At 73.3% G+C, this 44,752-nt stretch carries 51 protein-coding genes; 24 read left to right on the top strand and 27 right to left on the bottom strand.

Translation table 11 applies throughout. The features are described 5' to 3' along the window. The 3 genes from UW392_RS47640 to UW392_RS47650 all read right to left on the bottom strand — a co-directional run. The coding region (locus UW392_RS47640; RefSeq protein WP_320781608.1) for an ATP-binding protein at positions 1-894 on the bottom strand (894 nt) is incomplete at its 3' end. A gap of 111 nt (positions 895-1,005) precedes the next feature. Then, a complete protein-coding gene (locus UW392_RS47645; protein ID WP_414497505.1) occupies positions 1,006-1,950 on the bottom strand; it encodes an alpha/beta hydrolase in 945 nt (314 codons plus the stop codon). 204 nt (positions 1,951-2,154) lie between these two features. Continuing rightward, on the bottom strand, positions 2,155-2,922 hold the full coding sequence (locus UW392_RS47650) for an anti-sigma factor antagonist (RefSeq protein ID WP_320781609.1): 768 nt from the start codon (positions 2,920-2,922) through the stop codon (positions 2,155-2,157). A 126-nt stretch (positions 2,923-3,048) separates the two neighbouring features. Here UW392_RS47650 and UW392_RS47655 point away from each other — a divergent pair, with 126 nt between their 5' ends. From UW392_RS47655 to UW392_RS47670, 4 genes are all read left to right on the top strand, one after another. Continuing rightward, a complete protein-coding gene (locus UW392_RS47655; protein WP_320781610.1) occupies positions 3,049-3,384 on the top strand; it encodes a helix-turn-helix domain-containing protein in 336 nt (111 codons plus the stop codon). Positions 3,385-3,444: 60 nt separating this feature from the next. Further along, positions 3,445-3,750, top strand: coding sequence for a hypothetical protein (locus UW392_RS47660; RefSeq protein WP_320781611.1), 306 nt, complete (start codon positions 3,445-3,447; stop codon positions 3,748-3,750). Positions 3,751-3,970: 220 nt separating this feature from the next. Further along, positions 3,971-5,260 (top strand): PP2C family protein-serine/threonine phosphatase, encoded by a 1,290-nt coding sequence (locus UW392_RS47665; RefSeq protein ID WP_320781612.1) that lies wholly within the window; start codon positions 3,971-3,973, stop codon positions 5,258-5,260. Positions 5,261-5,444: 184 nt separating this feature from the next. Beyond that, complete coding sequence (locus UW392_RS47670; protein ID WP_320781613.1) at positions 5,445-5,879, top strand: ATP-binding protein; 435 nt, start codon at positions 5,445-5,447, stop codon at positions 5,877-5,879. Between the two features lie 109 nt (positions 5,880-5,988). Here the strand turns inward: UW392_RS47670 and UW392_RS47675 are convergent, their stop codons facing one another. Beyond that, positions 5,989-6,711 (bottom strand): ATP-binding protein, encoded by a 723-nt coding sequence (locus UW392_RS47675; protein ID WP_320781614.1) that lies wholly within the window; start codon positions 6,709-6,711, stop codon positions 5,989-5,991. Positions 6,712-7,077: 366 nt separating this feature from the next. Further along, entirely contained in the window at positions 7,078-7,443 is a 366-nt protein-coding gene (locus UW392_RS47680; RefSeq protein ID WP_320781615.1) for a PRC-barrel domain containing protein, read from the bottom strand. 298 nt (positions 7,444-7,741) lie between these two features. Between UW392_RS47680 and UW392_RS47685 the strand changes: the two genes are divergently transcribed. Next, positions 7,742-8,137, top strand: coding sequence for an SsgA family sporulation/cell division regulator (locus UW392_RS47685; RefSeq protein WP_414497514.1), 396 nt, complete (start codon positions 7,742-7,744; stop codon positions 8,135-8,137). Between the two features lie 119 nt (positions 8,138-8,256). Here the strand turns inward: UW392_RS47685 and UW392_RS47690 are convergent, their stop codons facing one another. Both UW392_RS47690 and UW392_RS47695 read right to left on the bottom strand, forming a co-directional pair. Next, positions 8,257-8,532: a DUF5133 domain-containing protein gene (locus UW392_RS47690; protein ID WP_320781617.1), complete on the bottom strand. Its 276-nt coding sequence runs from the start codon at positions 8,530-8,532 to the stop codon at positions 8,257-8,259. 91 nt (positions 8,533-8,623) lie between these two features. Then, the gene (locus UW392_RS47695; protein ID WP_320781618.1) at positions 8,624-9,487 is read right to left on the bottom strand and encodes an RNA polymerase sigma factor SigF; all 864 of its coding nucleotides are present in this window, start codon (positions 9,485-9,487) and stop codon (positions 8,624-8,626) included. Positions 9,488-9,856: 369 nt separating this feature from the next. Between UW392_RS47695 and UW392_RS47700 the strand changes: the two genes are divergently transcribed. After that, positions 9,857-10,735, top strand: a complete 879-nt coding sequence (locus tag UW392_RS47700) for an RNA polymerase sigma factor SigF (RefSeq protein ID WP_320781619.1) — start codon at positions 9,857-9,859, stop codon at positions 10,733-10,735. A gap of 352 nt (positions 10,736-11,087) precedes the next feature. On the opposite strand, the gene UW392_RS47705 is transcribed toward UW392_RS47700, so the two are convergent. Next, a complete protein-coding gene (locus UW392_RS47705) occupies positions 11,088-11,528 on the bottom strand; it encodes an ATP-binding protein (protein ID WP_320781657.1) in 441 nt (146 codons plus the stop codon). 110 nt (positions 11,529-11,638) lie between these two features. Continuing rightward, positions 11,639-12,133, bottom strand: coding sequence for an ATP-binding protein (locus UW392_RS47710; protein ID WP_320781620.1), 495 nt, complete (start codon positions 12,131-12,133; stop codon positions 11,639-11,641). A 473-nt stretch (positions 12,134-12,606) separates the two neighbouring features. Between UW392_RS47710 and UW392_RS47715 the strand changes: the two genes are divergently transcribed. Continuing rightward, complete coding sequence (locus tag UW392_RS47715; protein WP_320781621.1) at positions 12,607-13,023, top strand: STAS domain-containing protein; 417 nt, start codon at positions 12,607-12,609, stop codon at positions 13,021-13,023. A 283-nt stretch (positions 13,024-13,306) separates the two neighbouring features. On the opposite strand, the gene UW392_RS47720 is transcribed toward UW392_RS47715, so the two are convergent. Next, complete coding sequence (locus UW392_RS47720) at positions 13,307-13,738, bottom strand: MarR family transcriptional regulator (RefSeq protein ID WP_320781622.1); 432 nt, start codon at positions 13,736-13,738, stop codon at positions 13,307-13,309. 207 nt (positions 13,739-13,945) lie between these two features. Here UW392_RS47720 and UW392_RS47725 point away from each other — a divergent pair, with 207 nt between their 5' ends. The 4 genes from UW392_RS47725 (at position 13,946) to UW392_RS47740 (ending at position 18,425) form a co-directional block, all read left to right on the top strand. After that, a complete protein-coding gene (locus tag UW392_RS47725; RefSeq protein ID WP_320781623.1) occupies positions 13,946-15,121 on the top strand; it encodes a PP2C family protein-serine/threonine phosphatase in 1,176 nt (391 codons plus the stop codon). A 291-nt stretch (positions 15,122-15,412) separates the two neighbouring features. Then, positions 15,413-15,577, top strand: a complete 165-nt coding sequence (locus tag UW392_RS47730; protein WP_320781624.1) for a hypothetical protein — start codon at positions 15,413-15,415, stop codon at positions 15,575-15,577. Next, the gene (locus UW392_RS47735) at positions 15,577-16,641 is read left to right on the top strand and encodes an ATP-binding SpoIIE family protein phosphatase (protein ID WP_320781625.1); all 1,065 of its coding nucleotides are present in this window, start codon (positions 15,577-15,579) and stop codon (positions 16,639-16,641) included. Before UW392_RS47730 ends, UW392_RS47735 begins: the two co-directional genes overlap by 1 nt. Then, positions 16,638-18,425 carry a SpoIIE family protein phosphatase gene (locus UW392_RS47740; protein ID WP_320781626.1) on the top strand — a complete coding sequence of 596 codons (1,788 nt, stop codon included), beginning with the start codon at positions 16,638-16,640 and terminating at the stop codon, positions 18,423-18,425. Before UW392_RS47735 ends, UW392_RS47740 begins: the two co-directional genes overlap by 4 nt. Positions 18,426-18,447: 22 nt before the next feature. Here UW392_RS47740 and UW392_RS47745 read toward each other — a convergent pair whose 3' ends face one another. Further along, complete coding sequence (locus UW392_RS47745; RefSeq protein WP_320781627.1) at positions 18,448-18,939, bottom strand: MarR family winged helix-turn-helix transcriptional regulator; 492 nt, start codon at positions 18,937-18,939, stop codon at positions 18,448-18,450. Between the two features lie 296 nt (positions 18,940-19,235). Next, positions 19,236-19,667 carry a hypothetical protein gene (locus tag UW392_RS47750; protein ID WP_320781628.1) on the bottom strand — a complete coding sequence of 144 codons (432 nt, stop codon included), beginning with the start codon at positions 19,665-19,667 and terminating at the stop codon, positions 19,236-19,238. A 314-nt stretch (positions 19,668-19,981) separates the two neighbouring features. Between UW392_RS47750 and UW392_RS47755 the strand changes: the two genes are divergently transcribed. After that, positions 19,982-20,515 (top strand): DUF6624 domain-containing protein, encoded by a 534-nt coding sequence (locus UW392_RS47755; protein WP_320781629.1) that lies wholly within the window; start codon positions 19,982-19,984, stop codon positions 20,513-20,515. Positions 20,516-20,547: 32 nt separating this feature from the next. On the opposite strand, the gene UW392_RS47760 is transcribed toward UW392_RS47755, so the two are convergent. Beyond that, positions 20,548-21,198, bottom strand: a complete 651-nt coding sequence (locus UW392_RS47760) for a formylglycine-generating enzyme family protein (RefSeq protein WP_320781630.1) — start codon at positions 21,196-21,198, stop codon at positions 20,548-20,550. A gap of 190 nt (positions 21,199-21,388) precedes the next feature. Between UW392_RS47760 and UW392_RS47765 the strand changes: the two genes are divergently transcribed. Continuing rightward, positions 21,389-22,195, top strand: coding sequence for an esterase/lipase family protein (locus tag UW392_RS47765; RefSeq protein WP_320781631.1), 807 nt, complete (start codon positions 21,389-21,391; stop codon positions 22,193-22,195). A gap of 21 nt (positions 22,196-22,216) precedes the next feature. Here UW392_RS47765 and UW392_RS47770 read toward each other — a convergent pair whose 3' ends face one another. Further along, positions 22,217-22,534, bottom strand: a complete 318-nt coding sequence (locus tag UW392_RS47770; RefSeq protein WP_320781632.1) for a DUF6343 family protein — start codon at positions 22,532-22,534, stop codon at positions 22,217-22,219. Between the two features lie 177 nt (positions 22,535-22,711). On the opposite strand from UW392_RS47770, the gene UW392_RS47775 reads away from it, so the two are divergent. Together UW392_RS47775 and UW392_RS47780 are read left to right on the top strand one after the other, a co-directional pair. Continuing rightward, entirely contained in the window at positions 22,712-23,605 is an 894-nt protein-coding gene (locus UW392_RS47775; RefSeq protein ID WP_320781633.1) for an SDR family oxidoreductase, read from the top strand. A gap of 127 nt (positions 23,606-23,732) precedes the next feature. Next, positions 23,733-24,974: a polysaccharide pyruvyl transferase family protein gene (locus tag UW392_RS47780; RefSeq protein WP_320781634.1), complete on the top strand. Its 1,242-nt coding sequence runs from the start codon at positions 23,733-23,735 to the stop codon at positions 24,972-24,974. Between the two features lie 18 nt (positions 24,975-24,992). Here UW392_RS47780 and UW392_RS47785 read toward each other — a convergent pair whose 3' ends face one another. From UW392_RS47785 to UW392_RS47795, 3 genes are all read right to left on the bottom strand, one after another. Then, positions 24,993-25,961: an aldo/keto reductase gene (locus UW392_RS47785; RefSeq protein ID WP_320781635.1), complete on the bottom strand. Its 969-nt coding sequence runs from the start codon at positions 25,959-25,961 to the stop codon at positions 24,993-24,995. Positions 25,962-26,045: 84 nt separating this feature from the next. Beyond that, on the bottom strand, positions 26,046-27,389 hold the full coding sequence (locus tag UW392_RS47790; protein ID WP_320781636.1) for an MFS transporter: 1,344 nt from the start codon (positions 27,387-27,389) through the stop codon (positions 26,046-26,048). 71 nt (positions 27,390-27,460) lie between these two features. Continuing rightward, positions 27,461-28,075, bottom strand: a complete 615-nt coding sequence (locus tag UW392_RS47795; protein WP_320781637.1) for a LysE/ArgO family amino acid transporter — start codon at positions 28,073-28,075, stop codon at positions 27,461-27,463. An 89-nt stretch (positions 28,076-28,164) separates the two neighbouring features. Here UW392_RS47795 and UW392_RS47800 point away from each other — a divergent pair, with 89 nt between their 5' ends. Next, the gene (locus UW392_RS47800; RefSeq protein WP_320781638.1) at positions 28,165-29,082 is read left to right on the top strand and encodes a LysR family transcriptional regulator ArgP; all 918 of its coding nucleotides are present in this window, start codon (positions 28,165-28,167) and stop codon (positions 29,080-29,082) included. A 4-nt stretch (positions 29,083-29,086) separates the two neighbouring features. Here UW392_RS47800 and UW392_RS47805 read toward each other — a convergent pair whose 3' ends face one another. Next, on the bottom strand, positions 29,087-29,782 hold the full coding sequence (locus tag UW392_RS47805; RefSeq protein ID WP_320781639.1) for an NUDIX domain-containing protein: 696 nt from the start codon (positions 29,780-29,782) through the stop codon (positions 29,087-29,089). A gap of 134 nt (positions 29,783-29,916) precedes the next feature. Between UW392_RS47805 and UW392_RS47810 the strand changes: the two genes are divergently transcribed. After that, a complete protein-coding gene (locus tag UW392_RS47810) occupies positions 29,917-30,594 on the top strand; it encodes an AIM24 family protein (RefSeq protein WP_320781640.1) in 678 nt (225 codons plus the stop codon). A 76-nt stretch (positions 30,595-30,670) separates the two neighbouring features. Beyond that, positions 30,671-31,123, top strand: coding sequence for an SRPBCC family protein (locus UW392_RS47815; protein WP_320781641.1), 453 nt, complete (start codon positions 30,671-30,673; stop codon positions 31,121-31,123). Positions 31,124-31,208: 85 nt separating this feature from the next. Here UW392_RS47815 and UW392_RS47820 read toward each other — a convergent pair whose 3' ends face one another. Continuing rightward, positions 31,209-31,934: a ribonuclease H gene (locus UW392_RS47820; protein ID WP_320781642.1), complete on the bottom strand. Its 726-nt coding sequence runs from the start codon at positions 31,932-31,934 to the stop codon at positions 31,209-31,211. Between the two features lie 62 nt (positions 31,935-31,996). Continuing rightward, positions 31,997-32,794: a VOC family protein gene (locus tag UW392_RS47825; RefSeq protein ID WP_320781643.1), complete on the bottom strand. Its 798-nt coding sequence runs from the start codon at positions 32,792-32,794 to the stop codon at positions 31,997-31,999. Between the two features lie 203 nt (positions 32,795-32,997). On the opposite strand from UW392_RS47825, the gene UW392_RS47830 reads away from it, so the two are divergent. The 3 genes from UW392_RS47830 to UW392_RS47840 all read left to right on the top strand — a co-directional run bounded on the left by UW392_RS47830 (position 32,998) and on the right by UW392_RS47840 (position 35,306). Next, entirely contained in the window at positions 32,998-33,438 is a 441-nt protein-coding gene (locus UW392_RS47830) for a hypothetical protein (protein WP_320781644.1), read from the top strand. Between the two features lie 102 nt (positions 33,439-33,540). Beyond that, entirely contained in the window at positions 33,541-34,176 is a 636-nt protein-coding gene (locus UW392_RS47835; RefSeq protein ID WP_320781645.1) for a DUF3105 domain-containing protein, read from the top strand. A gap of 185 nt (positions 34,177-34,361) precedes the next feature. Further along, positions 34,362-35,306 (top strand): SGNH/GDSL hydrolase family protein, encoded by a 945-nt coding sequence (locus UW392_RS47840; RefSeq protein WP_320781658.1) that lies wholly within the window; start codon positions 34,362-34,364, stop codon positions 35,304-35,306. A 25-nt stretch (positions 35,307-35,331) separates the two neighbouring features. Here UW392_RS47840 and UW392_RS47845 read toward each other — a convergent pair whose 3' ends face one another. After that, the gene (locus UW392_RS47845) at positions 35,332-36,288 is read right to left on the bottom strand and encodes a TerC family protein (protein ID WP_320781646.1); all 957 of its coding nucleotides are present in this window, start codon (positions 36,286-36,288) and stop codon (positions 35,332-35,334) included. 108 nt (positions 36,289-36,396) lie between these two features. Beyond that, on the bottom strand, positions 36,397-36,879 hold the full coding sequence (locus tag UW392_RS47850) for a VOC family protein (RefSeq protein ID WP_320781647.1): 483 nt from the start codon (positions 36,877-36,879) through the stop codon (positions 36,397-36,399). A 225-nt stretch (positions 36,880-37,104) separates the two neighbouring features. On the opposite strand from UW392_RS47850, the gene UW392_RS47855 reads away from it, so the two are divergent. Next, positions 37,105-37,761, top strand: a complete 657-nt coding sequence (locus UW392_RS47855; protein ID WP_320781648.1) for an ATP-dependent Clp protease proteolytic subunit — start codon at positions 37,105-37,107, stop codon at positions 37,759-37,761. A gap of 2 nt (positions 37,762-37,763) precedes the next feature. Continuing rightward, a complete protein-coding gene (locus tag UW392_RS47860) occupies positions 37,764-38,366 on the top strand; it encodes an ATP-dependent Clp protease proteolytic subunit (protein WP_320781649.1) in 603 nt (200 codons plus the stop codon). Positions 38,367-38,410: 44 nt separating this feature from the next. Here UW392_RS47860 and UW392_RS47865 read toward each other — a convergent pair whose 3' ends face one another. The 3 genes from UW392_RS47865 to mgrA all read right to left on the bottom strand — a co-directional run bounded on the left by UW392_RS47865 (position 38,411) and on the right by mgrA (position 40,902). Further along, positions 38,411-38,851, bottom strand: coding sequence for a helix-turn-helix transcriptional regulator (locus UW392_RS47865; protein ID WP_320781650.1), 441 nt, complete (start codon positions 38,849-38,851; stop codon positions 38,411-38,413). 155 nt (positions 38,852-39,006) lie between these two features. Beyond that, the gene (locus tag UW392_RS47870; RefSeq protein WP_320781651.1) at positions 39,007-39,417 is read right to left on the bottom strand and encodes a hypothetical protein; all 411 of its coding nucleotides are present in this window, start codon (positions 39,415-39,417) and stop codon (positions 39,007-39,009) included. Positions 39,418-39,903: 486 nt separating this feature from the next. Continuing rightward, complete coding sequence (gene mgrA, locus UW392_RS47875) at positions 39,904-40,902, bottom strand: L-glyceraldehyde 3-phosphate reductase (protein WP_320781652.1); 999 nt, start codon at positions 40,900-40,902, stop codon at positions 39,904-39,906. A gap of 122 nt (positions 40,903-41,024) precedes the next feature. Here mgrA and UW392_RS47880 point away from each other — a divergent pair, with 122 nt between their 5' ends. Beyond that, the gene (locus UW392_RS47880; protein ID WP_320781653.1) at positions 41,025-41,948 is read left to right on the top strand and encodes a LysR family transcriptional regulator; all 924 of its coding nucleotides are present in this window, start codon (positions 41,025-41,027) and stop codon (positions 41,946-41,948) included. Here the strand turns inward: UW392_RS47880 and UW392_RS47885 are convergent. After that, a complete protein-coding gene (locus tag UW392_RS47885; protein ID WP_320781654.1) occupies positions 41,906-43,414 on the bottom strand; it encodes a hypothetical protein in 1,509 nt (502 codons plus the stop codon). The two genes, UW392_RS47880 and UW392_RS47885, sit on opposite strands and share 43 nt — an antisense overlap. Before the next feature lie 255 nt (positions 43,415-43,669). Then, positions 43,670-44,752: hypothetical protein (locus UW392_RS47890; RefSeq protein ID WP_320781655.1), on the bottom strand; the 1,083-nt coding region annotated here is incomplete at its 5' end.

Genomic DNA, 44,752 nt, shown 5'->3' on the forward strand with positions numbered 1-44,752 from the left:
GGCGGCCGCACCGCCCGGCGGTGCGACACGTGTCAACGCGTCGAGGACGGGTTCGACCCGGACGCCGGCGCCGTCCGGGTCGCACCGCTGGGCGGCGGCCGCGACGAGCAGCAGGTCCCGGTGGCCGGCCAGCGGGCCGTCGGGACCGTCGTCCACCAGACCGCGCACCACCTCGGCGTCGACGAGGGGCCACGGCAGGGCCCGTTCCCCGCCCAGTTCGGCGGCGGACAGCCGGCGCACCAGGGCGTGCAGCAGGGCGGGGTTGCCCTCCGCCGCGTGCAGCAGCTCCGCGCGGACGGTCTCCGCCGTACGGCCGCCGGTCAGCTCGTCGAGGAGGGCGCCCGCGTCCGCGTCCGGCAGCGGCGCCAGCGGGAGCGACGGCAACCCGGCGAGGTGCGGGTCGGCGGCGCGGTGCCCCGCGACCGACACCAGCAGGCGGACCGGGCCGGTGAGGTGCGGCCGCCGGGCCGCGTATCCGAGGGCGGCCCGCGAGGCGGCGTCCCACAGATGGACGTCGTCCACGCACACCAGCAGCGGGGCACCCGCGGCCGTGTCCCGCAGCAGGTCCAGCAGGAGCCCGTCCCCCAGCGGCGCGGCGGGCGCGTCCTCGGGCGGGCCGGGCCGCAGGGCGCGCGCGGCCCACCGTACGGAGTCCACCCCGCTGCGGGACGGGCGCGGCTCGCGGTGGGCGCCCCGGACGTGGAGGACGGGTCCCGCCCGGAAGGCACGGGCGGCATGGTCCAGCAGGGCCGTGCGGCCGAGACCGGGCCCGCCCGTCACGACCAGGACGGCGCCCTCGGTGCCCGGGGCCGCGGTCACGGCCGCCGTCGCCCTCAGCTCGGCACCGCGGCCGTGCAGCAGCGCCGGGGCGCTCATGGGTGCGTGTGGGGTCACGGATGTGACCTTACTTCCGCGTAAAACAATGGGGAAGCCGGGCGTCCGGCACCCGGCTTCCCCCGGACCCGGGCCCCGCCGACCGGGGCGGGCCCCACGGCGCCTGCGGCGTCAGGACCCGTGCGGGCAGTTGCCCCGGTACTCCTCGATGTCCAGGCTCGGCCGCGGCAGCGGGCACAGGAACTGCTCGTAGCGGGTGTCCTCGTCGATGAACCGCTTGAGCCAGGAGACGCTGTACTTCGCGATCGTCGTGTCGGACACGTTCGGCGCGAAGTGCGTGGCGTTGTTCAGCTCCAGGTAGGCCCGGTCCAGCGAGGACGGCAGGGAGGTGTAGAACGGCTCCGCGTGGGAGGAGACGGGGGCGATCGAGTCCCCGTCGGCCCCCACGATCAGCGTCGGGGTCTGGATCTCGGGCCAGGTCTTGTCCAGGTTCCAGGGCGTCAGCGGGATCGCCGCCCGCAGGGACGGACGGGACTTGGCGGCCTCCAGGGAGCCGCCGCCACCCATGGAGTGCCCCATCACGCCGAGCCGGTCGCTGTCGACGCGCGAGCGCACCGGGCTGCGCTCGGTGAGGTGGTCGAGCGCGGCGAGGAGCTGCCGGCCGCGGGAGGCGGGCTGGTCGTAGACCGTGTTGGTGTCGATGGTGAACACCACGAAGCCGTGGGAGGCCAGCCGCGGGCCCAGCCAGGCGATCGAGGACTCACGGGCGGTGTAACCGGGCGAGACGACGATCGCGCCGAACGTGCCGTCGCTGGTGCTGGTCGGGTAGTGGATCGTCCCGCCACCGAAGCCGGAGGCGGCCAGTGAGGAGACCGAGGTCTGCGAGACGGCGTACGGGCCGCGGAGCGCCTCGATACTGGAGGCGGTGGGAGCCGGGCCCCGCTCGTACGGGTTCTCCGCCGCCTGGGCGGCGGGGCTCGCCAGGGTGCCGAACCCGACCGCCGTCGCGAGCGCGGCCGCCATGCCGAGGAGCAGGTTCGTCCGGCGGCGCGGGGAACGGCGACGGTGGGTGCCGGCGGCCGGGGCGGCCGTCTCCTGCTGCGGGTGCTGGTGCACGACGACATCGTCCTTCCTGTGGTGGCGGGCCGCGCACCGGCGACAGCGCGTCGGCGCGGGGCGGGGAGTGCGTGGGGCTCTCCGCCGGTGGCACCGCCCGTGGGGTGGGATGCCACTGTGGTGGTGCGGCCCCCACCCGGGCATCGGCAAAATCACCGGTGTCGTTGAGCGACGGGAAGAACGGTCTCCGTACAGGCGATCGACCTACGGACTTTCGGACCTCCGGAGCGCGGCCACGGCGTGGCCCAGCTCCCGCTGGAGGTGCTCGGCGAGGGCGTCGCCCCGCACGGTGCCGAGCAGTTCGTCGGCGAGCCGGTGCAGCTTGATGTTGCCGCGCTGGGAGACCGTGACCAGCGCGCACCACGCCTCCTCGGGGCTCAGCCGGAAGGAGGCCATCAGGACACCGCGGGCCAGGTCGATGGTCGGCCGCGTCCGCATGGCCCGCCGGAGCTGCCCGACCTCGACGCGCAGCTCCGTCACGTCCTCCGGGGCCGGACCGTCGAGCGGGTGCCCGGCCGGACGGGGGCGCTCGGCTGTTCCGGGGGGTGCGAGCAGGAAGCGCGTGCCGGTCACCTCGAGCAGCCGCTCGACGGCGGGGCCGGCGGCGCGGACGGCCATCGTCTTGCCGTCGTCCGACGCGCGTTGACGCATCGCCAGCAGCACGTTGAGTCCCGAGCAGTCCGCGAACTCGACCTGCCCGAGGTCCAAATCGATGCCCGCCACCGCGTGGTCGAGGGCGTCCCGCAGCGCGCGCTCCAGCATCCGGTCGGTGTCGATGTCCAGTTCACCCGCCACCAGGACGAGCACCCGGTCACCGTCCGGACGGCTCTCGACCGTCAGTTGCCCCTGCGTGTACGAGCGGGGACCGGCCGTGCCGGCGGCGGGCACCGGGCATTGGCCGACGGCGCTCTGTTCCATGGACCGCTCCCAGCCACCCGAGAACGCCGACTCCGCCATGGCAGTCTCTCCCACGGGATCTCGCGTGCACTTGCTCATCTCAACCTTCAGGCTCACTCACCCTGCCGAACACGTCAAGAGATACATGAAATTTGGTTCGCGTATCCACTTACGGGAATAGTCGGACCTATACTGACGCCCATGGTTGGAGTGCCGGACTCGTATGTCGGATGGACGTTTCTCACGAACCACGCGCGCGTGCTCGCATCGATCGCCGATGACCACAGCGTCCGCATCAGGGACATCGCCGCTCGTTGTCGGCTGACCGAGCGCGCGGTGCAGAAGATCATCGCCGACCTGGAGCAGGAGGGGTACCTCTCGCACACGCGGGAGGGGCGCAGCAACATGTACCGCATCGAGCCGGACAAGGTGCTGCGTCACCCGGCCGAGGCCGGGCTGAGCGTCGCCTCCCTGCTCTCCCTGCTCGTCCAGGACGAGGACCGGCGCGCCGGCCGGGTCCAGCAGGCGCAGCAGTAGCCGCGAGCGGCGCGACTGAGCGTGCCGCATGCCCGTCCCCGCACGGGGCACCCGCACGAGGTGGCGAGAACACGACGGTACGCGGTCGCGGCGTCCGGCCGCTGGTTCGACCCGGAGGACGGCCGCCGGCTGCCCGCCGGGGAGGTGCACGCCTGGGAGCAGGGCATGAACCAGACGGTGTGCGGCCTGGCGCTCAGCCGGTCACGGCTGGAGCGGTTTGCCGGAGTCGGGTGGACCGACGCCTTCCCGGAGTCCGGAGGCGCGGCCGACGCCGTGCGGAAGGTCTGCCACCGGTGCGCCGCGGCCGCCGGACGGCGCGGCCCCGACGCCCGCCCGGGGTGGCGGCGGACGAACCCCCGCCCCTGAGAGCCCGCGAACGCACTCCGGCCGGGGCGAAGCGGTGCCACCCCCGCCGCCCGCCCCGCCCCCCGCGACAGCGACAGCGACAGCGACAGCGACAGCGACAGGCCGAGCCTCCGCATGCCATGCCACGGCACCGAAACGATTCCGCGCGGCCTCACCCTTCGCACATCCTGCCGGGCCGGGCCGCCCGTTCCTCCTCGCCCGCGGAGGGAACCCGGTCGCCATGGAGGGACAACGGAGATCACGGGGCGGAAACCGGACCGCCGGACGGCCACGCGAACCGGACGGCCCCATCGACTACCACGCCGTCTTCCGGGCGCTGCCCGGCGCGGTCGCGCTGCTCACGCCCGACCTGCGCTACGCGGACGTCAACGACTCCTTCACGGTCACCACCGGCCGCTCCCGTGGCTATCTGCTCGGCCGGCACGTCTTCGACGTCTTCCCCGACCGCCCCGAGGACCCCCGGGCGACGGGGGCCCGCAGCCTCCGGGCCTCACTCGAGCGGGTCCTGGCCACCGGGCAGCGCGACAGCATGCCCCTGCAACGCTACGACCTGCCGGATCCCGAGCGCCCGGGCCAGTGGGAGGAGCGCTACTGGAGCCCCGTCAACAGCGCCCTGCTCTCCCCCGACGGCCGGGTGGAACTGATCGTGCACCGCGTCGAGGAGGTCACCGAACTCGTCCGCTCCCGCCTGTCCGACACCGCCGACGACCGGTCGGCCGCACGGGAGGCGGAGCTGTACACGCGGGCCAGGGAGTTGCAGGAGCTCAACGACCACCTGCGCCGCGCCCACGCGCGTGAACGTGAGATCGCCCTCAGCCTCCAGCGGGCGATGCTGCCCCCGCACCGGCAGCGGGGCCGTCACGAGGTCGCGGTGCGCTACCGCCCGGCGAGCACGGCATTGAACGTGTGCGGCGACTGGTACGAGCTGGTCGACCTGCCCGGCGGCCGGCTCGCCGTCGCCGTCGGCGACGTGGTCGGCCACGGTCTGCCGGCCGCGGGGGTCATGGGGCAGCTGCGCAGCGCCCTGAGCGCCGCCTCCCGGGTGGCCGCCGGACCGGGCGACGCGCTGGAGATCCTCGGCCTGTACGCGCGGGGCGTCGAGGGCGCCGAGTGCACCACCGCCGTGGAGGTGTTCATCGACTGGGAGGGGCACACCCTGACCTACAGCAGCGCCGGGCACCTGCCGCCCGTCCTGCTGCACGCCGACGGGCGGGCGGAGTTCCTCGACGGGGCGACCGACCCGCCGCTCGGCGCCCGGCCGGAACACTCCACCAGACCGCAGGCCGACCTCGCGTTCGACGAGGGCTCGACGCTCGTGCTCTACACCGACGGCCTCGTCGAGCGCCGCGGCGAGGGCATCGACGAGGGTCTGCACCGGCTGGCGGACTGTCTGTCCGGGCACCGCCCCGGCTCCACCACGGCCGAGTCCCTCGCCGACCTGCTGCTGGCGAAACTGGTGCCCGACGGCGCCGCCGACGACGACACGGCCCTGGTCGTCATCCGGTTGTGAACATCCTCATGAAGAAGGGCAGATCACCCCGGCGCAGACTGGATACCCGGCCTGCAGGGCCCCTCGAGTCCCACGAGTCCCGGCGGATCCGGACGAGTAGCCCTTGTCTCGCTGGGAAACAGCAGCGATGGGACCGAGATTTCACTGTGAACGGGCCCGTTGTCTAGGGACCGGGGAAGGTGAGATGGCGACCGAGCCGCACTGGAGCGAGAAACTGCCTTCCGACGAGATCGAGAAATGCGACGTCACCTTCGAGGGAGACCTGGGTGACGTGACCGGAGCACGTCTTGCGGCCGAGGAGTTCCTGCGCGCCGTGGCGCGTGCCGCGCCGCCGACGGCACCCGAGCACTGGGACGACATCCTGCTGGTCGTCAACGAACTGGCCGCCAACGCGGTCCAGTACGCTCCGGGGCCGTTCGGGCTGGCGATGCGCCGCACGTTCGACGGTGTGCACGTGACCGTGCACGACACGAGCACCACGCCGCCCGCCCCCCGGCCGTTCCACCCCAGCACGGGCGGTGGGGGCATCGGGTGGCACCTGGTGCACACGCTGTGCACCCAGGTGAGCGTGGTGGTGCGGGACGACGGCAAGGACATCCACGTCTTCCTGCCCTGGTGAGCGGCGGGATCCTGGTACGGCGCGCGGGCGGCGACGGGCCGCTCGCGCCGCCCTCGAGGCGACGGACCGGAGGGTCAGGCCGTCGCGGGCCGGTCCGTCGCGGGCCGGCTCATCCCGTCAGCGGTACGTACACGCTGATCGTCTTCCCGCCCTCCCGGCCGGGCCGGATGTCGATGTCACGTGCCAGCCGGATGATCAGGGGCCAGCCGTACCCGTGGCCGACGTGTGTCGAGGGCAGGGTGCCGGGACCGTAGGCCGCGGCGGGGACGACGTCGCTGTGGTCCCGCACGCTCAGCCGTACGCCACCGCCCGTGGGGGTCACCTCGAACCCCGCGATGCCGCCGCCGTGCCGGATGGCGTTGGTCACCAGCTCCGAGACCACCAGCAGCAGGTCGATGACGGCCTGGTCCTCCACCCGGCGGCCGGGGGTGTACCAGTGGTCCTGGACCACGGACCGCACGTACTGCCGTGCGGCGCCGGCGTTGGTGATGGTGACCGACGTCCGCGCGGCCTCGCCCGCCGCGCCGTTGCCCGGGCGGACGCCTCCCGTCGGTGTCCGACTGCCCGGGACGGCCGCCCTCACCGACGCCGCGTTGCCGGACGAGCCGCCGTTCGAGGTGGCGCGCTGCCCGCCGTTGCCGGGGACCTTCGCGTCCCCCGCGCCGCGCTGCGTACCGTTGCCGGACGCGCCGCCGTTCGAGGTCACGCGCTGGGTGCAGTGGTCCGGAGCGGCGCCGTGTGTGCCGGGCCGCGCCCCGTACGCGCCCTGCCTGAGGTTCGTCGGGTCGGCGGCGTTCGAGGAGCTACCGTCCCCGGTCGTGCGGCGTTCCACGGGCCTCATCCCCGCAGGGACCGCGACGCACCGCCGCGGTCCGCGCTCCGCGCCGCGAACAGGAGGTGGGGTACCGGGTCACCGGCCCCCGGGACGCCGCACGGTTCCGGCATCAGCACACTCCCATTTCCCACACTCGTCACGGACGCCCTCCCGGCCGCGGTCCGCCGAAGCGGCACGTCACCCGTGGCCGCTCCGGCGTGTGCCGTGTCGCCGGACACGCCGCAGCGGGTCCGCGATCGGCACGGTACACGTTCGTCATTCCTCATCGACCCCCGCCTACCCGCTCGGCCCCGAAGCATGGGCGGTATCTCCAGCCGCCGGCGCCGTCCCCGGACAGGGATCGTCCCCTCTCGTCCCCCGGCGTCAGGTCGACTGCCGCCGAGGCAGACCACGGTAATAGGCGGCCACGGCGTCCAGGTACCCGACCTCCGACGTCTCCCGGTCCGTCCGGAAGAGCGGGGCCGACTTGACCTCGTCACGGGTGGCCGCGACGGTGATCTTCTGTGCCTCCGGGTCGATGCCCACGACGAGTCCCGCCGGCACCAGCACACTCTTGCCGAACACCCACACACCCGTGTCGACGATCAGATGCCGCCTGGGCGTGTCGTCGGCCTGCCGGTCCACGTGCCCGATGGTGCCGTCGCTGGCCTCGACGGAGTACCCCGTCAGGCCCTGCCCCTCCTGGTGGCCGCTCTGCGGCGCGTACGACCAGATGTCGTCGAAATCCACTTCGCTCCTTCCTCTCCGCAGTCCCGTCCGCCGCCGTCCGGCGCGGCGGCGCCGGCCCTGCCCGGCGTCATCGCCTCCGGAAGCAGCAGATACCCCGTTGTGGTGGCCGCATTCAGTGCACCCCTTCCTTCCTCGTGCCACGGCCCTCCGCTCCCCCTGCTCCCGGGCGCCCGGAGCCCTCTTTCGACAATCACCCGGTTGCGGGGGCATCACTGGCGCCAACGGGGTACCTGATGAACTCTCAACCGATGTTCTTCCGGAGGCTTCCTTGATCCCGTTCGTCCACGAGACCCTGGTCATGCAGCTCGAGGTCGCCGACGCCCGCCGTGTTCCCGTACAGGCCCACCTGAGCTACGACGCGGACGACCCCTTCGCCGTGACGGCGGCGTTCAGCCATGAGGGCCGCATCCTCGCCCTGTGGAGACTGGACCGGCAGATGCTCACCGAGGGCGCGCTGCGGCCGGTCGGCGAGGGTGACGTGCGGATGCGTCCGCAGCGCGCGGGAGCCCGCAACGAACTGCGCATCGAGCTGTCCGGGCACGCCCAGGACGGGGACGGACGGGACCGCGCCGTGGTCCTCGCGCCGGCCCGCGCCGTCGTCGCCTTCGTCGAGCGCACCTACGGCGTGGTGGCACCGGGACGGGAGGAAGTGTGCGTGGACGAGTTCCTCGCCGACCTCATGACCCGCGGCTGACCCGTGGCCGCCCTCCGGCGCGTACGCACTGACACGTACGCACGACGGGCCGTCCGGGGAGTCGGACGGCCCGTCGTGCGTACGTGTCAGAGGCGGCACCCGGCGCCCCACGGAATGTCTCAGACCGGTGCGACACCCGTCGCGGACTCCCGGACCACCGGCCCGCGCGGGCGGCGTCCGCCCGTCATCGGCTCCTGCGCGGCGGCCAGCAGCCGGTACGCCTCCTCCAGCGCCCGCCGGACGTCACGCGTGCCCGTCGACACGCAGAGCGTGTAGGCGAGGTCCTGCGCGCGCCGGCTGTTCGTGCGGTCGTCGCGCTCCTCACCCTCCCGGGCCACGAGCTCCTCGTACTCCTCGACGAGCTTGCGCAGGATGACGGGATGGGGCTTGAGCATGTGTTCCACTCCTCGTTCAGGTGGTGGTCAGGACCGTCCCCCGGCCGGTCCGGCCGGGGGACGGGAAAACGGTGCGTGGAGGTCCGGGACGTCAGTCGGCCCGGTTGCGGTCACCGCTCCGGCGCGACGACCGCTGCTGTCCGAGGGCCTCGTTCCGGACGCGCGCGCAGCTGCGGCTGATGAGCCGCGAGACGTGCATCTGGGAGATGCCGAGCTGATCGGCGATGCGGCTCTGCGTCATGTCCTCGAAGAAGCGCATGTAGAGGATGGCGCGTTCACGCTCGGGCAGCTGCCGCAGCCCTTCCTTCGCCGCCTCCCGGTCGACGACCGTGTCGAACGACGAGTCGGGCGCCCCGAGGGTGTCGGCGAGGCTGTAGCCGTCGTCGCCCGAGGAGACCTCGGCGTCCAGGGACAGGGTGCTGAAGCTGTCCAGCGCCTCCATGCCCGTGGCCACCTCCTCCTCGGTGAGCTTGGTGTGGGCCGCGATCTCGGCGATCGTCGGCGCGGCGGAGCCGGCGGTCTGGCTGAGCTCGCGGCGCGCGACGCGCACCTTGTTGCGCAGCTCCTGCACCCGCCGGGGGACGCGCAGCGCCCACATCCGGTCGCGGAAGTGGCGCTTGATCTCGCCGGTGATGGTGGGCACGGCGTAGCTCTCGAAGGCGCCCCGCTCCGGCTCGAAGCGGTCGATGGCCTTCAGCAGACCGAGCGCGGCGACCTGCCTCAGGTCCTCGATCGACTCACCGCGGTTGCGGAAGCGGCCCGCGATGCGGTGGGCCATGGGCAGCCAGGCCCTGACCAGGTCGTCCCTCAGGGCCTCACGCTCGGGGCCGTCCTCGAGCTCGGCGAGGCGGACGAAGACTGCGATGGTGTCGGGGGCGTCGTCATGCGCCCTCTGATTAGGGTTCTGCGGGCGCGTGGACGTGCCGGAACCGTTTGCGGAAATCTCAACCAGCATGCGGGATCGCTCCTGAACGACGCTTTCAGGGGAATTGCCGCGGGGGACGGGTGCGCGGGGCGAGAAGGCCCCTGAACGGGCACACCTCTCCCGTCGGCGCGCCTCTGGTCCGAAGCACGAAACCCCGCTTGCCCCGGCGTCGCGCGGGCAAACAACCGTCCGCTCGAACTCAGTGACACACACCCGGCCCGGCAACGTGCCCGCTGTGTGAACATGGATGCTGCGGGAGCGGAACGGCGGGCGCCGGACGGCTTCCGCGGGCCCGCATCCACCGGTGCGAAAACTCGTGCCCATTCGGGAGGAGTGAGTCCGCCGAAGTGGGGCATGCGAGGGAAGACATCGAGTACCAAGGCATTAGGGGAGGACGGCATGGCAGCCGTTTCGGCAGCACGGGCAACGGCCACGGCCGGCGAGGCGGTCACGACGACCGAGGCGGAGCTGCCCCTGATCAGCGACCCGACGCGGGTCTCGCCGAAGGACGCGCGGGAGCTCTCCCGCCAGTTCTTCGACCGGCTGGCCACGCTGGAGGAGGGCACGCACGAGCACCAGTACGTGCGCAACACGCTGATCGAGATGAACCTCTCGCTCGTGCGGTACGCCGCCTCCCGCTTCCGTGGCCGCGGGGACTCGCTCGAGGACATCGTCCAGGTCGGCACCATCGGGCTGATCAAGGCGATCGACCGGTTCGAGCTGACCCGCGAGGTGGAGTTCACCACGTTCGCGGTGCCCTACATCGTCGGTGAGATCAAGCGTTTCTTCCGGGACACCAGCTGGGCCGTGCACGTGCCGCGGCGCCTGCAGGAGGCCCGGGTGGAGCTGGCGAAGGCCACGGACGAGCTGCGCTCGCGACTGGGCCGTACGCCGACCACCCGTGAGCTCTCCGAGCTCATGCAGCTGTCCGAGGAAGAGGTCATCGAGGCCCGCAAGGCGGCCAACTGCTACAACTCCTCCTCCCTGGACGCCGCCCTCACCCCCTCCGGCGCGGAGGACGGCGAGACCGTCCTGGCCGACGTGCTCGGCGAGGAGGACCCGTCCCTGGAGCTGGTCGAGGACTTCCACTCGCTGGCGCCCCTGATCGCCGAGCTGGACGAGCGCGAGCGGCGCATCATCCACATGCGGTTCGTCGAGGAGCTCACCCAGTCCCAGATCGCCGGGCACCTCGGGGTCTCCCAGATGCACGTGTCCCGCCTGATCAGCCGCATCATCAAGCGTCTGCGCGCCGGCCTGCTGGAGCCGGACGTCGCCTGAGGACCATCGACCGGGCTCCCGCCCGTCCCCCCGTCTTCACCACCCCGTCGCCGGGGCGTCCAGGGCCGCACGCGGTCCGGTGCCCGGGCGGCGGGGTTCTTCGTGCGCGTGGGAGTGGGGAGTTGTCGTGCGCGTGGGAATGGGGAGTTCTCGTGCGCGTGGGAGTTTTGTCGTGCGGTGCGGTCCCGCGTGCGTGTGGTTCGTGCGGTCCGTGCGGTCGCCGACCCGCCCAGTGGTCCGTGCGGTCGCCGGTCCGCCGCGGGGTGTCCGTGCGGACGCCGCCCCGACGCATCAGCCCCGGCCGCACGTGAGCCGTGCTCCCAGGGCTGTGCCGTGATCCTCCGGGGAGGGTTCAGCCGAGGCCCGCGGCCCCGCCGTCCAGGCCGACCGTGACCCTGACCCGCTTGCCGACGGGCTCGCGGCGGATCTCGTACCGCTCACAGAGGGCGAGGACTATCTCCAGGCCGTGCTGGCCCACGCGCCCCGGCTCGGCCGCACGGGCGACCGGCAGCACCGGCTCGCTGTCCCACAGCGTCACCGCGATGGTGCCGCCGGCCAGCTCCAGGTCCATCAGGCAGGGGCCGCTCGTGAACTTGCAGGCGTTCGTCACCAGCTCGCTCACGATGAGCTGGACCGCCCCGCTGACCCGCCCCGGGACCGGTATGTTGCGCTCCGTCCGTGCCCGGGCGAGGAAGTCGGCGGCGAAGCGCCGGGCCGCGCCGATGTCCTCCGGCCGTCCCTCGTACCCGGCACTGTCCTTGAGTTCCACCGCGTCGGACTCCAACGGCTCCATCAGCGGGGGAAGGGCACGCCTGCCGTCGTGTGCGATGTGTGCCACTTCCTCGACTCCCGCCTTCACGACGCCCACCGCCCCGGTGGGCTGACCGCCACGCGCCTACCCGCTCACAGTCGCCTCATGCCCGGTCCGTCGCGTTCTGTTCCCGTGCCGGCCACCTCCCGTCCGGCACGCAGTGGCACCACCGCGGTGATGCGCTTGCCGCCCGACGGGAGGTCCGCCACCGTCACGTCGCGGGAGAGCCGGCAGACGATCGGCCAGCCGCGGCCTCCGCAGTGCCGCCGTCCCCGGTCGTCGACCGCCGCCAGTGCCCTCGGGGTCCGCCGGCTGCGGTCGCTGACGGACAGGTACAGATCGCCGCCCCTGACGGTGACGTCGATGTCCGTGACGCCTCCGCCGTGCAGCATCGCGTTGGTGGTCAGCTCCGAGACCACGAGCAGGGCGTCCGCGAGGGCGCTCTCGTCGTAGGGGCTCCCCGCCGCCGGCGCGGCCAGCGCGCGCCTGACGGCGATGCGCGCCTCCGCGGGGTTCCGCGGCCCGCCCGGGGGCCGGTTGGAGACGGCTGGGCGAGGGGTGGGTCCGACCCGGTAGTGCTCACGCATCCTTTCGCTCCCTGACTCGACCGACGGGGACGACGGAGGCCTGCCGCGGGGCCAGGGCGGTGCTCGGCCCTCCGGTCACCCGGGACGTCCGCGGCGCACCGCTCGGGTGCCGGACGCCCACTGTGATGTCTGCGTTGTCGGTGTATGTACGATCTTCGCTGCCTTCTTCACTATCCGGCTGACCGTTCGACGGCGTACGAAACCGCGAACCACCCAAACACCATGAACACGCCACCCGGCGCGAACGCACCCCGTGTGGGTGTGCGATTCCCGGGTAGGCGCACGAGCGCATCGCCACACCAGCAGCGGCGGGCACAAGTCGTCATGACGTCGGGGGACGAGGACGCACCGGGCGGCCCCTGCCGCCCGGTCGTCCACCGGTCACGGCGGCCGCGTCCGCCGTCGTCGCGCGGTGCATCGAACGCGGAGTCCGGGGTAGCCGGACCCGATCGGCGACGCCTGTGGAGGTACTTGTGTCTGTTGCCCAGAATCCCTTGTCGATCCAGGTGACGGTGGTCCGGGAGGACGCCGTCCTGCTCGAGGTCGAGGGCGATCTGGACATCGATACCGCGACCGAGTTGCAGCATCACCTGGCGAACCAGCTGCACCACGGCCGGCGGCACTTCCTGCTGGACGTCTCGTCCGTGCCCTTCATGGACTCGTCCGGCATGAACATCATCCTGCGGGTGTACCAGGAGGCGCGGCAGATCTCCGGCGGGGTGTACGTCATCAAGCCGACGTCCGCCGTGCGACGGATCCTGGACCTCACCGGCGTCAGCATCACCGTCCCCACGGTGGAGAGCGTCGACGAGGCGCTGGCGCTGCTGGACTCCGCGCAGCCGGCGCACCCCGGCCAGGACGGCCAGGAGGTGGAGCCGCCCGTGCAGTAGCGAGGTCACCGGCGGGCGTGCCGGCGCGGTACGCACGCCGGAAGGGGGCCGCCGACATGTCCACGGCCCGGCCGCACCACGTGTGTCGGTCGTGGTCCTCGGCCTGCCCCGGCCCAACAGTTGCCGTTTGACAACTATGGCCGTGAGGCAACAAAGTGAGCGGGCAAACAGGAGTGCGGGAGGGGTGTGGGATGTGCCGGTCAGCGACGAGGGGCGCGCACGTCCCTCCCCCGCCGCGCCCGTGCGGCCGGCGGACGGCACCGCACCGGTGCGCGCCGGGCCGTCAGGCGCTCGCCGCGTCGGAGACGCCGCCCTCGTGGATCTGGGCCGCGGCGGCGGAGCGGAACGCCTCCAGCCCTTCCAGCAGCGCGGTCCGCTGCGTGCTCGGCATCTGCTCCAGGACGGACTGCAGGGCGGTCTCACGCCGCGCGCGCAGCTCCGTCAGGAAGCCCCGGCCGCGCCGGCTCAGCCGCAGCCGCAGCTCGCGGCGGCTGGCGGCGCTGGGCCCGCGTTCCACGAACCCCACCGCCTGGAGACGGTCGCACAGCCGGCTGGTGGACGGCGGTGTGGAGCCCAGGGCGTCCGCGAGCGACCGCAGGTTGATGCCGTCGTGGTGCTCGAGGATGAACAGCACCCGGATCTGCGAGGCCGAGACCGGCGCCGTCGAGGTGCGCCCCCACAGGACTTCCAGCAGCTCCGCCGCCTCTGAGGTCACACGCGCCACCTCGTCCGGGCGGGGGTGGGGGATGGATGGAGACACGGTCCCACTCTCCCAGGCTTCTCGGACACTGTCAGCCCGCCGGGTCGGGCGGGGCACCCGAAGCACCATACGTCCGCACAGATACAGGAACACCGGCGAGCGGCGCCCGCGACCCCGCGGGGCCCACGCCGTCCCCGTGCAGAGAATGGCGTATCCGACATCGTGAACAGATTCGTGGCAGCCGAACGCGCCCTGCGCTCCGCTCCCCCGCACCGGCTGGTGGACGCGGTCCGCGAGGTGCTGTGCAGCGACTACGCGGCGAAGGCCGTCGATCTCTTCATGGCCGACTACGGCCTCAGCGTGCTCCAGGGCGTCTGTCCGCCCCTGGACCGGCTGGAGGTCCTGCCGGTGCACAGCAGCCCGGCGGGACGGGCCTTCGGCGCGCAGGAGCCATGCACCGAGGTGTGCCGCGACGGCCGGGTGCGGGTGCACCTGCCGGTCACGGCCCGGGGCGACCGGCTCGGGGTGCTGACCGTCACGATGACCTCCGCGGAGCAGGCCGCGGAGTGCGTGGCCGACCTCGCCGAGGTGGCCGAGGTGCTGGCGCACGAGATCGTCGTCGCGGACCGGGAGACCGACGTGTACCTCCAGGCCCGCCGCAGGGACCGCCTCACCCTCGCGGCGGAGATGCAGTGGCAACTGCTGCCGGGCCGTTCCTCGGCCCGCACGGAGTACGCCCTCGGTGCCCAGCTGGAGCCCGCCTACGCGATCTTCGGCGACAACTTCGACTGGTCCTCGCCCGGCGACCGCCTGATGCTGTACGTCACCAACGGCATGGGCGAGGGCATCGAGGCCGCGCTGCTGACCAGCCTGGGGATCAACGCCCTGCGCAACGCACGGCGCGCCGGCCTCTCCATCGCCGACCAGGCGGCCCTGGCCGACCAGGCGATCCACGCCCACTACCGGGGCCACGCCCACCTCTCCGTGCTGCTGCTCGACCTGGACCTGAGCAGCGGCCGGATGCTGGCCGTGGACGCGGGTTCGCCGCGGATGCTGCGGCTGCGCGACCGCACCGTCACCCCCGTCGACTTCGAGGCCCAGCTCCCCCTCGGCATGTTCGAGGAGACCGACTACGTCGTCCAGGAGGTGCACGTCGAGCCCGGCGACCGGATGGTCTTCGTCACCGACGGGGTGTACGGCGTCGCCGCGCCCGGCGGGGAGCGCTACGGGGACCACGCGCTGTCCCGGGCCATCCTGGCCACCAGCCTGCTCCCGGCGGCGGAGGTGCCCGGCGCCGTGCTGCGCGAGGTGTCCGGTCACCGCGGCTCGTCCGTGCCCGACGACGACGCGCTGGTGCTCTGCCTGGACTGGTTCGGGCCACGGCCCGGGCAGGACTGATCCCGCGATACGGATGATCGAGGGGTGTCCCGGTGTTGTACGTCCCCGGAGCGTGTCTACAGTTGTCGGGCGGCAAGGAAAAGACGGCACACCGACGGGCGTCGTCCGCCGGGCCGGGCCAGCACGCTGCAGCCTAGGAGAGAAGTACGTGCCGGAGCAGGAAGCGACAGCACAGCACGGGACGCCCGTGCGGCAGGTCGGGAACGGACGTCGTGGCGCACGCGCCGCGCGGGTCGGGAACCCGGTGACCGCCCCCGTCGCACACCGGCGCCCACGTCGGGAGAGCCCTTGATGCGGACAGCCGGCGGTGTCCCCACCCGCCTGCCGGTCGGCGCGGAGCTCGATCCGGTGTTCGCCCGCAGTGATCTCGTCCACGACGGCACCCGCGGCCATGGCACCCCCGTGACGGTGACGTCCTGGGTCGCCGCGCCGCCGCGGCCGCGTGAGGAGCCGTGATGTCGCACGTACGGGAGGTCCCGGTGCACGGCCCGGCCCACGTACGGGACGTGCGGGTGGCCGCCGAGGCCGCGGCCGCCCGGGCGGGGCTGGACGGCGACCGCACCGCGGACGCCGCGCTCGTGGCCACCGAACTGGCCACCAACCTGCTCGAGCACGCGGGCGGCGGCCGGGTCCTGGTGGACACGGTGGACTCCCCGCTCACGGCCGACGGCTCGCCCGCGCGGGTACAGGTCGTCGCGGTCGACCACGGCCCGGGCATCCGCGACGTCGCGGCCGCGCTGCGGGACGGCTTCTCCACGACCTCCTCGCTCGGCGCCGGTCTGGGCACCTGCCGGCGGGTCGCGGACGACTTCTCCCTGCACAGCCTCCCGGGGCACGGCACGGTCGTCATGGCGCGGATCGGTGACGGCCGGGACGACCGCGCCGACGCCGACGGGCCCGGTTTCCCGGTACGGGCCGGCGGCGTCAACATCCCCTTCGCCGGCGCGGAGCACTCGGGTGACGCCTGGGCGTTCGTCCGTTCGGGTGACCGCGTGACGCTGATGCTCGCCGACGGCCTGGGCCACGGTCCGGACGCGGCACGCGCGTCCTCGGCCGCCGTCGAGGCGCTGCGCCGCTCGGACCGGCTGCCGCCGGCGGAGCTGCTGCGGCGGCTGGACGGCGCGCTGCGCGGCACCCGGGGCGCGGCCGTCGCCGTGGCCCAGCTCGACCTCGCCGCGCGGCTGCTGCGCTTCGCGGGCGTCGGGAACATCGGCGCCCGGCTCCGCACCGGCGACGGCTGGAGGTCCCTGCCGTGCCGTCCCGGCATCGTCGGCGCCCACCGGCCGGCGGCGGCGCTCCAGCGGCAGGTGGACTGGGCGGACGACTGCCTCCTCGTACTGCACAGCGACGGCCTGCCGGGCGACTGGAGCCCGGGCCCGGCCGTCCACCACCCTTCCCTCGACCCCGCTGTGATCGCCGCCGTGATCGTGCGTGACGCGAGCAGCCCCGCCCGGCCGGTACGCGACGACATCGCCGTCGCCGTACTGAGCCCCTCCTCCCCGCCGGAACCCTCCTCATGACCCGCACCTGGCACATCAGCACCGTCACCGACGCCGCGCGCGCCCGTATCGCCCTGGCCCGGCTGGCCACCGCGCACGGACTGGGCGCCGTCGAGCGCACCCGTCTGGTCAGCGCGCTCACCGCGCAGCTGCGGCAGTGCCTCACCAAGGGCGGCACCTGGCTGCTCAGCGCCGAGGCGACGGCCGCGCCGTCCGGGGGCGGCCGGATCGACATCGAGGTGGAGCCCGAGAACCGCCCGGTGGCCGACCGGCCGACGCCCTGGCACCTGACGGTCGCCTGCCCCGACGACAGCGCCGGCGACGGCGCCGGGCCGGAGCGCGTGGTGGATGATCCGGCGTCGCTCGCGGAGGCCCTGTTCGGCGCGGACGAGGACGCGGCCCTGGTCCTGGACCGGCTCGACGAGGAGGAGCGGCTGGTCGCCTTCCACCGCGAGGAGCTGCACCAGACCAACCAGGGTGTCCTCGCCCTGCACGCCGAGCTCGACGCGGCCGGACGCGCGCAGCGGGAACTCTTCGACGCCGAGCAGCGGGCCCGCAGGGAGGCCGAGAACGCGCGCGGGCGGCTGACCTTCCTGGCCGACGCGAGCGCCGCCCTGACGGCCTCCCTGGACCACCACGCGATCGTGGAGCTGCTGCCCACCGTCCTGGTGCCCCGGTACGCCCGCACGGTCGACGTATGGCTCTTCGACGGGGAGGGCGAGGACAAGCACGAGCACCGGCCCAGCGGGCCGCCGCCGGCCGCCGCCGTGCTGGCGGCCCGCCGCGGACGCCCGCAGTACGCGGCCGACCACCCCGGCGGGCTGCCCGGCGTCGACGACCAGCCGCCGTCCGCGTTCGACCCCGCCCGCCCGCTGCTGTGCATCCCCGTGCTGACCCGGCGGGCCTCCCTCGGCGTGCTGATGCTGACACCGCCCGACGAGCGCTGGGACGCCGACGACGCCGTCATGCTGATCGAGCTGACCCGGCGGGTCAGCATCGCCATCGAGAACGCCAAGCGCTTCGAGCACAACCGGGACATCGCCGAGACCCTGCAGCGCGCCCTGCTCACGGACCTGCCCGCGACGCCGGGCCTGCGCCTCGCCGCGCGCTACCTGCCGGCCACCCGCGGCATGAACGTCGGCGGCGACTGGTACGACGCCTTCCGCCAGCCCGACGGCGGCCTGATCACCGTCATCGGCGACGTGACCGGGCACGGGCTGCACGCCGCGGTGATGATGAGCCAGCTGCGCACCGCGCTGCGCGCCTACGCGGTCGACGGGGGCAGTCCCGGCCAGCTCCTCACCCGGCTGCACACCTTCCTGCACCACCTGCAGCCCGACCTGTACGCGACGGCCGTCATCGCCCGCTTCCACCCCGACGAGCCCACCCTCACCTGGGCCGCCGCCGGGCATCCGCCGCCGGTGCTGCGCACCCCCGACGGCCAGGTGCGGGCGCTGGACGCCAAGCCCGGTGCCATGCTCGGCATCCCGCTGCGGCAGCAGATCGGGGACCACACCGTGCCGCTGCCGCCCGGCTCGACGCTGGCGCTGTACACGGACGGTCTGGTGGAGCGCCGGGCCCAGGGCATCGACCCGGGCATCCGCCGGCTCTCCGCCGCGCTCGCGGAGTTCGGGCCCGAGGAGCTCGACGCGGACCTGGACGCCTCGGCCGACCGGCTGCTGCATCCGCTGCTGCACGACTCCGAGCACGACGACGACGTGTGCCTGCTGCTCTGCCACGTCCACAGCGGAGCACCGGAGGTCGTGGAGCCGCCGGGGCCGCTCTCCTCCGGTCTGCGTCTGTGACGGTCCGCCCCGGCGGCGGGCGTCAGTCCTCGGCCCCGCCGCCGCGGGGCCCGGGCCGCGCGTCCGCCAGGGTCTGGGCCTCGTGGAAGCCGTGCAGGACCGCCTCCAGCGCCGTGCGCTGCCCCGGGGACAGGGCGCCCAGCGCGGTGCCGAGGTAGCCGGAGAGCCGGTCGGTGACCTCGGCCAGGAACCGGTCCCCGTGGGCCGTCACCACGAGTTGCACCTCACGCCGGTCCACGGGCTGCACGGTCCGTCGCAGCAGCCCCGCGGCCTCCAGCCGGTCACACATCCGGCTGGCCGTGGGCAGCCCGATGTCCAGGTGCTCGGCGAGCGCCGTCAGGTTGAGCTCGGGCCGTCTGCGCACGACACGCAGGGCCCGTATCTGGCGGGCGGGCAGCCGCGGGGAGACGTCCTCCACAGCGGCGAACCAGAGCGTCACCAGGCTTTCCACCGCATCGGTCACCTGCCGGGCGACCTCGCCCTCGCGGACGGCGGCGCGCTGTTCCCACTCCACCGCCCGTCATCCTCCGCAGGAAGGGGGCCGCCTCTCCGGGGACCGTCCCGGTCCGGGACGCACCACCGGCGACGACTTCCACCTCCCTGCGGAGGGCGCCCGCCGGCCACGGCGGGCGGCACGGAGTTCCGGCAGGCCAACAGCTCCAGCGGTACCCACGAACGTGTCTCTTTCAGTCGGCTCCGGACAAGGCCTCGTCCTCGGTCATGCTGATGGGCTACCCGAAGCGTCCGGGAGTACACAACCGCCTTCACGGGCCCCTCCCCGCCCGCTCCGCCGGGCGGGCGGCAGGGCGGTCACAACTCGGTCGGGAGGCCGCTGGCCTCGGCGATGCCCCGCAGTTCCTCGTCCTGCTTGTGCCGGTCGCGGATGCAGTCGGCGATGTCGCGGCAGCGCTCCGGGTCGGAGGCGGTGACGGCGTCGGTGACGATGCGGACCGGCCCGCACCCCTCCACATCGATCTGGATCAGCTCGTTGTCGAGGCGGCCGGTGACGGCCGTGGCGACCACCAGGGCCGCCTCGTCGCGGATGTTGTCCGGGACGCTCGCGGCCTCCTCGTCGTCCAGTCCGAAGCCGACCGGGGCGGGGTCCTCCTCCTCGATCGCCCTCAGCACCGGAGCGACGAGTCCGAGCAGGAGCTCGTACTCGTCGGGCGTCATGCTCACGCGCAGGAGGTCCAGGTGAACGTCGAGCGCACGGCTGTTCGGTGGCACATTCGGCTCGTTCATGTCCCTCGGGTTCCCACATGCCGATCGTTCCCACACATCCCGCCGGACGCGTCGGATTCCCCGGTTCACGGGGTGCACGCCGCTCCCCCGCACCCGCCGTCCGGGAAATTGCCGGAACGCCGGTTGCGGTCCCCGTCCATCGGCCACCATGGGGACCGGAGGAACCGGCGTCCACTGTGGCCGATGGGACCCCAACGCCGGTGCCGCGTCCGCGAGTCGGCGCCGGACGCGGGCACGCGGCGCACCGCGCCGACTCGCTGCGAGACCTGGGTGGCCGCCGTGCGGGACGGACAACCGAGAACGGGGACGGCGGCATGAACGGGCCGTACCAGGAGACCGTGCGGGAGGAGGCCCTCGCCGCGGAGCTGCTCCACAGGGCCGAGGAGGAGCGGCGGCTCGTCCGGGCGGCCCGCCCGCCCGCCGGCGCACCGAGCCGGTACCGCGTGCGGCGCTGCCGGGGGGACAACGCGGAGGCCCTCAGGGCGATGGTCGCCCACCACGGCTGGCCCAGCGCCGAACTGGTCGGCGAGCCGGCCTCGACGGCCGCGCTGATGATCCTGCTGCACGCACCGGACCTGGGGTTCCAGCTCACCTGCCGCGACCTGATCGCGGAGGCCGCGGCGGACGGCGGGTGCCCGGTGGTGCACCACGCGTACATAGCCGACCACTGCGCGGTCGAGCTGGGCCAGCCGCAGTTCTACGGCACGCGCATCGACCCCGCCACCCTCACCCCGTACCCGCTGCGGCACCCGTCGACGGTGGACGAGCGCCGCCGCGACGTGGGACTCGGCCCGCTGGACGAGCACCTGCGCACCCTCCGCTCCGGCCTGGGTGTGCGGGGGCTGTGAGCCGTCACCGGTCACCCGTGTCCGGTCGCCCGTCACCCGGGAACGGAGCGCGCCACCCGGAATCCCGTGTCGTCGATCCGCAGGCTCGGATGGCTGCGGCGGCGCACCGAGGCGCGGCAGCTCCAGTGCTCGTCGAACCAGCCGCCGCCCCGCAGCACCCGGTAGGCGCCGTACACCTCGGGGTCGTACAGGTCCCAGCACCACTCCCAGACGTTGCCGAGCATGTCGTGCAGCCCCCACGGGTTGGGCCGCCTGCCGCCCACGGAGTGCACCCGTTCCCCCGAGTTGCCGCGGTACCAGGCGATGTCGTCCAGGTCGCCGTACCGGGGGCCGGTCGTGCCGGCCCGGCAGGCGTGCTCCCACTCGGCCTCGGTCGGCAGCCGGTACCCGTCGGCGGACCCGTCCCAGGTGATGTGCTCGGCCGCCTCGTCGACGCGGTAGGCGGGGGCCAGGCCCTCGTGGCGCGACAGGGCGTTGCAGTAGCGCACCGCGTCCCACCAGGAGACACCCTCGACGGGCAGCCGGTCGCCCCGCACGCCGCTCGGCCGCTCGCCGGTGATCCGGGCGTACCGCTCCTGAGTCACCGGGTGCGCCGACAGCAGGTAGGGGGCCAGGTCGACCGGCCGGCTGCGCCGGGTCCGCCGGTCGGTCAGCGTCACCCGGCCCCCCGTCACACTGATCATGCTCCCGCTCCCCCGTGTCCGCCGGCGGTGGTGCCGGGCCGCCGCGGAGTGACATCGTACGGCGCGTGTGCGGCGTGCCCGGTCCGGGTACTGGTGGGGTCCGAGAAACTCAAGGGATCGGCCGGCGCGCGGACTCGCGCAGCCGGGTCCGAGCACCGGCCGGCTCCGTCCCCCGGAAGGGGTCGGGAGCATGGTGAGCGAAGATGCGCGTCCCCCCGTCCCGTGGCTCACACTGCTGCGGGGCGCCGCCCTGGAGACCGGCTGGGCCACGGTACGGCTGGCCGGGCTGCCGCTCGACCTGGCCGCACGCGGCGCGCGGCAGGTCACCGGATGGCTCGGCGGCGAGCACGAGGCGGCGCCACCGGACTGCGCGGACGAGCCGGGCCTGCCGGTGGTGTTCGTGCACGGGCTCGCCGACCGCGCCTCGATCTTCTCCCGGCTGCGCGCCGGGCTGCACGACTGCGGCACCGGGCCCTTCGTGACGGCCTCGTACAACGCCTACCACCAGGACATCCCCACGGCGGCCCGGGCGCTGGGCGATCAGGTGGCGCAGGTGCGGGAGCTGACCGGTGGGCGGCCCGTGTGCGTGGTGGGGCACAGTCTCGGCGGGCTGATCGCGCGCTACTGCGTGCAGCGGCTGGGCGGTGACGCCCACGTCCCGCTGGTGATCACCCTGGCCACGCCGCACGGCGGTACCGCGATGGCCCAGTGGGCGCCCCCGCACCCCCTGCTGCGGCAACTGCGCCCGGGGAGCCCGGTGCTGGCCGAGCTCGCCGAGCCGTGCGGCGGCTGCCGTACGCGCTTCGTGTGCTTCTACAGCGACCTGGACGAGGCCGTCGTCCCGGCGAACAGGGCCCGTCTCGACCACCCGGACCTGCGGGCCCGCAACGTGCTCGTCCACGGGGTCGGCCATCTGATGCTGCCGCTGCACCAGCCGGTGATCGACGCGGTGCGCGGACTGCTGGCCGGGACGGCGGAGCTTCCCCTGGCGGGCTGAGCGGGCTGAACGGCGTCCGTGTCATGCACGCGGCCGGGGGTCCTCCCCCCGCCGCAGCCGCCGTACCACGACCACCAGGTCGACCGCGGTGACGAGGGCCAGCACGGCGCACCCGACGGCAAGGCCGGTCAGGACCGTGGCGTCGGGCCGGGCACCGGCGTCCCTGTGCGCCGCCCACACGGCGAACAGCACGGCCGCGACGGCGAAGACGGGCAGGAAGACGGCGGCCAGCGCCCGGCGCGGCCGCAGGGCGGTGCGGGCGGTCCGCGGCTCGGTGCCGCTGCGGCCGCTCCTCCCGCCCGGCCGGCGGTCCGACGGATGTGAGGGTTGCGCGCTCACGGCCCACCTCCTGGAATTGCGTTCCCGCGGGGGCGAGTACCTGTTCCCGGCACCGGCACGCCTGCGAATCCGTCCTGGTGGCAGGCGTGTGGCAGGGGTTCTCACGGGTACTGGGGCCGGGCGGCGCCGGACCCCACCGGGCCCGGCGCGGCTCACGACGAAGACCGTACGAGGCGCATGAGGGAGCCATCCGTGAACGAGCAGCAGAATCCCGTCGAGCAGCACCCGCAGCCCGACCTCCCCGACCAGGAGCAGCCGCACCCCGGCTGGACCGGCCCCATGGACCCGCCGCCGGACCACGGCGAGGAGTCGTACCGGGGCAGCGGCCGGCTCGAGGGACGCAAGGCGGTGATCACCGGTGGCGACTCGGGCATCGGCCGGGCCGTCGCCCTCGCCTTCGCCCGGGAGGGCGCGGACGTGCTCTTCACCTACCTGGACGCGGAGAAGGACGACGCCCAGGAGACCGCGCGCCTGGTCGAGGACGCCGGCCGGCGTGCCGTGCCCGTGGCGTGCGACATCCGCGAGGAGGGGAACTGCCGGTCGCTGATCGAGCGTGCCGTCGAGGAGTTCGGCCGCATCGACATCCTGGTGAACAACGCCGCGTACCAGATGTCGCAGCCGGACGGGATCGAGGAGATCTCCACCGAGCAGTTCGACCGGGTGATGCGCACCAACCTGTACGCCCTCTTCTGGCTGTCCAAATTCGCGCTGCAGCACATGCCCGAGGGCGGCAGCATCATCAACTCGACCTCGGTGCAGGCGTACCAGCCCAGTCCGCACCTGCTGGACTACGCGACGTCCAAGGCCGGCATCGCGAACTTCACCAAGGGCCTCGCCCAGATGGTCATCGAGCGGGGCATCCGCGTCAACGCGGTCGCGCCGGGCCCGGTGTGGACGCCGCTGATCCCGGCGACGATGCCGGACACGACGGAGTTCGGCAAGCAGGCGCCCATCGGCCGGCCGGCCCAGCCCGCCGAGATGGCGCCCGCGTACGTCTTCCTCGCCTCGCAGGAGGCGTCCTACATCACCGCGGAGATCGTCAACGCGACGGGCGGCACACCGCTCCCCTAGCGTCCGGCGCCGCCGCGGGCCGGGGAAACGGTCGGCCGGCCGGCGGGTTGTTCCGGGACGCGCGTTTCCGAAGGTGTCTCGCAGGCAACCCGGGTTCCTCCGAATCCGACGCGACGGGAGGGCTCGCATGACCCTCACAGTGCAGCAGCCCCACTCCCGCCCCGGCCCGCACACGGCCCTGCGCATCGGTGTGCTCGGCTCCTACGGCGGTTTCAACATCGGCGACGAATCGATCCTGACCTGCGTGCTGGCCTGCCTGCGGGCGCACCGCCCGGACGCCAGGCTGGTCGTCTTCAGCCGCGACACCGAGCACACCCGCACCCACCACGGCTCGGCCGACGAGGTGGTGGCCTGGGAGAACGTCGCACAGAGACCGGTCCTGGACGCCCTGTCCGGCCTGGACCTGCTGGTCCTGGGCGGGGGCGGCATCCTCTACGACAGCGAGGCCCGCCGCTACCTGCGCCTGGTGCGGGCGGCACAGCACCGGGGCGTACGGACGTTCGCGTACGCCGTCGGGGCCGGCCCGCTGCACGAGGCCGACGACCGGGAGGCGGTGCGCACCGTCCTGCGCGCCATGGACGACGTCGTGGTCCGGGACGAGGAGTCCCGGCTCGTCCTGGAGGAGGTGGGGCTCGAGCGGGACGTCACCGTCACCGCCGACCCCGCCCTGCTGCTGTCCGCGGAGCCGTTCACCACGCGGATGATGCTCGCGGAGGGCATCCCCAGCGGGCGGCGGCTGGTGGGGATGTCGGTGCGCGAGCCCGGCCGGGCGGCCGAGAAGCTGGACGAGGGCGACTACCACGCCCTCCTCGCCGACGTGGCGGACTTCCTGGTGCGGCGGCTGGACGCCCATGTGGTGTTCATGCCGATGGAGCGCCACGACGTCCGCCACGCGCACGCCGTGCTGTCCCACATGAGCGCCCCCGACCGCGGGCGCATCCTGCACGGCTCCTACAGCCCCGGCCAGGTCCTCGGCTTCATGCGCCACCTGGACCTGGCCGTCGGCATGCGCCTGCACTTCCTGATCTTCGCGGCCCTGTCGGGGCTGCCGGTCCTGCCGCTGCCGTACGCGGGCAAGGTCTTCGACTTCGCGCGCCGTACGGGTGCGCCGGGCCTGGTGGGCGTGGCCCGGGAGCAGGCCGGGCTGCTGCTCGCGGAGGTGGACCGGCTGTGGGACGAGTTCCCCGAGCGGCGGGGCGAGCTGCGCGGCCGGGTCCAGGAGCTGTGCGAGTCGGCCCGGGAGACCTGTGTGCGCTGCCGGACCCTGCTCGACGCCATCGACGGCGCGGCGGGGGCCGCCGCGGACTCGCACCTGTGCGCGCGGGGCGCCGTCCGGGGCGGGCCGCGGAAGGCGACCGTCAGCTCGTGAGGTCCCCTGGGCGCCCGCTCAGTGACCGCTGACGGGGCGGGTCGTGTACGGCCGTCCCAGTTCCTCGGCCTCCTCGTCGGTGAGGTCGAGGCTCAGGGCGGCGACCGCGTCCTCGAGGTGCCGCGCCCTGGTCGCGCCGACGATGGGCGCGGCGACGGTCTCCTGACGCAACAGCCAGGCGAGCGCGACCTGGGCCTGCGGGACACCGCGCGCGGCGGCGACGCGTCCCACGGCGTCGACGATCTCGCGGTCGCCCTCCCGGTACAGGGTGCTGCCGAACCTGTCGGTGCGGCTGCGCTCGGTGTCCGTGTCCCAGGCGCGGGCCAGCCGGCCGCGGGCGAGCGGGCTCCAGGGCAGCGTGGCGACCTGCTGGTCCGCGCAGAGCGGGAGCATCTCGCGCTCCTCCTCGCGGTAGAGCAGGTTGTAGTGGTTCTGCATGGAGACGAAGCGCGTCCAGCCGTGTCGTTCGGCGGTGTGCTGGGCCTTGGCGAACTGCCAGGCGTACATCGAGCTGGCCCCGATGTAGCGGGCCTTGCCCGCCTTGACCACGTCGTGCAGGGCCTCCATCGTCTCCTCGACGGGGGTGGCGGAGTCGAAGCGGTGGATCTGGTAGAGGTCCACGTGGTCGGTGCCCAGCCGGCGCAGGCTGTTGTCGATCTCCGTCATGATCGCCTTGCGGGAGAGGCCGTGGCCGTTGGGGCCCGCGTGCATGGCGCCGTGCACCTTGGTGGCGAGCACGATCTCGTCACGGCGCGCGTACTTCTGCAGGGCCCGGCCGACGATCTCCTCGCTGGTGCCGTCGGAGTAGACGTTGGCGGTGTCGAAGAAGTTGATACCGGCGTCCAGTGCCTGGCGGATCAGCGGCAGCGACGCCTCCTCGTCCAGGGTCCAGGGGTGCGGGCCGCGGTCGGGCACCCCGAAGCTCATGCAGCCCACACAGATCCGGGACACGTCCAGCCCCGTCCGACCGAGCTTCACGTACTGCATCGTCGTCACTCCTGTCCTTGGGTGGTACGCCTGTGGGAGCAGCGTACGGAGGTACCGGCGGGGCGGGGAGGCGGCGTGGCCGCCTCAGACGCGGTAGCGGCGCAGCGCCGGTGTCACGGTCGCGAGCAGCAGGGCGCCGGCCACCACCAGCAGTCCGCCGCCCACGACCGCCGCGCGGGGGCCGAAGGCCGAACCGGCCGTGCCGTGCAGCACGTCGGCCAGGCGCGGGCCGCCCGCGACCACCACCGTGAAGACGCCCTGCATCCGGCCGCGCATCTCGTCGGTCGCGGCCGACAGCAGGATGGCCCCGCGGAAGACCATGGAGACCATGTCGGCCGCTCCGGCGACGGCGAGGAAGGCGACCGCGATCCACAGGCTCTCGCTGAGGCCGAAGCCGGTGATCGCCACGCCCCAGGCCGCCACCGCCGCGATGACCATCAGCCCGTGCCGGCGCGCCCGCGAGAAGGTGCCCGAGAACAGTCCGCCGAGCACGGCGCCCACCGGGATGCCCGCGAACAGCAGGCCGAGCGCCAGGCCCTCCCCGTAGGGCGCGTAGGTCTCGGCGGCCAGCTGTGGGAAGAGGGCGCGGGGCATGCCGAGGACCATCGCGATGATGTCGGCGAGGAAGGAGAGCAGCAGCACCTTGTGCAGCGAGATGTAACGGAAGCCCGCGAGGACCTCGCGGAGGCCGGCCCGGCGCTTCACAGTCGTGGCCAGGGGCGGCAGCGGCGGGAGTCTGTAGACCGCCCAGAGGGTGGCGCACAGGGCGAGGGCGTCGATCAGGTACAGCTCGGGGAGGCCCACGACCGGGATGAGGGCCCCGGCGAGCAGGGGCCCGGCCACCAGGCCGGTCTGCATCACGGTGGAGCCGAGGGCGTTGGCCGCGGGGAGTTCCGCGGCGGGCACCAGGCGGGCTATGGACGCGGTGCGGGCCGGGGAGTTGAGGCCGAAGAACGCCTGCTGGAGGGCGAGCAGCACCATCAGCACCGGGACCGAGTCGAGCCCGACGGCGGCCTGCACCCAGAACAGCAGCGAGGTGACGGCGATGCCGGTGTTGGTGATCAGCAGGAGCTTGCGGCGGTCCATGCTGTCGGCGACCGCGCCGCCCCAGAGCGCGAACACCACCAGCGGCAGCAGGCCGGCCAGGCTCGCGTAGCCGACCCAGGCCGAGGAGCCCGTGATGTCGAAGATCTGCTTGGGCACCGCGACGGCGGTCAGCTGGCTGCCGACGGCCGTGACGACGGTCGAGGTCCACAGCCGCCGGTAGGCGGGGCGGCGCAGCGGCCGGGTGTCCATCGCCCAGCGGCGCCAGCCGCGGGCCCGGGACGCCTCCGGTTCCGGTGTGCCGTCGTCGGCGTCCGGCCGGCCGCCGGCCTTGTTCTCGCTGGTGTCGCTCGTGTCCACGGACATCCTGGTTGCTCGATACATCTTTCTGTCCGTGCATCACTATCACCCGGACGGCGGACGGTGCGACCTCCCGGCGGGGGAAGTGGCGTGCGCTACAGCGCCCCGGCGATCAGCGTGCCCCCGAGGACGAACATCACCAGGGCGACCAGGCCGTCCAGTACCCGCCAGGCCGAGGGCCGGGCCAGGTGACGGCCGAGCAGCCGGGCACCGAACCCGAGCGCCGCGAACCAGCACAGGCTGGCGAGGGCCGCGCCCAGACCGAAGGTCCAGCGCAGCGGACCCCGGTCCGCGGCGAGGGAACCGACCAGGAAGACCGTGTCCAGGTAGACGTGCGGGTTGAGCCAGGTCAGCGCCAGACAGGTGAGGACGGCCCGGCGGATTGACCCCGTCGGACCGCCCTCCGCGTGCAGGGCCCCGGGCCGCAGCGCGCGCCGCGCGGCCAGCACCGCGTAACCCAGCAGGAACGCTCCCCCGACCAGGCCCACCACGGTCAGGGCGGCCGGCCAGGCCACCACCACGGCGCCGACGCCGCCGACGCCGAGCGCGATCAGCACCGCGTCGGACAGGGCGCAGATGACCACGACGGGCAGCACCGCGTTCCGGTGGATGCCCTGCCGGAGGACGAAGGCGTTCTGGGCGCCGATGGCGACGATGAGGGAGAGGCCGGTGCCGAACCCGGCGGCGACGGCGGTCAGTGCGCTGTTCACCCACCCGACGCTACGAGCGCGCGATCGATCAGTACAGCTAAAGATTCTTACGTACCATTAGCGCTCGTGATGACTCGTCGGATGCGCCCATGACCCAGGAACTCCCCCTCGACCTGGTCCGCACGCTGCTCACCGTGGTGGACGAGGGCACGTTCGACGCGGCGGCCCGCGTCCTGCACGTCACGCCGTCCGCGGTGAGCCAGCGGGTCAAGGCGCTGGAGCAGCGCACGGGCCGCGTCCTGTTGATCCGGGCGAAACCGGTGCGACCGACCGAGTCGGGTGAGGCGGTCGTCCGCTTCGCCCGTCAGCTCGCCCGCCTGGAGCAGGACGCGCACACCGCGCTCGGCATGAGCGACTCCGCCGGCTCCGCCCGGCTGCCGATCGCCGTGAACGCGGACTCGCTCGCGACGTGGTTCCTGCCCGCCCTCACCCAGGTGCCCGACGAGCTGCGCCCCTGCTACGAGCTGCACCGCGAGGACGAGGCCCACACCGCCCGGCTGCTGCGGGAGGGGCTGGTGATGGCGGCGGTCACCTCCTCCCCCGACGCGGTGGCCGGGTGCCTGGTCCGCGTCCTGGGCGGGATGCGGTACGTGCCGGCGGCGCAGCCCGCCTTCGCCCGGCGGTGGCTCGGCACCGGGCGGGACGTACCGCTGCGGGAGGTGATCGCCGACGCGCCGGTGGTGACGTTCGACCGCCACGACGACCTCCAGGACGGGTTCGTCCGTCGTCTGCGACGGGGCGGACGGGCCGGCGCCGGCGGGCGGCGGCACGCCATGCCGACCTCGGAGGGGTTCGTCACGGCGGTGACGGCCGGTCTCGGCTGGGGCATGGTGCCCGCGGTGCAGGCCGGACCGCTGCTCGACACCGGCCGGCTGGTGCGCCTGGCGCCGCCGGACCGCGATGTCACGGTCCGGCTGTACTGGCAGCAGTGGAAGCTGGACTCCCCCGCCCTCACCGCGGTCGCCGACGCCGTCGCGGCCGCGGCCGCCCGGGCGCTCGAACCCTGAGCGCTCACGCCCCGGAGCCGAACGGTCCTTCCAGCGCGGCCCACTGCAACAGCATGATCGTCTTCGCGTCGGCGATCTCACCGGTGCGGATCATCTCCAGGGCGCGCCGGAAGGGCAGCTCGACGAGTTCGATGTCCTCGCCCTCCTCCGCCAGGCCGCCGCCCCGGTGGGTGCGGGTCGACGGGCCGTACGGGGCGGCGTAGAAGCTCACCCGCTCGGTCACCGAACCCGGGCTCATGTAGACGTCGAAGACGTGCCGGACCTCCCCGACGGTGTGTCCCGTCTCCTCCACGACCTCGCGCCGCACGGCGACCTCGGGGTGCTCGTCCTCCTCGTCGAGCAGCCCGCCGGCCGTCTCGACCAGCATGCCGTCGGGGTGGCCGTTGACGTACACGGGATAGCGGAACTGCCGGGTGAGCAGCACGGTCGCGCGCTCGGCGTCGTACAGCAGGACGGTGGCGCCGTTCCCGCGGTCGTGCGTCTCGCGCTCCTGGGTGCTCCAGGTGCCGTCGGCGTGCCGGAAGTCGAAGGTGGTGGTGCGCTCCACGTACCAGTGGCTGGAGAGCAGCCGTACGTCCCGCACCTTCACCCGCGGGTTGCCGGTGAGGTCCAGGCCGGTCCGGTCCAGGTCGGTGCGGCCGCGGCCGTCGGGGAGGCCGGCGCCCGCGGTCGTCGCGCGGGCTTCGTGGGAATCGGTCATGACCGCTTCTACCATCCCCGCCCGCCGGTGCCGGAGCCGGAGTCCTGTTCCCCGCGACGGCGACGCCGGTGACCCGTCGTGCGGTGCGGGGCGAAGGTTGGCGGAACCATCGGCTCCGGGACACCATGCCTGGCATGAAGGGTGATCTTTTCTCGGGCGAGCACCTGGTGCAGCCGGCCTCCGTACCAGGCATGACCGTGCAGAACGCCAAGTCGATCAAGTACACCGTGGACGGCGAGATGCTCGCCCGGCAGGGGGCGATGATCGCCTACCGGGGGAACCTGCAGTTCGAACGGAAGGGTCAGGGCGTGGGCGGCCTGCTCAAGCGGGCCGTCACCGGTGAGGGGCTGCCGCTGATGACGGTCCGCGGGCAGGGCGAGGCCTGGTTCGCGCACGAGGCGCAGAACTGCTTCGTCGTCGACGTCGAGCCCGGTGACGTCTTCACCGTCAACGGGCGCAACGTGCTGTGCTTCGACGCCTCGCTGGCGTACGAGATCAAGACGGTGAAGGGCGCGGGCATCACCGGCGGCGGGCTGTTCAACAGCGTCTTCACCGGGCAGGGCAGGCTCGGGCTGGTCTGTGACGGCACTCCGCTCGTCATCCCGGTCTCGCCGCGGCTGCCCGTCTTCGTCGACACCGACGCCGTGGTGGGCTGGACGGCACAGCTCGCCACCTCGCTGCACCGGTCGCAGTCCTTCGGCTCGATGATCCGCGGCGGTTCCGGGGAGGCCGTGCAGCTGAGGCTGGAGGGCGAGGGGTTCGTGGTGGTACGGCCGAGCGAGGCGACACCGCCGAAGGCGCAGCAGCACTGAGCCGGTGGGTTCGCCCTCGGGGGCGCGGGTACCCGGGCACCGCGAACGCGAGGAATCCGCACCCTAGGAGGAAGCAGTGTCGCAGGTAGAGGAGTCCGTCGAGGTCGACGTCCCGGTCCAGACCGCGTACAACCAGTGGACGCAGTTCGAGTCCTTCCCCCGGTTCATGAGCGGGGTGGAGAAGATCGAGCAGCGCTCCGACACACTCACGCACTGGGTGACCAATGTGGACGGGGTGCGCAGGGAGTTCGACGCGGAGATCACCGAGCAGATCCCCGACGAGCGGGTCGCCTGGACCACGGTCGGCGGCGAGTCGCGCCAGGCGGGTGTGGTCACCTTCCACCACCTCGGCGAAGGGCACACGAAGGTGATGCTGCAGATGGATTTCGATCCGCACGGCCTCACCGAGACCGTCGGCGACAAGCTCGGCTTCGTGAAGCGGCAGGCCAAGGGTGACCTGGCGCGCTTCAAGGAGTACATCGAGCACCGCGGCCACGAGACCGGGGAGTGGCGCGGCACCGTACGGTGATCCGGGCCCGCCCCGTGACAGTGAGGGGCCGGGGAGCGCGCACGACGCGCTCCCCGGCCCCTCGGACGTGTGCGGTGCGGGTCCGCTACGCCTCCGCGCGGCCCGCCGCCGTACGGCACTCCGGGTGGCCCCAGCCCTGGTCGTTCTTGGCGATCTGCTCCCCCGCCGCGTACGCACGGCCGCAGACGCAGCGGCCCGGGAACTTCGCCTTGAGGGTGCGGGAGGAGCTTCCGCGGCGGGCCGGCTTCCCGGAGCCCGACCCGGACCGGGCGGCGGGGACCCGGCGAGCCGACGCCGTCGGGGTGTCGGGCGAGGGCGGCGGTTCCGGGGAGCCGAGGGCGCTGCCCGCGGGCTCCTGCACGATGGCCGCCTGGCTCGCGGCGCGGTCGGCGAAGTCGTTGAGGCGGTCGCCGTCGACCTGGTGGGCGGGGACGTAGCGGAACTCCACCGAGCGGCCGTCGAGCAGCTCGTCGATGCGCGCGACGAGCTCCTGGTTGGCGACGGGCTTTCCGGAGGCGGTCTTCCAGCCCTTGCGCTTCCAGCCGGGCAGCCAGGTGGTGACGGCCTTCATCGCGTACTGGGAGTCCATCCGGATCTCCAGCGGGACCTCCGGGTCGACGGCCGTGAGCAGCCTTTCCAGCGCGGTGAGTTCCGCGACGTTGTTCGTGGTCCTGCCCAGCGGGCCGGCCTCCCAACGGGCAGGCGTCTGAGCGCCGTCGGCGACCACCCAGGCCCAGCCGGCCGGTCCGGGGTTACCCTTCGACGCCCCGTCACAGGCGGCCACAACACGTTCGAGCATGGCACCGATCATGCCATGCGCACCCGCCCGGCCCGTCACGGGGCGGGCGGTCGTGATCGTTCCAGGGCACCGGTTCAGGTCACGTCGTGCGCCTTCGGGACGTCGCCCCGGGTGGTGCCGGTGTCGATGACGGAGAACGGGGCGCCGAACGGGTCGCCGAGCGTGGCGGAGCGGCCGAACGGGCTGTCCGCCGGGCCGGAGCGCACGACGGCGCCCCACCGGGTCGCCGTGGCGACCGTGGCGTCGCAGTCCTCGACGGCGAAGTACAGGTTGACGAACGGCGGCGTGCCGGGCGGGAACGCGTCCGTCATCCGCATCCGGCCCAGCACCGTGTCCTCGCCGACGCCGAAGAGGCGGAAGTCCACCCCCGGGTCGTCCAGCTGTTTGGCCCGGTAGCCGAAGACGGCCGGGAAGAACGCGTCGGACGTCTCGGGTGCGCGGGTGAGGATCTCGGCCCAGCAGTAGGCGCCGGGGACGCCGGTCACCTCGAACCCCTCGTGGGTGCCGGCCTGCCAGACACCGAAGACGACGCCGCCCGGATCGCGGGCCAGCAGCACGGCGCCCAGGTCGTCGGCCTGCACCGGCTCCACGAGGATGTCGCCGCCGTGCTCACGGATGCGGGCCGCGGTGGCCACGACGTCCGGCGAGGCGAGGTGGACGCACCAGGTGGAGCGGTCCTCCTGGCCGGGGACCGGCGGCACCACGGCGGCGACCGCCCGGCCGTCGGCGCATGCCTGGGTGCACCTGCCGTAGTCGGTCGGCAGCTCACGGAACGTCCAGCCCAGGACGTCACCGTAGAAGCTCTTCACCCCTTCCACGTCGCGGAACATCGCTTCGGCCCAGCAGGGGGTTCCCTCGGGTGGAACGGCCATGATCGCGGCCCTCCTCGCGTCGACGGACGGTTCTGCTGTCGCGCCTCACGCTAGCCAGGCCCGGGCGGGCCGCGCGCCCGGAACGACAGACTGTGCCGGACTGCTGCCCGGCGGGGGGCGGGCCCGCTCGTCCGGGTCTGGTAATTTCAGCGCGCTCGTACTGTTGTTCCTGCTCACCCGTCCCCCGAGTCGTCAGGCCTCCCGTGTCCGGTTCCCGCCCGCGCCGTACGGCGCTGTCGCGTACCCGGAGCCCGTGGGGGCGTGCGCTGCTCGTGGTCCTGGTGGTGGCGGCGACGTTCGCGCTGTTCTGCGTGGGCACGCCCGCGGCGCGGGCGGCCGGGGCACCGACGCCGTCCCCGGTGTCCGCGCCCACGGCCGCGCCCGGCCCCCAGCAGCCCCTGGACGCCGTGGGCCCGCCCCGGCACGCGGACCGGCAGCCCTGCGAGGAGGACCCCGGCGGTCACCACTGCCACGGGCGGGACCACCACGGCGTCCCCGCGCAGGCACCGCACCTCGGGGCGGACCGCTCCCCCGCGCTCGGACAGCCCTCGACCGGTCCGGCGGGACGGCCCGCCGGACCGTCCCGGGAACCGGGCGCCGCCCGGCCCCCCGATCTCCACGAACTGCAACTGCTTCGGGTCTAGACGGCACGGCCGCACCGGCCGCGCCTCCCACCTCGACCCCGAAGACCACCGCAGTACCGCCCTGCCCGAAGACGACGGCACGGCGGGGAGAAGGACATCGCCATGGGTTCGTCGAACCAGAAGAGCAAGAACGCGGCGCGCCGCGCCCGCATCGAGGAGCTGCGCCGGGCCGAACAGGCCCGTGAACGGCGCAACCGGCTGATCACGATCGGCGTCTCCGTCGTCGTCGTCGCCGGGCTGGTCGCCGGCGGCTACACCCTGTGGTCCGCCGGCGAGGAGAAGGAACAGGCCGCCGCGGCGCCCATCGAGGGCGTGAAGAGCTGGTCGGACCTCTCCCAGAACCACGTCACCACGGCGGTCGACTACCCGATGACCCCGCCGGTCGGCGGCGACCACAACCAGATCTGGGTCAACTGCGACAAGCAGGTGTACACGAACCAGCTGCCGAACGAGAACGCCGTGCACGCCCTGGAGCACGGTGCCGTCTGGATCACGTACAACGACGAGGCGGCCGAGGCCGACGTGGAGCAGCTGACCGACAAGGTCGAGCGGACCACGTACACGTTCATGAGCCCGTACGAGGAGCAGTCCTCGCCGATCACCCTCAGCGCGTGGGGGCACCAGCTGAACGTGGACTCGGCCTCCGACGCACGGGTGCAGACCTTCCTCGACAAGTACGTGCAGGGCGAGCAGACCCCGGAGCCGGGTGCCGCCTGCACGGGGGGCCTGGCTCCCTGACCGCGCCACCGGGGGCACCCGCCGTACCGGCCGGGCGCCCCCGTGGCGGTCCGCTCGCTCGCGTCCCCTCGCCTCCGTCCTCACCCTTCCGCCCGGTCCCCGTCGTGTCCCCCTGGTTCCGCGGGCCCGGCTGTGCTTGCCTGGGGAACCGTTCGGTGGCCGGGCGCGAGGTACGGGAGATGCGTGTGCGAGGACCGTGGATCGTGGGCCTGCTGCTGGCCGCCTCGCTGCTGGGCGCGTGCGGGGACCCGGTGTCCGATGACGGGGCGGTGCCCCCGAAGCGGGAACCGGCGCCGACCGTCGTCCGCAGCAGGGGTGCGGTGCTCCCCCCGGAGGCGTCCGCCTCCCGCGACGCCTCGAACAAGGCGGGCGGATCCCGGACGAAGGCGCCCGTGGTCCTCTACCTGGGCGACTCCCTCGCCGTGGAGAACCAGCAGGTACTGGGCCGGGAGCTGCGCGACCGGGCCGGCGCCCGCTACCGCAGCGCCCCCTACCCGGGCACCGCCCTGTGCGACTACCTGGAGGGCCCCACCGAGCGGTCGCTGGTGCCCGCGCGGGACAAGGCCGCCGCCCTGGTGCGCGCCACGCGCCCCGACTACGTGGTGCTGCAGTTCTGGGGCAACGCGTGGGGCTACACCCCCTGTATGCGGGGAATCACCCACGACCGGGCGCGGAACGCCTACCTGACGCGGTACGCGTCCGACGCCGAGCGGCTGACCGAGCAGATCGAGGCCGCCGCGGGCGACGGCCGGCCGCGCATCGTCTGGGTGCTCCAGGGACCCGACGCGATCGCCCCGGACCGGGTGCGCCGGATCAACTCCGTGTACGAGGAGCGGGCCGCCGCCTCCGGCGACCTGCTCGCCGACGCGGGCGGGGCGGTCAGCCCGGCCTCGGACCGCTACGCCTGGACGCGGTACCTGCCGTGCACGGCGTACGAGCGCGAGCACTCCGCGTACTGCACCCAGCCGGGCCAGGACCGCACGGCCCTGCACCGCGCCGACGACCACCTGCACTTCTGTCTGGCGCCCACGACCGCGACGCCCCGGCCGTGCCCGGTCCCCTCCCCCGGCATCCGGCGCATGGCCGAGGCGATCGCCCGGACCGTCGCCGAGGACGCCGCCCGGCGCTGAGAGCCCGGGGGCCGCTGAACGGACGTCAGGCGGCGTCCGCGTCCTGCTTCCTCGACGCCCGCAGGCTGGTCACGGTGGTCACCGCGAGGACGAGCACGATGAAGCCGAGCGAGAACGGGATGCCGATCTCGGGCACGTGCACACCGGACTCGTGCAGGGCGTGCAGCACCAGCTTGACGCCGATGAAGCCGAGGATGATCGACAGGCCGTAGGAGAGGTGCACCAGCCGCTTCAGCAGGCCGCCGATGAGGAAGTACAGCTGGCGCAGGCCCATCAGGGCGAAGGCGTTGGCCGTGAAGACGATGTACGGGTCCTGCGTCAGCCCGTAGATGGCGGGGATGGAGTCCAGGGCGAACAGCACGTCGGTCGAGCCGATGGCGAGCATGACGACCAGCATCGGCGTCATGACGCGCTTGCCGTTCTCCTCGATCCACAGCTTGGTGCCGTGGTAGCGGTCGGCCACACCGAAGCGCCGCTCGACCGTCTTGAGCAGCTTGTTCTCCTCGTACTCCTCGTCGTGGCCGCCCTTGCGGGCGTCCTGGACGAGCTTGAAGGCGGTCCAGATGAGGAAGGCGCCGAAGATGTAGAAGACCCAGGAGAAGGTGGAGATGATCGCCGCGCCGGCCGCGATGAAGCCGGCCCGCAGTACGAGCGCCATGATGACGCCGACCATCAGCACGCGCTGCTGGTACTGCGTGGGCACCGCGAACTTCGCCATGATGAGCACGAAGACGAAGAGGTTGTCGACGCTCAGCGACTTCTCGGTGATGTAACCGGCGAAGAACTCACCGGCGGGGGCGCTGCCGGCGACGGCCCACAGGCCGACGCCGAAGACGAGGGCGAGGGCGACCCAGACGGCCGACCAGACGCCGGCCTCCTTGACCGACACCTCGTGGGGCTTGCGTCCGATGAAGAAATCGATGGCGACGAGCACGCAGAGCACTGCGACGCTCAGCACCCAGCCGGTCAGGGTGACGTTCACGGTTGTCCGTTCCTCCGGGCCTGTGGGGCAACTGTCAGCTCTTCTGCTGCCCGCATCACTTCCACCCAGACCCGGAGGACGACACCTGTTACCGGGCGGCCTCCCGCGTCACTCCCCCGCGTAGGCCCGCTCCAGGGCGGGCAGGTCGAGCTTGCTCATGGAGTACATGGCACGGGTGACCCGGGCCACCCGCTCCGCGTCCGGGTCGCTGACCATCTCCATGAACCGGACGGGGACGACCTGCCAGGACAGTCCGTACCGGTCCTTCAGCCAGCCGCAGGGGCCGGGCTCGCCGCCCTCGGTGAGCCGGTTCCAGTAGTGGTCGACCTCGTCCTGGTCCGCGCAGTGGATCTGGAACGAGACGGCCTCGCTGAAGGTGAACTGCGGGCCGCCGTTCAGGGCGACGAACTTCTGTCCGTTGGCCTCGAACTCGACCGTCATCACGGCGCCGACGCGCGCGCCGTGGTCGGCCTCGGTGTAGCGCGTCACCCCTCCGAGCCGGGAGTTCTTGAAGATCGACACGTAGTGGGCGGCGGCCTCCTCGGCCTGGCCGTCGAACCACAGGCAGGTGGTGAATCCGTACGCGGGCACAGTGGCCTCCTCGGGAGAGGGCGAAAGCGTCACCCGTACAGACCGGCCCGGGCCCGGGAACTCATCGGTCCGCGCGCGAGCCGCTCCCGCACTCCGTCACCTCTGCTCTCGGCAGATCTGCCGCAGGCAGAGGAATCCCCTGTCAGGCGCCTCCTCCGGACACAGTGAACGGGACGGGCGACCACGGCGCCCCGAAGGAACCACGACCGACGACATGGAGGACCGATGACCCTGTTCGACACCGCCGTCCCGGCCGCGCGCCCGGCGCCCCGGGCCGAGGAGGCGGACACCCCGCCTTCCCGGTTCGACGACCACCTGGCCGCACAACTGCTCGCCCAGCGGATCGTCCTCCTCGGCACACAGGTCGACGAGGTCTCCGCCAACCGGGTCTGTGCCCAGTTGCTGCTGCTGTCGGCGGAGGACCCGCGCACCGACATCAGCCTGTACGTCAACAGCCCGGGCGGCTCGGTGCACGCGGGGCTCGCCATCTACGACACGATGCGGCTCATCCCGAACGACGTGTCGACGCTGGCCATGGGCTTCGCCGCGAGCATGGGCCAGTTCCTGGTCAGCGTGGGCACGCACGGCAAGCGGCACGCCCTGCCGAACGCGCGGATCATGATGCACCAGCCGTCGGCGGGCATCGGCGGGACCACCGCGGACATCGAGATCCAGGCGGAGAACCTGGAGCACACCAAGCGCACCATCGAGCGCATCACCGCCGAGCACACCGGCCAGACTCCGGAGACGATCTCCCGGGACGGTGACCGCGACCGCTGGTTCACGGCCGAGCAGGCGAGGGAGTACGGGATGGTCGACCACGTCGTCACCTCGCTCGACACGGTGCGCCCGGCCACGACGCGACGACGGATGGGTCTGTGACCATGGGGACGTACACGATTCCGAACGTCGTCGAGCGCACCCCGCAGGGCGAGCGGTCCTACGACGTGTTCAGCAGGCTGCTGTCCGAGCGGATCATCTTCCTCGGCACCGAGATCGACGACGGGGTGGCGGGCGTCGTCATCGCCCAGCTCCTGCACCTGGAGTCGGCGGCGCCGGAGCAGGAGATCGCGATCTACCTCAACTCGCCCGGCGGATCGTTCACCTCGCTGATGGCGATCTACGACACGATGACGTTCGTCCAGGCGCCGGTCTCCACGTTCTGCGTCGGGCAGGCGGCCTCCACCGCGGCCGTGCTGCTCGCGGGCGGCGACCCGGGCCGGCGCTTCGTGCTCGAGCACGCGCGCGTACTGCTCGGCCAGCCCGCGAGCGGCGGCCGCCAGGGCACGGTCTCGGACCTCGCCCTGCAGGCGCGGGAGATGGTCCGCATCCGCTCCCAGGTGGAGGAGGTCCTCGCCCGGCACACGCACCACGACGTGGCGGCCCTCCGCGCGGACATGGACCGGGACAAGGTCTTCACCGCGGCGGAGGCCGTCGCGTACGGGCTGGCCGACGAAGTGCTGAGCCGGCGGCTGGTGGGCGTCTGACCCTCCGTTCGAACGGCCTTCCGTCCCGAGCCCCGGGTGACCGCTCAGGCGGCCAGGCAGAGGCCGTCGTACGGCGAGGCGGTGGTCGCCGGCCGCGTGGTGCTCGTGGCGGCGCGGGTACGGGGGGTCCGGCGCGCCAGCTCGCCGTGGACGCGGACGAGCAGGTCGCCGAGGCCCAGTCCGAGGGCGTGGGCGGCGGCCGCGAGCACCTCCGAGGAGGCCTCCTTGCGGCCCCGCTCCAGTTCCGAGAGGTAGGGCATGGAGATGCGCGCCGCCTCGGCCACGTCCTTCAGGGTCCGCTCCTGCGCGAGCCGCTCCCGCCGCAGCACGTCGCCGACGAGGTCGCGCCAGAGGGGCTCCCTGGCGGCCGGTTCCACCGGAGCGGGCACGGGGCGCGGCCGGGGCGTACCGCCCGGGGCGGCCGCCGCCGGGCGCAGGGGGATGACACGGGCCTCGTCCGGCACCTTGCTCCTCTGATCGCTCACGCCTCCAGCCTAGGGCCTGTCGTCAAATCCCCGCTGTCGCGGGGCAGGCGGGCATTTGACGACAGGCCCTATGGGTCCCGCACGCCCCGGGGAAAGCGGCCGGCGTTCCGCCCTGAGGGGAATCGCGCGCCCGGCCGGGAGGCGACACGGGCTCCTCAGGCGGCCGGAGTGGCCATCGCCTGGGCCGTGCGCTGCATGCGGAGCGCGTCGACGGACTCGGCGAGCAGTTCGTACTCGGTGGTGTCGTCGTTGGTGGCGACGCGGACCAGGTTGCCGGCGGCCAGTTCCTCGGCCACGTACTCCTGTTGGACGGTGTCCCCGCTCCAGGCCCGCAGGACGCCGGGGACGTCCGGGACGCCGTCCGCCACGGGGACGATCGCGTTCGGTGGGTAGTGCGGGTCGCCGGGGCGCGGGTCGAGCCGCTCGGCGATCCACAGGGCGCGGTCGCGCATCCACCACAGGGCGAGGGCGAGGGTGGGGGCGCGGTACGTCCCCAGTGGCACACCCACGCGCCGTCCGCCGCACATCCCGTAGGCCGTGACGTGGCACAGGAATTCGTCGTGCACGTTCGCTCCCCCATCGCAGCCGACCGCCGATCCGGCTCCGTACGTTTGCGCCCTGCCTGTCGTACACGTCGGGCGATGAGTCGTTCACGTGCGATGGTGCGGGGTGGTTCGTGGCTCACGCGCCCTGCGCTTCGAGTATCGCCACTCCTGACACTCTGTCACCACAAAAATCCGGCCAGTCTCCGAAAATATGCGCCACTTCGGCCGTCCGGAACGGGGCGCGGCCGGTTTCGCACCCTCTCCCCCGATACCGGTCGGCTTGGACCGGGAGGAATCGACACCCGCGCCGGGCAGGGGCGTCGGGGTGCGACCGGATCACCGCGGGCCGCGCCGGCGGGGGATCCGGCCTCCGTCGGCCACTGACCACTTCCGGGTGGTCGTCCGGCCGGATCCACGAACACCGAGCGTCACGAGAACGCCAGTGTCCGGATCGGGTGCCGTCCGGGGCGGAGGGGGCGCCGCCCCGGACGGCGGCAGGGGGGACGTCTACCGCGCCGTCCTGATCACCGCGTCGATGCGGGCCAGCTCCTCCGGCTCGAAGTCGAGGTTGCGGATGGCCGACACGCTGTCCTCCAGCTGCTGGGGGCTGCTCGCGCCGACGAGGGCGGAGGTGACCCGGCCGCCGCGCAGCACCCACGACAGCGCCAGCTGGGCGAGGGACTGGCCGCGCGACTTGGCGATCCCGTCGAGCTCGCGCAGCTGCCGCACGAGGTCCTCGGTGACCTTGTCCGTGCTCAGGAACGGGCTGTCGCTCGCGGCGCGCGAGTCGGCCGGGATGCCGTCCAGGTAGCGGCCGGTCAGCAGGCCCTGCTCCAGCGGCGAGAACACGATCGACCCGACGCCCAGCTCGTCCAGCGTGTCCAGCAGCCCCTCGTCCTCGGGACGGCGGTCGAGCATCGAGTAGCGCGGCTGGTGGATCAGCAGCGGGGTGCCCAGCTCGCCGAGGATCCGGGCGGCCTCGCGGGTCTGCTCGGGCGAGTAGTTGGAGACGCCCACGTACAGCGCCTTGCCCTGCTGGACCGCCGAGTGCAGGGCCCCCATCGTCTCCTCGAGCGGGGTGTCCGGGTCCGGGCGGTGCGAGTAGAAGATGTCGACGTAGTCGAGGCCCATGCGGGCGAGGCTCTGGTCGAGCGAGGACAGCAGGTACTTCCGGGAGCCCCATTCGCCGTACGGGCCGGGCCACATCAGGTAGCCGGCCTTGGTGGAGACCACCATCTCGTCGCGGTACGCCGCGAAGTCGGCCTTCAGCGCCTCACCGAAGGCGGACTCGGCGGCGCCGGGCGGCGGGCCGTAGTTGTTCGCCAGGTCGAAGTGGGTGACGCCCAGGTCGAAGGCGCGGCGCAGGATGGCGCGCTGGGTGGTGACGGGCCGGTCGGGGCCGAAGTTGTGCCACAGGCCGAGCGACAGCGCGGGCAGCTTCAGGCCGCTGCGTCCGGTGCGCCGGTAGGGCATGTCCGCGTAGCGGTCGGGGTGTGCGGTGTACAACGCGTGCTCCTGGAGGGCCGTAAGGGACCGGTGGACCGGTGTCGACAGCCCACTCTCGCGCGCCGGTGCCCAGTGGTCCAACAGGAGAATGCGATGGGATTCAGCGCTTAGGCTTCTCAATCGTGGAACTGCGTCATCTCCAGCACTTCGTCGCCGTCGCCGAGGACCAGCACTTCACCCGGGCGGCCGAGCGCCTGATGGTGTCGCAGTCGGGCCTGTCCGCCTCCGTCCGCGCCCTGGAACGGGAGCTGCGGGCGCCGCTGTTCGTCCGCACCACGCGCCGGGTGACGCTCACCGAGGCGGGGCGCGCCCTGCTGACGGAGGCCGAGCGGATCCTGGACCGGGTGCGGGCCGCGCACGAGGCGGTGGCCGCGGTGCAGGGCGTCCTGCGCGGCACGCTGTCCGTCGGCGCCGAGCAGTGCATCGCGGGGGTGCACGTGGCCGGTCTGCTCGCCGCGTTCCGGCGGCTCCACCCGGACGTCGAGGTGCGGCTGCGGCAGGCGGGGACGGACGCGCTGGCGGAGGAGGTCGCGGCGGGCCGGCTCGACCTCGCCTTCGGGGTACGGACGCGGACGGACCACGACCAGCTGCGGTCGGTGTCGCTGACCAGCGAGGCGATGGTCGTGCTCTGCCGTCCGACGCACCGCCTCGCGGTCGCCGGGGCCGCCCCCACGCCGGCGGACCTGGCCGGTGAGACCTTCGTCGACTTCCATCCGGACTGGGGGCCGCGCCGCACCACCGACGCCGTCTTCGTCACGGCGGGCGTCCGGCGCACCGTGGCGCTGGAGGTCAACGACGTGTTCAGCCTCCTCGACCTGGTGGAGGAGGGCCTGGGGGTCGCGGTGGTGCCCCGGCACTTCCGCCGCAAGCGGGAGACCCTCACCGCGCTGCCGCTGGAGGGCGCCGGGGAGACGGAGTACGAGACGGTCGCCCTGCTGCCGCCCCCGCAGGCCACCAGCCCGGCGGCACGGGCGCTGATGGGGCTGCTGGACACCCCCTCCGGTCACTCCGTCGCCGGGTCGCGGAGTCCGGCCGGAGCCACGTAGAGGTCGAACCGTCCGGAGCGGTGGGCGGGCCAGTCGCGGGCGTACGAAGGCGGGTTCGCCCCGCGCGCGGTGAGCGTGGCGACCGGGATCCGCCCGGCCGTGCGCAGGATCTCGCCGCGGGTGGTGTTGGCGTTGTTGCCGTGGACGTTGCCGGAGGAGCAGCCGGCGTAGAAGCCGATCGGGATGGCCGTGTGCCCGGTCACCAGGCAGGGCGGCCGCACGCCGAGGCGGTGCAGTGCGGCGGCGGTGCGCGCCCAGTTCTCGCGGCTCGCGGTGGTGCGCTCCACCGTCCGCTCCAGCACCGCGTACTGCGCCACGAGGTGCCCGGCCAGCAGCAGGGGCACCAGCGCCAGGGCGGCCGGCCGCCACCTCCTGCCCCGGGCCGTGAGCAGGTGGGCGAGCGCGTCGGCGACGACCAGGAACAGCAGCGCGTAGGCCGGCAGGAGGAAGCGCGGAGCCGCGTACCCGATGAGGAAGAGGTACGGGACGGCCGCCGTGGCGGCGCAGGCCAGGGCGGTCAGCGTGGCCTCGGCGCGCCGGGCCCTGACGGCCACCACCAGACCGAGCAGGGCGAGCACGGGCAGGGCGTACCACCAGAGGGTGACCGCCAGGTCGGCCGGCGGCCCGGTGCACGGCCGGCACAGGGCGCGTCCGCCCAGGCTGCGCAGCTGGTCGTCGACGGCGTTGTGCCAGCCGAGGCCGCCCTGGACTCCGGACCCGTCGGAGAGCCGCTGCCGCAGACCGCCGTACGCGGTGTACGCCTCGATCACCCAGGGCGCCGCTCCCCCGGCGAGCCCGGCGAGGAGCACCGCGAGCAGCCGCGGGGACCGCCGGCGCGGTACGCACACCAGGACGGCGAGCAGGGGCAGGGTCACCCACACCGCGTCCGTCGGGCGCATCACCGCCATCAGCGCCGCGCCCACGCCCACGCCCCACGGGGCGGAGCGGCCCCCGCGGTCGGCCCCGGCCCGCAGGAAGCCGCCCACGCACACCAGGGCCCCGATCGCGACCCAGTAGTTGGGCATGGCCTGCGGACCGTAGAACAGCGTCACCCACAGGCCGGCGAACAGGGCGCCCGCCCCGGCCAGCACCCGGGCCGGGAACAGCCCTCGCCAGGCGCGCAGCGCGAGGTACAGGGCGAGCCCGGAGAGCAGGGCCAGGAAGACGCGCAGCAGCGGGGTCGACGACGACCAGGAGGCGACCGGCGCCACCAGCCAGGACACGCCCCGCGCCCGCGGGGCGCTGAAGAACGCGGCCGGGGCGTCGCCACCCACCTGGCTGACGTACACCGCCTCGTCCCAGCCGAGGCCCATGCCCGGGCGCACCAGGACGAGCTGGGCCACGGTGAAGGCCCCGGCCACGGCCCACAGCCAGCCCTCGCCGCGCGCCCGCCATGAGGTGTCGGGGACGACGACCGGGCCGGTGCGCCGCGCGCCGGCGTGTGTGAGATCGGAACCGCTGACCATTGCCCACCCTTCAGCCCGTACGACAAGAGCACGGACAAAATAGCGAGGAAGGGGGGCATACGCGGCGCTGAGGGCACAGTACGGCCGGGACCTTGCGCCGACCGGCGCAGCGGGACGCCCGGGACCGCGGCGTGGCGGGCCCCGCGTGCGTGCGGTCCGCGCGCCCGGCGCCGCACCCGGGTTCTCCCCCGGGTACGGCGGCCGTGCGCCGGACCGCCGCAGGCGACGCGCTCGGCCTCAGCCTCAGCCTCAGCCTCAGCAGATGGTCTGGCTGCTGTTGACGAGCCTGTTGTTGCGGAAGGTGATGTTGGTTCCGCAGGGACTCTCGCGGATCGCGGAGTTGGTCACCGTGAGGTTCTGGATGGTGATGTCGCGGTTGCCCGCGAACTCCGTGCGGGCCGCGAGGCGGATCTCGCCGCCGCCGGTGACGGTGCCGCTCTGGGCGGCGATGTTCACGTTGTAGCAGTTCTCGACGAGGATCGCGTTGTTGCCGGTGTTGGTGAGGTTGATCCGGTCGATGACCGCGCCGCCGCTCTCGGAGACGCAGAAGACCCCGCGCCCGCCGCCGCGCGCGACGACCTCGCCCACCCGGATGTTGGTGGAGTAGGAGCTGCCGATGCGGCCGTTGCGGTTGGCCATGCGGAAGGCCGCGTACCCGGTGCCGGCGCCCGCGCCGTCCGCGTCGACCTTCGTCACGGTGGCGTTGACCGTCTGGTTGAGGAGCAGGCCGGACTCGCCCACGTTGCGGGCGGTGACCGTGCCGACGGTGAGGCCGTCCACGCCGTACGTCTCGACCGCGTGGCTGCTCGCGCCGGAGACGTAGACGTTGTCGATCCGGACGTTGCGCGTCCACTGGCTGGTGTCGCCGCGGTTGTCGATGCGCACGCCCAGGCCGCCCGTCAGGCGCATGTCGATCTGGCCGAGGACGACGTTCTGGACGTTGCGCATGAAGATCCCGTACAGCGGGGCGCCGGTCACGTTCAGGTGCTGGACCTCGACGTCCCGGGTGCCGCGGGAGTAGACCGGCGCCTGGTCGCCGGAACCGCTGCCGGTGACGTTGATCGTGCCGCACGCGTCGAGCACGGTGTAGCTCGGCAGGGAGATCCGGGAACCCGCGCTGATCGAGCCCGAGCCGCGTACGACGACCCGCTCCTTCGACGTCCGGTTGGCGGTCAGGCTGCCGATGGCCGCCTGCACCGCGGCGCGCATGTCGGTGCCGGTGTACACGGTGCTGCCGCCGCGCCGGGCGGTCCAGGTGCTGCCGCTCAGCACGGCCTCCGCCTGGTACGAGCCCTCGCCGCAGGCGGCCGCGGCGGCCTGCGGGGCGGCGGCCGCCCG

Source organism: Streptomyces sp. CRN 30 (genome assembly GCF_034105845.1).

Bases quoted from the DNA above. Each gene is read 5' to 3' on its own strand.
- UW392_RS47740 (WP_320781626.1), top strand. From the start codon at position 16,638: ATGACCCGCACCTGGCACATCAGCACCGTCACCGACGCCGCGCGCGCC.
- UW392_RS47735 (WP_320781625.1), top strand. From the start codon at position 15,577: ATGTCGCACGTACGGGAGGTCCCGGTGCACGGCCCGGCCCACGTACGG.
- UW392_RS47695 (WP_320781618.1), bottom strand. From the start codon at position 9,487: ATGCTGGTTGAGATTTCCGCAAACGGTTCCGGCACGTCCACGCGCCCG.
- UW392_RS47710 (WP_320781620.1), bottom strand. From the start codon at position 12,133: ATGCGTGAGCACTACCGGGTCGGACCCACCCCTCGCCCAGCCGTCTCC.
- UW392_RS47835 (WP_320781645.1), top strand. From the start codon at position 33,541: ATGGGTTCGTCGAACCAGAAGAGCAAGAACGCGGCGCGCCGCGCCCGC.
- UW392_RS47855 (WP_320781648.1), top strand. From the start codon at position 37,105: ATGACCCTGTTCGACACCGCCGTCCCGGCCGCGCGCCCGGCGCCCCGG.
- UW392_RS47700 (WP_320781619.1), top strand. From the start codon at position 9,857: ATGGCAGCCGTTTCGGCAGCACGGGCAACGGCCACGGCCGGCGAGGCG.
- UW392_RS47690 (WP_320781617.1), bottom strand. From the start codon at position 8,532: ATGCTCAAGCCCCATCCCGTCATCCTGCGCAAGCTCGTCGAGGAGTAC.
- UW392_RS47860 (WP_320781649.1), top strand. From the start codon at position 37,764: ATGGGGACGTACACGATTCCGAACGTCGTCGAGCGCACCCCGCAGGGC.
- UW392_RS47790 (WP_320781636.1), bottom strand. From the start codon at position 27,389: ATGTATCGAGCAACCAGGATGTCCGTGGACACGAGCGACACCAGCGAG.
- UW392_RS47705 (WP_320781657.1), bottom strand. From the start codon at position 11,528: ATGGAGCCGTTGGAGTCCGACGCGGTGGAACTCAAGGACAGTGCCGGG.
- UW392_RS47825 (WP_320781643.1), bottom strand. From the start codon at position 32,794: ATGGCCGTTCCACCCGAGGGAACCCCCTGCTGGGCCGAAGCGATGTTC.
- UW392_RS47760 (WP_320781630.1), bottom strand. From the start codon at position 21,198: ATGATCAGTGTGACGGGGGGCCGGGTGACGCTGACCGACCGGCGGACC.
- UW392_RS47730 (WP_320781624.1), top strand. From the start codon at position 15,413: ATGCGGACAGCCGGCGGTGTCCCCACCCGCCTGCCGGTCGGCGCGGAG.
- UW392_RS47670 (WP_320781613.1), top strand. From the start codon at position 5,445: ATGGCGACCGAGCCGCACTGGAGCGAGAAACTGCCTTCCGACGAGATC.
- UW392_RS47755 (WP_320781629.1), top strand. From the start codon at position 19,982: ATGAACGGGCCGTACCAGGAGACCGTGCGGGAGGAGGCCCTCGCCGCG.
- UW392_RS47805 (WP_320781639.1), bottom strand. From the start codon at position 29,782: ATGACCGATTCCCACGAAGCCCGCGCGACGACCGCGGGCGCCGGCCTC.
- UW392_RS47800 (WP_320781638.1), top strand. From the start codon at position 28,165: ATGACCCAGGAACTCCCCCTCGACCTGGTCCGCACGCTGCTCACCGTG.
- UW392_RS47775 (WP_320781633.1), top strand. From the start codon at position 22,712: ATGAGGGAGCCATCCGTGAACGAGCAGCAGAATCCCGTCGAGCAGCAC.
- UW392_RS47785 (WP_320781635.1), bottom strand. From the start codon at position 25,961: ATGCAGTACGTGAAGCTCGGTCGGACGGGGCTGGACGTGTCCCGGATC.
- UW392_RS47685 (WP_414497514.1), top strand. From the start codon at position 7,742: ATGCAGCTCGAGGTCGCCGACGCCCGCCGTGTTCCCGTACAGGCCCAC.
- UW392_RS47810 (WP_320781640.1), top strand. From the start codon at position 29,917: ATGAAGGGTGATCTTTTCTCGGGCGAGCACCTGGTGCAGCCGGCCTCC.
- UW392_RS47665 (WP_320781612.1), top strand. From the start codon at position 3,971: ATGGAGGGACAACGGAGATCACGGGGCGGAAACCGGACCGCCGGACGG.
- UW392_RS47765 (WP_320781631.1), top strand. From the start codon at position 21,389: ATGGTGAGCGAAGATGCGCGTCCCCCCGTCCCGTGGCTCACACTGCTG.
- UW392_RS47885 (WP_320781654.1), bottom strand. From the start codon at position 43,414: ATGGTCAGCGGTTCCGATCTCACACACGCCGGCGCGCGGCGCACCGGC.
- UW392_RS47750 (WP_320781628.1), bottom strand. From the start codon at position 19,667: ATGAACGAGCCGAATGTGCCACCGAACAGCCGTGCGCTCGACGTTCAC.
- UW392_RS47655 (WP_320781610.1), top strand. From the start codon at position 3,049: ATGGTTGGAGTGCCGGACTCGTATGTCGGATGGACGTTTCTCACGAAC.
- UW392_RS47780 (WP_320781634.1), top strand. From the start codon at position 23,733: ATGACCCTCACAGTGCAGCAGCCCCACTCCCGCCCCGGCCCGCACACG.
- UW392_RS47820 (WP_320781642.1), bottom strand. From the start codon at position 31,934: ATGATCGGTGCCATGCTCGAACGTGTTGTGGCCGCCTGTGACGGGGCG.